A 57,244-nucleotide genomic window follows, 5' to 3' on the forward strand; every position below is an offset into this window, starting at 1 on the left:
GTGGCGCTACCATAACTACCCAGTGAATCAGATGCATGGTGGCCACTCAATGATAGCCTCCTTCCTGATTAATCAACACCAGATCACCGATGTCAGCGATGCTAAGGCCTATATCAGCCGCTTAAATGGCGTGCCCAAACGCTTAAACCAACTGCAACAGGCGCTCGAGATCCGCGCAGATAAAGGCATTATTGCCCCTAAATTTGTGTTCGGTTACGTGATTTCTGACAGCCAAAACATCATTAAAGGCGCCCCCTTCGATAAAGGCGAAGACAGTGCGTTGTTGGCGGATTTTCGCAAAAAAGTGAATGCGCTCAGCATCTCCGAAGCAGAAAAAGCCCAACTGATTACCGATGCTGAAAAAGCACTAGTCTCGCAAGTTGAGCCCGCATACAAGACGCTTATCGCCTATATCAAAACCTTAGAAGCCAAAGCCGATACCCGCGATGGGGTTTGGAAACTCCCCGACGGCGAGGCGTTTTATAACAATGCCCTGGCACGCACGACCACTACCCACATGACGGCGGATGAAATCCATCAACTTGGTCTTGCCGAAGTGGAACGCATCCATAATGAAATGCGCGCCATTATGAAAAAGGTGAATTTTAACGGCACCTTGCAAGAGTTCTTCACCTTTATGCGCGATGATCCGCAGTTTTATTATCCAAATACCGCCGAAGGCAAGGCGGCATATTTAGCCGATGCAACCAAGCTTATCGATAATATGCGCTCACGCTTGGATGAAGTCTTTAAGGTTAAGCCTAAAGCAGCCATGATAGTCAAACAGGTTGAAGCCTTTAGGGAAAAATCCGCGGGTAAAGCCTTCTATGAACAACCGGCTCCCGATGGCTCTCGCCCTGGTAGCTACTATGCCAACCTCTACGATATGAAAGCCATGCCTAAATACCAGATGGAAGCACTGGCTTACCACGAAGGGATCCCTGGCCATCATATGCAAATCGCTATCTCACAGGAGCTAAAGGATATTCCTAAGTTCCGTAAATTCGGTGGCTATACTGCCTATATCGAAGGTTGGGGGCTCTACAGCGAGTCTTTCCCGAAGGAGATGGGCTTATATGCCGACCCTTACTCCGATTTTGGTCGACTGGCGATGGAGTTATGGCGAGCTTGTCGTTTAGTGGTCGATACTGGGATCCACGCCAAGAAATGGACCCGCGAACAAGGGATAGCTTATTACGTCGACAATACCCCTAACGCAAAATCCGATGCGAAGAAAATGGTAGAGCGTCATATCGTTATGCCATCTCAAGCCACAGCCTATAAAGTTGGGATGATTAAGTTACTCGAACTGAGACACAAGGCGGAAAAACAGCTGGGTGATAAGTTTGATATCCGGGATTTCCATACTTTAGTCTTGGCTAACGGGGCACTGCCTTTGGATGTGCTAGAAGAGCAAGTCGATCAATGGATTGCCAACGTTAATAAAGCCTAAGCATAAAACCTTGGGAGGCTAACGCTAGCCTCCCTTGAACGCCGTTGCGAATAACATCGTTAAATCGCAGCCAATAAAAAAGCCACTATCAAGTGGCTTTTTTATTGGATTTATCACCGGCTTGGTCATAAAACCCTATCTCACTGTGGGTCACTATATTTGATGTATTAAACACTTAACACTCGGTGTGACTTTAGGGTACAGAGAGACAAAACTCGTTTTCCGCACTCAACCATCAGAAAAAAATTACCTCAGCCTAATGAGCTGAGGTAAACCAAAAACTAGGATGATGGTTTAAAAGCCAACATTGTTTTAGTTCGCAAACTTCTGCTGGCTGTGATCCGAAACTGCATTGCTGCCAACCTGTACGCTGATATCGAAAGGGGTCATTTCCAATAAAAGTGTAGGACTCAGGTCATTCCGAATCATCTGGCAACCATTGTATTCATTTAAGAACAGACTTCAATACACTCACTAAAAAGCTGTTTTAGAGAACCCTAAAAAACCAAACTAAAATACAAACCAAAAATCACATAACAGATTGATTTTAATAGAATCTAAAAACTACCAAACTCGCTCAAAACTCATTAAACGCATTTTAAGAACAATGTTTCCAAAATTACTGACGTTCACTGAAGAGTTCCGCATAGGGAATATCCCAATAAGGCGGATTACCAATGTGGTCTTTAATAAACTCAATGAAGGCACTCACCTTAGGCGCTAAGTGTTTACGACGTGGGTAAACAGCCTGTAGCGGTAAATGATGAGTCAGTTGCCAATCCCTCAGCAGCGGCACTAAGGTGCCCTTAGCGATTTCATCTTCCATCAAGTAACTGGCAAGATAGACAACTCCTAAGCCACTGATCGCAGCTGATTTTAAAGCGGGAGCATTATCCACTCTAAAGTTACCAGAGACACCTATCTCACAGTAATCATCGCCCTTTTTAAACTGCCACATGCTGTGCTCATGCCACTCACCTTGATACACCAAGCAGTTATGGTCGACTAATTGTTCTGGACGCGACGGTTCACCATGTTTAGCAATATAATCAGGCGAGGCAACGAGTAGGAACTGACACTTCATTAAAGGGCGCGCCACCATACCCAAGGGAAGCTGCTCAGACATAGTTAACAATAGGTCTAAACCTTCGCTGACTACATCCACCTTATGATCTAATAAGCTGACTTGCAGCTCGAGCTCAGGATGTTTTGCCATAAATGATGGCAGCGCGGGAATGATATGCATAGCACCAAAGGACTGGGAAATCCCCACCTTTAACACGCCGCGGGTGGCATCGTTTAAGTTATGCACGCTAGCAATGGCCTGTTCGGCATCGCGAAGCAACTCTTCACCTTGCAGATATAACAAATGTCCAGCTTCAGTCAGACTTAAGCTTCGAGTGGTACGCTGGATCAGTTGAACACCGAGTCTATGTTCGAGATCGGCTACCTGCGTACTGACCTTAGATTTAGAGATCCCAAGCCTTCTTGCGGCGGCACTAAAACTACCAGCTCTGGCCACATGAGTAAAAATCGCAATAGGTTCTAACAGTTCTAACATGGAAAGTCGCCTTAAGCAGTTTCGACAGTGATATTAACTTTCGGAATAGCATAGGAATGCAGCACAAATGCCTTGAAGCATCCCTCAATGCCTTAATATCTCACAGCAATTGGGTTCGTTGTAGAGATTTAGCCCGAAAAAGTCCGCTAAAGTAGAGTGTTCTATCTGACTGAATTGCCAGCTTTTCATTATATTTTAAGAGTATACCAAACATTAGTCTTTAGAATGTAATATTCCATAGTAAATAGCCGCAAGCAATCAGATTAATATCATTCCGCTTGGCTAAAATGAATCAAGAAAAAGCCCCAGACACTTAACGTACTGGGGCTTTTTCATTTATATCACTGTATTTATGGTGTCAGTTAGCTCGGCATTACCTGACTCCAACCAGTGTAGGTTTTAAGCTACTCTGCAGATCACTATTCACGTAATTCATGGTGAGTGTTTTGAGTCAACACATAGGGTGCTAACTCTGGCACTTCTTTACGCAGTTGATTCTCAAGCACCAGCAGGTTTTCAAAACGGTCACATAAACGGTCGGCTTTCGCTTCAATCCCCTTAGATTGGGATTCAATTTGCTGCTCAATATCATCGCCCAATCTATCCATTTTTTGTGAGAATGCGTCCATCTTAGCTTCGAAGGATTCACCGTCGCCCGCAAGGATTTGGCTGCCGATATTCATCATTAGAGTGCCAATGGAGTTTTGCACGATTTGCTCCATTTCCTTATCAAATTCGTCGTTAAAGGTGTTTTGCATCGACTCTTCAGTCGCACCAAGGTAAAAACTATCGCCCTGCTTGTAGGCTACGGTATCAACACGCTTCTGCACGCCCGCCATCATCTCATCAAACTTAGCGCCAGCGGCATCGCCCATCAGTGGTGTTAAGGCCATACTCACAGCTTGAGAGGCCAATGCAACGGCTTCATTCACTAATTCAATGACTTCAGGAACCTGAGTCGACACCTCATCGGCATACTGGCTCACGAGCTTTTTCTGTTTGTCGGTTAAGGTGACCTGCTTGCCTTCAACGTATAACTTGTCGACCTCGATGCGATACTTCTCAGCACCCTTCTCGCTCATCACTAATTTTTTCGGTTCGACTCTCACATCATAATTAAGGGAAACCTCACAGCGCTCATCGATTTGCGGCTCGGTTTTCGCTTGTGCTGATTGCAAGCCAGAAGCGCCTAAAATAACACCCGATAATGCCACTCCGGTTAATAGTGTATTTATCTTCATTGTTGTTCATCCTTTAATCTGAGGAATACGACTAAGCTAACGTGCTAAAAGATGAATAGCAGAAGATGTGCCAACTTTGTAACAACATGATTATTATGAAGTTATAAAAATTAGCACCGAGAGCAGATTAGTAAATTTCACTAATATTTAGCCTAACAGTGCTAATAAAAGAGTTAAATCAGAAGATTGAACGTCCGAGACGCTGGCTGAGATGCTCAAGCATCGCTGTCCCCGCGAGGGAGTTACCTTGATTGTCTAATTCGGGTGACCAAACGCAGACCGAGAGCTCCCCGGGGATCACCGCAATAATGCCGCCGCCAACACCGCTTTTACCAGGCATACCAACACGATAGGCAAACTCACCTGCGCCGTCATATAAGCCAGAAGTTGCTAACAGTGCATTTAATTGCCGAGTCTGCACCTGCGAAATAAGTTCAGTGCCATCTAAGGTTTTACCACGGTTAGCTAAATACAACATCGCCCGCGATAGGTCGGCGCAATTCATTTTTAAGGCGCAATAATGAAAATAAGTGCGCAGCACTGTATCGACATCGCCTTGAAAATTACCGAAGGATTTCATTAGATAAGCGATGGCCGCATTGCGAGCACTATGCTGATATTCAGAATCAGCCACTTGCTTGTCGAAGCAGACTTTATCGTTTTGACTCAGCGCCCTGACCAACTCCAACATCCGATGCTTAGGCGCCCCTAAACGGCTCTGCAATAAGTCAGCGATAACTAACGCGCCAGCATTAATAAAGGGATTGCGAGGTTTACCCCGCTCGAGTTCAACTTGGACTAACGAATTGAAGGAGTGTCCCGAGGGTTCTTTACCGACGCGGCTCCAAATTTCGGTTTCTTCATATAAAGTTAGCGCTAAGGTTAAGCTGAAAACTTTAGAAATACTTTGAATTGAAAATGGCTCAAGGTAATCGCCTGCGCCTATGGTTTCACCGTCAATTGTGGTCACGGCAATACCCAATTTACCAGCATCAACATTGGCGAGCGCAGGGATGTAATTAGCAACCTTTCCTTGGCCGAGCAAGGGCCGAACTTTGTCGACCACTTCCTCTAATAACGCCTGTTCTGGCATTAACTCCACCAGATATCGTACAGATCGCTAACTTCAAGTTGAGTCACTTTTTGACCCGCCCAGAAAGCCTTCACTGCAGCAACATCTTCTTCGGTGCACTTACCGATAGTTTGGGTAGCAATAATACCTTCCCACTCGATATGACCACCGCCGTGGAAACCTAACTTACGGGCTTCAATGACTTCATCGATAAACTTATCGACTGTTGCATCAATATCGGCTTCAGAGACAGATGCATCGAAGGTCCAAGTAATGTCAAAACCTAACTCTTGGAATTCATCAACGCGCATTTTCTTACGTAAACGACGGCTACGATTCTTTGCCATAGTGATTTTCCCCGTTGTGTTAAAAAAATAAAATCCATAAAAGATGTTAAGCGATACGCTCAAACATCAGATCCCACACGCCATGGCCGAGGCGATGACCGCGGGCTTCAAATTTAGTCAGTGGGCGATGTTCTGGGCGCGGCACCACGGTACCATCGGCGGATTGGTTTTTGTAACCATTGGCCGCATTCATCACTTCCAGCATATGTTCGCTGTAGTTTTCCCAGTCGGTCGCCATATGGAACACGCCGCCAATCTTTAGTTTGCGGCGGATAAGCTCAGCAAACTCCGCCTGCACGATACGGCGCTTATGGTGGCGCTTTTTATGCCAAGGATCGGGGAAGAACAATTGCACGCGAGCAAGACTGCCATCGGCGATAGCATATTCTAACACTTCCATTGCATCATGGTGATACACGCGAAGATTAGTCACCCCAGCAGCGGCAGCGTCACTTAAGCATGAACCCACGCCAGGCTTATGGACTTCAATACCGATAAAATTCTGTTCTGGGGCTTCTTGTGCCATTTGTACTAAAGAGGCGCCCATGCCGAAACCAATTTCCAGTACGGTATCGGCTTCGCGACCAAACACTTCGGTCAGGTTTAATGGTGTTGGGCTGTAATCTAAGCCCATTGTTGGCCACTGAGTCTCAATGGCTTGCGCTTGACCTTTAGTCAAACGACCTTCTCTTAGGACAAAGCTTCTGATCTTACGCAGATACTTGCCTTCTTCATTAAATTCAGCGGTAGTGACTTCGCTCATTTTTGCCTCGTCTCGTGGACAACACCATCTAAAAAGAAGGGCATTATCCAAAGTTCAACTTACAGTGCAAGCACTAATGGAGGCGAAGTATAACAAGATTATCCTAGAGAGCGAATCTAGGCCGATTTTTCGATGGGGTGTTACTTGTTTGCCAACCAATCTCCCGCTACACTGCGCCGATGAAATCTACAGCCTCCTTTGCTACACGTATAGTTAATTGGTACGACAACCACGGTCGTAAAACCCTCCCTTGGCAGCAAGATAAAACCCCATATCGCGTATGGGTTTCTGAGATTATGTTGCAACAAACTCAGGTAGCGACTGTTATCCCCTATTACCAGCGTTTTATGGCACGTTTCCCCGATGTGTTAGCCCTAGCTAACGCGCCGGATGATGAAGTATTGCATCATTGGACTGGGCTTGGTTATTACGCTAGGGCTCGCAATCTACATAAAGCCGCTAAGATGGTTCGCGATTTGTATCAGGGGCAATTTCCAACAGACTTTGAGCAAGTGTTGGCGCTGCCAGGTATTGGCCGCTCGACAGCAGGTGCAGTGTTATCCCTATCACTTGGGCAACATCATCCGATCCTCGATGGCAATGTTAAACGCGTATTAGCAAGACATGGCGCGATTGCTGGCTGGCCCGGTCAAAAACCTGTGGAAGAACAACTCTGGCAATTAACCGAGCAGTTAACGCCAGAGCAGGATATTCAAAAATATAACCAAGCCATGATGGATATTGGTGCCAGCATTTGTACTCGCAGCAAACCCAATTGTGCCGCTTGCCCAGTGGCTATTGATTGCAAAGCTCAATTAATGGGAAGACAAACTGAGTTCCCCGGTAAAAAGCCTAAGAAAACTATCCCAGAAAAAGCCGCTTGGATGTTGGTTTTACTCAAAGATAACCAAGTCTTCTTGGCTAAGCGCCCTCCTGCCGGCATTTGGGGCGGACTCTGGTGCTTCCCCGAATTTAGTACTGAAGCCGCACTCAATGCAGAACTTGAAGCCCAAGGTTATCACGCCGCACAACTCGAACCATTAATCGGTTTTAGGCATACCTTTAGCCATTTCCATTTAGATATTCAACCCATGCTACTGAATTTGGATAGCCAAGCGAATGGCTACGACAAGCAAATCTCGGGTATGCAGAGCGTGGGCGCAGTCATGGAACAAAACCAGTCTCTCTGGTATAACATCAATCAACCTTCCAAAGTGGGACTCGCCGCCGCAACCGAGCGCGTGTTAGCCAATTTGGGATCACTCGTAGCTATTGCTAGCAACCTCGACAGTCAGTAAGGAATAATCATGGCGCGTACAGTCAATTGCGTATATTTAAACAAAGAAGCCGACGGCCTAGACTTTCAACTGTATCCAGGTGATTTAGGTAAACGTATTTTCGATAACGTCAGTAAAGAAGCTTGGGGCCTATGGCAGAAAAAGCAGACCATGCTGATCAACGAAAAGAAACTCAACATGATGAATGTTGATGATCGTAAATTTTTGGAAGAACAAATGACCTCTTTCCTCTTCGAAGGTAAAGACGTGGAAATTGAAGGATTTGTGCCTGAAAAGGGTCAGGAATAAGCCTAAGCGCCTATCCATAAAAGCAAAAAAGCGCCCAAGGGCGCTTTTTTATTCACGGATAAATGCAGCTCAGTAGCGTTAAGCTTACTTACGCACGCCTTCTACCACTAAATCTAACTCAACATTGGCAGACGCTGGACCTAAGTCCATCTTGATACCGTAATCTTTCATCGCAAACGTGGTCGTACCGGTAAAGCCCGCACGGTATCCGCCCCAAGGATCTTGACCCTCACCCACAGCATGCGCTTGGATTGCCAACGGTTTAGTCACACCGTTTAGCGTGAAGTTACCTGTGATAACCATATCGCCATTGCCTTTGTCTTCAACCGAGGTCGAAACGAAAGTCGCTTCAGCAAATTTAGCCGTATTTAAAAAGTCGCCACTACGGATATGCTTATCACGCTCGGCATGGTTAGAGTCAACGCTTAAAGTGTTCACTTTAACATTCACTTTAGCTGCCGTTGGATTTTTAGCGTCGTAGCTAAAATCACCGCTGAAATCGTTAAAACGACCTACGACATAGCTATAACCTAAGTGACTTACTTTAAAGGTAATAGATGCATGGGCACCTTCGCGGTCAATTACATAATCGGCGGCAGATGCAGCCATTGGAGCCAGTAAAGACCCACCAATCAAAGCAGCTAATAGTTGTTTTTTCATTATATTATCCTCGGTTAAATTTAATCATCTTGAGTAGTGTTGAATCTTTATCGATAAAATGGTGCTTTAACGCGCCTAACGCATGCAGTAAAACCAGAGCAATCAAGCTGTAGGCGGCATATTGATGAATATCCCCCGCGATATCAGCCTGATTTTCAATCAGTGGCGTTAGGCCGGGTAACTCAAACCAGTCAAACACCATAATTCCACGGCCCTCTGCCGTCGAAATCAAAATACCTGCGGCCATAATCACCAGTAATAAGAGGTAAATCGCGCCATGGGCAATGTGGGCGCTCACCTTTTCCCATGTTTGGTGATTTTGCTCAGGAGCAGGCTTTGGATTAACCAAACGCCAAACTAAACGAAACAGCGTTACCGCCAGCAGTAAAATTCCAATACTTTTATGCCAATGTGGCGCCGTTTTGTACCAGGCACTGTAGTAAGTCAATTCCACCATCCACACACCGACGGCAAAGAGTCCAATCACCACAACCGCACTTAGCCAATGGCTGGCAATAGCAATAAGTCCATAATTCAACTTAGTATTTCTAAACATATAGCTACTCCACACCTCTACACTTAAGTCGCACAATCAAATAATAGTCATTATCATAAAACGAAAATTAAAAACTAAAATCAGTAAAAATCGCTCATATCTTTCTAAAATTCAGAAAGATTAACGCTATTATTGTGTTAACACTGATTGTGGGGCTTAAACGGGTCACTCACGCGGCAGGAAATACAACTTTGATGCATCAAAAAGGCTCATTCCCAACTGGTTTATAGATAAAAAACAGCCAAAGTGCACATTAAACAGTCGAACACATCATTTATCAGGAAAAAGCACTTGCAGAGGATAAACACCCTAGTTAATATAGCCGCACTTCGAACGAGGCAGCATCAAGTTGTCGGTTTAAAGTAGTCAACTAACGCTTAGTTTAGTTGCCCGAATAGCTCAGTCGGTAGAGCAGAGGATTGAAAATCCTCGTGTCCCTGGTTCGATTCCGGGTTCGGGCACCACCATTCGCCGGCATAGCTCAGTTGGTAGAGCAACTGACTTGTAATCAGTAGGTCCCGAGTTCGACTCTTGGTGCCGGCACCATAAGAAACAAAAAAGCCACTCACTGAGTGGCTTTTTTGTTTCTGGTATTTGGATGAGTTCAAACTCCTTCAATGTTCGATGTTCAATGCAACTACGTTACGACTAACCAGCTATCAATCATTTAAACAGTGCTTAAGTTCGGTTCTTGGGCATGACGTCATATAAACAAAATACTGATTAACAGCTTAGTACTTAGCACTGCGAATATTTAAAATTCCCAGTCATCCACTGCCCTTTTACTCATTAATCCCACGACTAAATCGAATTAACCCATTGATAGTTAGACCAAGTAAACCATTCGCATCTCTATAATGCCTTAATTAAGGTACTTTTTGTTTAATACTTGGTCAGTCGAATTAAAAGGGCTTGCACAGCGAAAGCGAGCACTATATGATACGCGCACTTCGAACAAATGGGGTGTTAAACACTCGGTTTGAAGTAGTTAACTAACGCTTAGCTTAGTTGCCCGAATAGCTCAGTCGGTAGAGCAGAGGATTGAAAATCCTCGTGTCCCTGGTTCGATTCCGGGTTCGGGCACCACCATTCGCCGGCATAGCTCAGTTGGTAGAGCAACTGACTTGTAATCAGTAGGTCCCGAGTTCGACTCTTGGTGCCGGCACCATAAAAAACAAAAAAGCCACTCACTGAGTGGCTTTTTTGTATCCGTATTTTGAACCTGAATGTTGAGTAAAAGTCACAGCATCGACAGCCCTGAGCAACTGACTTACTCTCGATAATCACAGTCGCTCCCAAACTCCACTCTTAGTGCTAGCACCATTAAAAACAACGAAGTCACTCGACGAGTGGCTTTTTTGTATCCGTATTTTGAACCTGAATGTTGAGTAAAAGTCACAGCATCGACAGCCCTGAGCAACTGACTTACTCTCGATAATCACAGTCGCTCCCATACTCGACTCTTAGTGCTAGCACCATTAAAAACAACGAAGCCACTCAATGAGTGGCTTTTTTGTATCTGTCATTTTAGCAATTTACTTTATCTGCTCATGCACTATCGGCCTATCCCCCGCCTGCACTTGATGTTGCAAATGCCGCCAACCATGGGTCAACTCATTAAGCGGTTCTTTTCGTTCAGGGAACTGTGCAGACAATTTATCAATAATATCAATTTGTTTTTTGCACAATAAAGACCAACGATCAGCATTAGATAGGTACATGGCGTTTTCCTTAACTGAGGGAGTACATTTCCTTAGCAGACTAAGACTAGGCCAGAATCATACCTTTGCCAAATTAAAATTGCGTGTTAGCGCACTGTTAAAAGCCATAACTCCAGAGTATCTTTGTCCTATAAACATAAGAGAGGAGGCATTATGACAGCCACTATTTTAAAGCTCGTTTTTATCGCGATTGGTTTGTTTCTGGTTTATAAGTTGATCTTTGCTGGTAAGAAGGGACTGACTATTTTTGAAATGCATTTTAAAGATGGCCGCATGACTCAACATAAAGGCAAAATCCCCGAGCGTTTCGAGCGCGAATGCCGTCAGTTAGCCAAAGCGGAAAAGCTGACTTGCACTATTAGAGCAGAAAAAAACTCCGGCGTGCGTCTGCATATTTCTGCCAATGTGAATGACAACCTACAGCAGCGGATCCGTAACCAATTTCCCTTTGAGTATTACGATAAAAAGGCGGTCGACAATAGTCGCCAAGCGGGTTAATCCTTCAGAAGTGCAGCCCTTATTTTTCAGTAAGGGCTGAAAACATCGACCTTTCGCTAGATTTACCCAACGTTAGTATTTAAGCGGGCTCTAGAATTTAAATCTACTCTTTGGCTCTAGTCGTCCATCTTCACGGGCATCACGAACGCGGCGCTCATTATCCTGCACCATAGGATCGCTTGCAGGTTGATTAGAGTCGACTTGCTCATCTGGCTGTCCTTCAAACTGAAAATCGATATTCGAACAGGCAGTTAAAGACAGACTTACGAATACCAGCATTAACATCCAATAATTTTTCATCGACTTAACCATGCAGGATTGAAGTGTTTTGTCAGCCTACTGTAATAAACGAAAAATTATTAGTTAGGCTATACCGTTAATGCTTTTGGATCACTAAGGTCACTTTGGCGACAGTGACGCCCCATTTAATAATATCGCTTTGGTTAATAATGGTATTGTCGTTCACTAAGTACATCCAATCATCAAAGTGCACTTGGTATTCATCACCCTCGACGGGCAGTAGCATATTGTAGCGCCAACGCAGCGCACTGCCGCTCGCCTCCCCTTCCGCAGTACCGATAATATCGTCAGCCGTGCCAGTGTATTGCCCTTCCCCTTGGGATTGAATGCGCCAAATGCGAGTTTGGGTTTCACCATCATCATAGACAAACCACTCTTTGATGGTGCCTTCCGTCCCCTGCCAACTCGCCTCCATGGTGACATTAAACCGACGGATCACTTTGCCACTGAAATCCTCAACAATACCCGATGCCTCAAGTGGACCATTAAAGAAGCTTTCTAACACTAAGGGAGGATTGGTGCCTTGATAATCACTTACATCGACACTAGAACAGCTAGACAAAAGGCTGACCATCAATAACCCTAAGATAAAAGGCTTACCCCAATGCAGTTTTAGCAATCGCATGATTTTTCTCCTAGTAATTGCGCACGTAAGCTTGGACGACTGGTGTTAGTCGACAACCAAATCGCCAGAAATGCTTCGGCTAATTTGGGTTCGTCGATAATCTTCAACGGCTGGCCATTAAAAAAGAACTGACTATGTTGAGTATCGATAATCTTAAAACTTAAGTGATCACCAGGCATAACATTAGGCCAAATCCCCTTGAGTAATTGCAGCCAATTGGCTATCTCATCCTTGCTATAGCCTAAGTGTCGCCACTGATCTGCTGTCGCTTCTAACAGATCATCCGCCTCAATATCACGATAATATTCAATGTCTAATAACTGTGGATAAACGCCACTCTGGTACTTGCCTGTGCTGGTCATGAGTTTGGCCTTATAGACATTAAACCAAAGCCAATCCATTTCGCCCCGACCTACCTCAATAAGCCCAAAGTGAATAGGATTTTCGATTACCTGAGTCGTGGTAGCATGTCCAGCTAATGGCAGCAGTAATCCACACAGGGCACTGAGATATCGCTTTTTTGACCATATAACTAACTGAATTGATGAAATATGAAGCATCAGATTTCTCCACCAATACAAGGATTAACGCCCATATAATCGGGCATCAGCAGTTTGACGATTTAGCCTATGGTGGCGGGAGAGGTAGATGAAAACAGGTAATAAAATAGCCCAAATAACGGCTAGGATAATAACTGATATCCCCTCGCCAAAGGGAAGGTTCACTGCATGAAATGCAGCCCCAGCCAAGTAACTCAGGCTGCCAAATACTCCGCCTAAAATGGCTTGTAGAACAATCGCAAAGGTACGGATAAAACTAAGACTATGGTTCAAACTCACAGCAAAGTGCAACCAGAGACAAGCCAACCAGACGGGAAAGACCGGAAACTCAAAAACGCCCATCCAAGTCAGCATGCCATCAATCGCCATACCGAGTAACCCAACCTTAAGCATAGTGCTCAAATCACGGGGGATTGCACGAGCGGTTTCCACCCACGGCAGTAACATAAAATGCAGCACTAACAGCGGAATACTCAATAACAGCGCACTATTGCCAAATAGTACGCTAGTCCACCAGACACACTGAAAACTCAAGGCGTTATAGAATATAAAGCCCTGATGTTTAGAGATATTTAAAGAGGATCTCGCCATAAAATACATCTCACTAAACCTTAACCATTGCTCACAGCGCTCGGTAAACGATAGCTTGGACGTACCGCAACTAAATGCACTGTACTGGTAGTGCGCTCTAAAAAGCCCCCTTCGCAATAGCTTAAATAAAACTTCCACATGCGGATAAAGTCATCACCATAACCTAAGGCTTGCACTTGCTCGATGGCACGATCGAAGTTGTTATGCCAGTCCCTCAGCGTCTTGGCGTAATCGAGTCCCATATCATCAATCGACCACACCTGCATATCGGTGCGCTTGGCCAAGTGCCCAACCATTTGGTGCACTGAAGGTAAGCAACCACCAGGGAAAATATATCGCTGAATAAAATCAACACCTTTACGATAACTGTCGTAACGTTGGTCGGCGATAGTGATAGCCTGTAATAACATGCGGCCATGGGGTTTGAGTAATGACTCCAGCTTTTTAAAGAACCCAGGCAGGTACTCATGGCCAACGGCTTCAATCATCTCGATAGACACCAGTCTGTCGTAGGTGCAGCTGAGATTACGATAATCCTCAGTCAATAGGGTGATGCTATCGCTTAAACCTTCCCGTTCAACCCGCGCTTTCGCGTAGGCATATTGGGCGTCCGAAATGGTCGTGGTCGTTACATGCACACCATAATGTTTGGCGGCATAAATGGCTAATGCACCCCATCCGGTACCGATTTCAAGCAAGGTCTGACCAGGTTGTAGGTCGAGCCGCTCACAAATGGTTTTCAGTTTATGCAGTTGCGCCTGTTCAAGACTCGCGGCGCTATCGGAATAGAGGGCGCTGGAGTACAACATTTCGCGATCTAAAAACTGCTCATACAAGGCATTGCCTAAGTCGTAATGGGCCAAGATATTACGTTTAGAGCCCTGCTGAGAGTTTCGATTCAGCAAATGTTTCATACGGTTAACCGACCCCGTCAACCAACCGAATTTCGCCTCAATTTTATCGAGCAAGGGCAGATTGCGCGCAAACAGTTGCACAACCTTAGTGAGATCTGGGCTAGTCCAATGACCTTGGATATAGCTTTCACCGGCGCCAATAGAGCCAGAAAACATCGCTTGGCGATAGAAGCTTGGATGCTTTACCACCAGGGTGGCATGTAAATCACTGTGATGCTCACCAAAGCGATAGCTCTTGTCGCCCTCCACTATCGTTAAACAGCCATGGGGGAGATTTTCTAATGCTTTGAGCAATAGCTTACGGGCAAGGCTATCAGGCAATGTTGCCGAAATAACAGAAGATTGCGATGCAGTATTTTCCATCTTATTTCTCCACTTGAGCAGGATGTGGCACAAAAGGTACGCGCTTAAAAAACAGCTTTAATGCCTGCCAATAAATCCCGCCGAAAATTTTCAACGTCATAAACGGAAAGCGAAACAACAAGGCGCGAAGGGATTGCGTATTGATCGGCTGACGAGTCATCGACAGGCTAGCATTGAACAATCGCTTACCCGACTGATTAGGTAGATTCTCGATGCCAATGTTTAGGCGTTCAGCGGGCGGTTCAACATGCCATTGGTAGCGCATATCGAGATTCATAAAAGGCGAAACGTGAAACACTTTATCCGTTGCTGCAGGCGCAGATAAATCCACTAAATAACAGTGGCGCTGATCCCACGGAGTGTTACTCACTTCGGCGAGCATATATAAAGGCTTTTGATTTTGATAACAAAAATAGAAATTTACTGGGCTAAAATACACGCCAAAGTGGCGAATCTGCCCAACAAATAACACTCGACCACAAGGCTGGTGACCGCCCAACTCAGCAACTTGCTCAAGCACCCGCTGCTTAAGGGCAAAGCTGCTGGGCTCGTTTATCTCAAGCTGGCGACTCTGGTTGTCCCTTGTCGTAAAAGTGCGGAGGTAATCCTTAGGATTAAATCTGAGTAGCGCGCGCTGCTGGCTGGCAAAACACTTCCCCATAGCACTGATGCTATCGACCTCATCTAAGTCAATCGCAAGCAACGCCATTTGATAGCTAAAGTGGTGTTTTACTGGCGTATAGCGAGTATGGTTTACCTTGCCATAATAAATGCCGCTATTGAGCTCATTCATAGATCAATCCCAAAGTGAGCACATACGTCTAAGGCACTGCGGACGCCGTCCTCATGGAAGCCATTATGCCAATAGGCGCCCGCAAAATGGGTATGGTTTTGACCCGATATCTCTTCCCGACGTGCCTGCGCCTGCAAACTCTGCTCATTAAACACAGGGTGCGCATAGTTAAAACGGCGCAGAATTTTGGCTTCGTCAATCAGCTCAGTCTGGTTAAGCGTTACGCAAAAGGTTGGCGCATCGCTTGGTAGGCGCTGCAGAATATTCATATTGTAAGTCACAGAGGCGGGGCGATTTTGATTGCCATCCAAACGATAATTCCAGCTGGCCCACGCCGCCTTACGCTTAGGTAAAAGGTTGGTATCTGTATGTAAAACCACCTCATTATTTTGATACTGCAAGTCACCCAGAATTGCTTTTTCGGCCGAGCTGGCATCGGTTAACATCTTAAGGGCTTGGTCGCTATGACAAGCGAGGATCACCTCATCGAATTCCTGCCACTCACCATTCACATAGAGTTTTACGCCCTCAGCATGGCGTTCGATGGCACTCACTGGGCTGTTTAAATGCAGATTGTCTTTAAAAGGAGCAATTAAATCAGGAATATAACTGCGTGAGCCGCCCTTGAGCACATACCATTGCGGTCTGTTACTGACGTTTAATAAGCCATGGTGCTCAAAGAAACGGATAAAGAAACGCAGCGAAAAGGCGCGCATATCCTCGATGCTCGATGACCAAATTGCCGCGCCCATGGGCAAAATATAATGTTCGGCAAAAAAAGGAGAAAACTGCTCGCGGTCGAGAAACTCCGCCAAGTTGCCAGCGGGGTAATTATCCTGCTGATAAATCGCCTTACAGCTTTTATTAAAGCGCACAATTTCATTTAAAAAGGCCCAAAAGCGCGGATTCAGGAGGTTACGCTTTTGGGCAAACAAACTGGCAACGTTATGGCCATTGTACTCAAGCCCCGTCAGGGCGTTGTGCACACTAAAACTCATTTCGGTCGGCAAAATACTGACATTTAGACGGGCTAACAACCGCTCAAAACGGGGATAGGTTCGGTCGTTAAACACGATAAAACCAGTGTCTATCGCATAGTGTTTACCAAGATGCTCCACATCCACGGTCGCGGTATGGCCGCCTATATAGTCATTGGCCTCAAATACAGTAACCTTGTGGGATTGGCTGAGTAGATAGCCACAGGTCAGTCCTGAAATTCCCGTCCCTACAATGGCAATATTTTTCATCGTCCTGCATCCTTAAGCGCCCTTGGCTGGTTATCCCGTTGGATAATTTTTTGCCAAACCAAGGCTGGTAGAAATGACATCAATTTCAATAAATAAGTAAATCGTTTGGGGAAATGGATCTCGGTTACGCCGCGCGTGAGCCCACGGCGAATTGCCGTTGATGCCGCCTTTACATCGACTTGCATCGGCATGGCAAAATCATTCTTGGCCGTTAGAGGCGTCGCCACAAATCCTGGGCAAATCACACTCACAGAGATCCCGTGTTGAGCAAGGTCGAGCCTCAGGCTAGCGGCTAAGTACTGCACGCCGGCTTTGGAAGCGCCATAGGCCTCCGCACGGGGAAAGGCTAAATACGTCGCGCTCGAACTCATCAGTGCCAAGCGCGCGCCTCTTGTCATAAAGGGTAAAAACGCGCCGAGGCAGTAGCCCATGGCTATCAAATTGGTGTGCACGACACGCTCAAACAATCTGTCGTCGAAGTGTTTAGCGTCATCGATATACTCGCAGCCCCCCGCATTAAGGATTACTAAATCCAGCTGACAGGCGCACTGATTCAGTAAATCTTTGATACGGAGAGCATTCTCTTGGACTTGGCTGCGCTCACTAATATCAAAGCTGATGCACGTCGCCCCAATCAGCACGGTTTCGGCAAGGGCATCGAGCTTAGCTTTGTCTCTCCCGCAGGCAATCACATGCCAGCCTGCGGCGAGATAATCCTTGGCTAATTGCAGCCCAATTCCCGAGCTTGCCCCTGTGATCAGCACAGTGTTGATTTTGTGGATCTGCACTGAGGTCATCACTTTGCCGCCCTATCTTTAAGTAGGCGAATGAGGCCGCCCATGCAGGGCAAATGCTCATACAGCATTTGCCCTAAGTCGAAATAATCTCGGTGAAAGTAAATCCGCTGATGAAACTTAAGCTGACTCATGCCATCGACCCGGATGAGTTCACCCTTGTTTAACTTAGGATGGCGATATTGCATCTGCCAGAATAGCGAAGCTTGGGAGTCATCTTGCAATACTTCTTTGATTTCAAAGTGAATATAGCCAACGTTTTTGTAGAGTTTGGCAAAATACTCAGTCAAAGCAGTTAAACCATTCACTTGATGCATAGGATCGATAAAACAAATATTGTCATCGTAGACCTGAGCCAACAGATGCAGATTGTCCTTGTTTAATGCTTGATAGAGCGCGATAAACTCATCAACCACACCGCTCTGTTCAATCTTCGCTTGGTTTATCATCCAGATAACTCCCTAAGGGATAAGTTGTAAGGTTGAGCCTATGGCCTAGGCCTTTTTCAGCACCCCAAGTACCGCTAGCGCCCTCGCCCTTGCCGCATTGTGCTCCACAATTGCATAGGGATAAGCCGAGTCAGACTCCAGCGTTGGCACCTCAAATAACGAAGGCGTTTTTTGCATATTGGGTTGGTGCAAACGCTTGATTCCCCAAGATGCCAGCTCTGGTAAGTACTTACGGATAAAGCTGCCATCTGGATCAAACTTTTCGCTCTGGCTGATAGGATTAAAAATGCGGAAATAAGGCTGGGCATCGCAGCCACAGCCCGCCGACCATTGCCAGCCACCGTTATTAGCCGCCAGATCGCCGTCGATAAGATGCTGTCGGAAGTAACGCTCCCCCCAGCGCCAATCGATAAGCAAGTGTTTGGTTAAAAAGCTCGCCACCACCATGCGCAGCCGATTATGCATCCAGCCGGTTTGATTAAGCTGGCGCATCGCCGCATCTACAATCGGGTAACCCGTTTTGCCCTCGCACCATGCCAAAAACTCAGCTTGGTTGTTGCGCCACTGCACATGGTCGGCCTGACGATTAAAGTTGTGCCCCTTGGATAAATCTGGAAACGCGACTAACAAATGGCGATAAAACTCCCTCCAGATCAGCTCATTCAACCAGGTTCGCCCAGGGCTAGTATCATCGACAATCACCTCGGGAAAACGCCCAAGCAGCGCCGCGATACATTGCCTTGGGCTCAGCACGCCCAGCGCCAAATAAGGGGAGATAACACTGGTGCCATCGAGAGCAGGAAAGTCCCTATCCTGTTTATAGTCTTGGGCTTTTTGCTGAATAAATGCGGTAAGAATACGCTTTGCCTGCCCCTCTCCCGCCGCCCATTGCTCGCTCGAGGTTAGCTTGCTGGTGAATGGGAAACGTTCTTTAAAACTGATTGGCTTTGGTTCAGGTAACATAGGGCTAAGCGGCGCAGGTACAGCAAGTGGCAAAATGGCGCGCTTGGCGGCAACTTCTCGCCACTTGCGGCTAAAGGGCGTGAACACTTTATACATATCACCGCTTAAGTTAAGCACTGTGCCCGGCGGTAATAGGCAATGCTCGTCGCTGAGCACCAAGGGGATACCTGCATCGAGACAGGCTTGGTCGCGCTTTTGCTCGTTGATTTCAGGTTCTCGTCCCGCGAACACCCGCTCAACGCCAAGCTTTTCGCAGTAACTCGCTAAAAAAGCGGGCACCTCTTTAAAGCTATCGAGTTGAATAAGCTCAAATTCAATCCCTAGGCTTGCGAGTCCTTGGGCGAGCAAATTCACATGCCGCTGGATAAAATCAATCTGGATCGGCGCCATATCGTGGCTGAGCCATTGGCTCGGAGTCGCAATATAAATCGCCCTGAGTTTTGCGCCAGACACTTGCCGCACCCAATCACAGGCAGCCGTCAGCGCTTGGTTATCCGTTAGGCGCAGATCCTGGCGAAACCACATCAACGCGTGCTTTGCCGCTTGGGGTTGATTATCGCTCATCGGCTTGCCCTCCTTGCTCCGCTTCGACCGCATTTTTGTTCTTACGTAGCTGTTTCTTCTGTTGCTCTTTTGCCGCCGAAACTTGGCTAACCCATTCAGCCAAGTCTGGCGCCATAAACGCCGATAAGGCCGTGAGAGTCGGTGCAAAGGGGCCGATGAGATAACAGGAAAGTGGCATTTGCTCGAGAAAGCTTTGCAGCTCGAAGATTTTCGATGGTGGATGATTCGCCTCAGGCACTAGCAAGAGAGCGTCCACCTTGAGCCGATTATTGATAAGCCCAAGGCTTGTAGTGTCGAGTACACCAAGATCAATGACAGACACTCTTAACTCGGCCAGTTCTAAGCGTAAAACCAGACTATACAAGCGATTAGTCATACTAGAGTTATTAATACTAGAGCTACTTATGCTTGAGTTGCTTACGCTAGAGTGAGTCATGTTCGAATGACCCGCGTGCAGCTCTGCCGTTTTTTGCCCTTGGATAGATGGCAAACACACGACACCTATTTGCGCCAAACTGGCCTGCCCGGCAAAACTGGCGCGCCCTCCGATGCGACTGGCTAACTCGCTTTCTAACCATGCAAGCAACAGCTCGGCATCTAAACGAGGCTCAAGCAAAGCAGGTAACTGCGCCATCCAAGCCAGCAACAATTTTTGTTTCACTAATTGAAAGGGATATAAGCCAAGGGCTTCATCAAGGATTTGGTGCAGCTTTGGTTGATCCAGTTCAAACAGCGCACTATTTAAAGCTGTGATCAGCTCCTGCCACAAATCCCCCTCTTGCAATGGGCTGCTATCAGCTTCGGTCGCAAGCGCCGAACTCATCAGTAACGGTTTGACCTTACTGATGGCGACGCCCTTGGCTAACCATGCATTGATCTCATGGATTTGTTGAATATTTTCAGGAGTGTATAACCTATGGCCCTTAGGCGTACGCGCAGGGATGACCAGCCCAAAGCGCCGTTGCCATGCTCTTAACGTTACCGCGTTAACCCCAGTCAGTAGCGACACTTCCCCTATCGGGAGTAGCTCGCGACTCTCGAGGTTTTCGGCCTCAGTCTTTGAATCATGTTTTTTCATGTAAATCACTTAACTCGTTAATCTTAATCCATTATCTAATCGTTCAAGTGCGTATTTTCGCCAGCTAACTGTGATTAATAGGCATAGCGCAGCTTTAATTCCTCGGGATGGGGATTTAAGTACACTTGATCCTCAATATAGGGGGTGGGAAATTGGCGCAAATAGTGGTTAATCAAAGTGATAGGCACCAGCAAAGGGAGAAGCCCTTGGCGATATTTCATAATCATTTCAGACAATTCTAACTTCTGTTCCTTATTCAAATGCTTTTTAAAATAGCCCTGAATATGTTGTAAGGTGCTGGTATGGTTTCGACGGGTCGCATTGATTTTTAAGGCGGTCATAAAGCCCGCAAAATAGCGCTCGGCGGTTTGATCTAAGTCTTCAATATTGGCCACAATCGGCCCAAGCTCGCGGTACCATTTGGGGCTATGGGCCATCAACAAATACTTATAGCGGGAATGAAACTTCACTAACTTGTGCTTGGTTAGGCCCTCATGACACATCTTGTGCCAGTCGTGATAGGCATAGACTCGGGTAAAAAAGTTTTCCCGCAGTACCATATCGTGCAAGCGACCTTCTTCCTCGACGGGGAGATAGGGGTAGCGTTCCATTAATTTACGGGCAAACACCCCAATGCCTGATTTAGTGCCATTATTGGTACCGATTTTGTACTCGGTCACCCGTTCCATACCGCAGGTCGGCGATTTGGCACAGAGTAAGTAACCGCCTAAAAAGCTTAATTCCTCAACCTTTTGCTCGCTAAAGCGATTGAGTTTGTCGGTGACATCTAAGCTGCCATCACCGCTCTGCACTCGGATCTGCTCACCATCGCGCACTAATCGAATGCTTTTTCGCGGTGCACCTAGGCCAATCGCCATTTCTGGACACAAGGGGACATAATCAAAAAAGGGGGCAATCTCCTGATTACAATAGGAAGAATTTTTATGCCCACCGTCAAAGCGCACCTTCTCCCCTAATAGGCAGGCACTGATCCCAATTTGAATTCGCTGCGGATTAAACTTGTACATAATGCTATTCCTTGTATCACTTTGAATAATATTACGGACCATTCTTGTACAAGGATCAAGTTTTTGTACAAATTTTTATAAAAATTTTCTGACGCTAAAAATCCAACGAAAGTCGCTAGGGCTTGGCCTTGATATTGCTTAGTTTATTCGCCCCATTGGCGCGGCATCAGGAAGTAAACATCAACGAGGGAGAATAAGGAAATGACTGTCATCAATCCCAATAGCTATGCAGCCATTGCACTAAGCCAGCTAAAATCGGCTCAGACTCAACAAACGCAGGGCGTACCAAGCACTTCGGAAAGTTCGAGCCCTCAAATGACAGCTCCGCAAGATACTGTCACCCTATCGGGCGGCGTGACTCGAAGCGCTGAAACCAGTGATACCTATAGCCAGCTTGCGCCCAATGCCAAACAACATTACACCAGCAATGTGCAAAATATTGCCGGTACAGAAGAGAGCGCAAAACCCGAAGACAGATTAGCGGAGGCCATGCAGGCAATCCTCGATAAACGCACCGGAGTCGACAGGGAAAAACTGAAGCAACTAGAAGAAGAAATGGCGAAAATTGCCGCCAATGACAGCTTATCCGAGGAAGAAAAGGCCAAGCAGATAGCGCTACTCGAAGCCCAAAAAGCCGAGCTAATTAAAGAAGCAACTGAAAAAAATGAAGAGCGGCAACGCAATAACCAAGCTGAAGTCTATTTTAGTTAATGCTTAATATTTTGCGCTAAGAACCTGAAAAATAAGACCTTGATAAGCAAGTCACTAGACACACAATGAGCGAGATGCGACCCCAAATGCCATCGGTAGCGTGAGAACCGTGAAAGATAAGTAAACTGCCGCGCAAGATAACGGCGGAGTCGTCAACGGTTGAAAAACAAAAATCCGCCCCATCTCTGGGGCGGATAAGTATCTAAATCAGGACTTTTGATAACGCTTTCAACCCACAAGTTAAGCCATACCCGTTAGCAAACTAGCGTTACCGTTTCTTGCCACCTAAGGCGCGCTTCTTAGCTCGCTGTTTTTGAGCCGCTTTACTATTGCGTCTTGGCTCGGGTTCCATTTTATTAAAATCAGGTTCAAAGCCGGGATACCATTGCTGCGGCAGGCGTTTATCGAGCAATGCTTCTACCTCTTCAAGCAGCAACGCATCCTCTTGGCTAAAGAGCGTAATCGCCAAACCAGCACTACCCGCACGCCCAGTGCGACCGATACGGTGGATATAATCTTCGGCAATAAAGGGCAGTTCGAAGTTAATTACATACTGCAAGTCGGCAATATCGAGGCCACGAGCGGCAACATCGGTCGCGACTAAAACCTGCACTAGTCCTTGTTTAAAATCCTTTAAAACCTTCTCCCTTGCGCCTTGGGATAAGTCACCGTGAAATGCCTGCGTTGCCACCCCGAGTTGATTGAGCTGAGTGGTCAGCTTATCGACACCCTGCTTAGTGCGGCTAAAAATCAGCACTTGCTGCCAATTTTTACTGCGTACTAAATGGCTGACAAACTCGGTTTTACGGTCACTGTCGATGGCATAAACCCGCTGCTCCACCTGTGCGGCCGTGGTATTGCGTTTCGCGACTTCGATAAGCTTAGGATCACGCAACAGGTTTTTACTGAAACCGAAAATCGAATCGTCTAAGGTGGCCGAGAACAGCAATGTCTGTCGCTGCGCAGGCACTTGCTTGAGCACGGCTTTGATTTCATCCATAAATCCCATATCGAGCATACGGTCGGCTTCATCAAATACCAGCACACTCAAACGCTTAAGATTAAGTGCCCCTTGACGCAGGTGATCGAGCAGGCGCCCAGGCGTCGCGATAAGCACATCGATACCGGCCTTAAATTCGGCTTGCTGAGCCTCGATACTCACGCCGCCGTAGGCAATCCCGACACGAATATCCGTGCCTTTGGCATATTTAACAAAACTCTGCTGCACTTGCACCGCTAACTCACGAGTCGGCACTAGCACTAAGGCTCGAATATCTTTAGGTGCATCTTGGCTTTGGTTATCGAGGAGTAATTGCTGCAAAATCGGGAGAGCAAAGGCTGCGGTTTTCCCTGTTCCCGTTTGTGCACCCGCCATCACATCCTGTTTTGCCAAAATAGCGGGAATGGCTTCAATTTGGATAGGCGTGGGCTGCTGATAGCCAAGTTCGGCTAAGGTATTCACTAACTGAGAATGTAAGGAAAGCGCGCTAAAAGACATGGAAGATCACCAAAAACAATAATGGCACCATGTTAACAGACAGCCGCTAGAGCGACCAGTTGCATTGCATCTGTCAGTTGCTCACGGCGTTAATCGTGCCTAATCAGCCTGATGATCGATAGGCACGCTTAGGCTTTCGCTAAAAACGCCTCAACATCCGCAGGTAATAGCGGACGGCTGAAGAGATACCCCTGCGCCTGATCACAGAGGTTTTGGGTTAAAAACTCGGCCTGTGCTTGAGTCTCAACCCCTTCTGCCACTATCTCTAACTTGAGCGCATGCCCTAGGGCAATTACGGCTTTAGCGATAGCGGTATTGTTGGTGTCGAAGGGAATATCCCGTACAAAGGATTGGTCGATTTTAAGCTTATGAATCGGCAGTTTTTTCAGATAGTTAAGAGAGGAATAACCTGTTCCAAAATCATCGACCGAAAGCTCAATGCCAAGATCCCCTAGCAGCTTTAAGTCGCGAATCGCCACATCGGGATTGTGCATCATCACGCTTTCAGTCACTTCAAGCTCAAGGCAAGTGGCGGGCAATCCTGTTTGTGTCAGGATGCGTTTTACATCCTCAACAAAGGAGCTACGTTGTAGCTGTTGTCCGGCAACGTTAACGGCGATTCGGCCAAAGGGTTTCCCCTCGGCAAGCCAACGCACACCTTGAAGGCAAGCGGTTTCGAGCACCCACAAACCAATGTCGTAAATCAGCCCGATTTTCTCGGCGACGGGAATAAACACCCCTGGGGAAATTTGCCCTAATATCGGGTCATTCCAACGCAGTAGCGCCTCAACCCCTATGGTTTTACGGCTGACTAAATCCAATTTAGGCTGATACATCAAATACAAAGCGTTCTGCTCAAGGGCGCCATAAAGTGCGCTCTGCAGTTTTAGATGCTCAAAGGATTGCTTAGTGAGCGACTCAGTGTAAAAAGCAAAGTTATTGCGACCTTCACTCTTCGCCCGATACATGGCGGCATCGGCGTTACGCAGCAAAGTATCGGCATTACTGCCATCATCGGGATAGATGGACACTCCCATACTGGCGGTCAGACGCAGATGATCCCCAGTACTCACCACAAAGGGCTGTTCAAAGACTTGGCGTAATTGGTTAATGGCCGCTGCGGCATCCTCATGGCTTTGAATGCCCGAGATCAGCGCCACAAACTCATCGCCGCCAATTCGCGACAACACATCTTGCTCTTGCAGCTGACTGCGTAACCTCTTAGCAAGCTCCACCAGCATTTCATCGCCAATACTGTGGCCGAAACTGTCGTTGATATGTTTAAACAAATCCACATCAATAAACACTGTGGCTAGTTGGGCATTGAGCCTTTTTGTATGTCTGAGTTCCTGTTTGAGCTGCATCATCAGCTTCATGCGGTTTGGCAGATGGGTCAAAGGATCGAAATAAGCTAAATGGGCTAGCTGGGCCTCGCTCTGCTTTTGAGCGGAAATATCGGAAAATACCGCCACAAAATAGCGCACATCACCTAACTCATCATAAATGGTGCTGATGGTGATATTTTGCGGGAAGATAGTGCCATCCTTGCGGCGATTCCAAATTTCGCCATTCCACTTACCCGTCTCGAGTAAGTGATTCCACATGGCATCGAAAAAGGCTTTCTCGTGGCGACCCGAGTTAAATAATCGTGGATTTTGGCCGAGCAACTCTTCCCGCGAGTAGCCAGTGATTTCATAGAAGGCACCATTCACATCGGTGATATTGCCGTGCCTGTCGGTGATCACCACACCTTCGAGGGTATGTTTAAACACATTAGTCGCCAGCGTGAGCTGCTCTTCCACCTCTTTATGCTTGGAGATATTGCGGGTCATGCCAATGACACCTGCAAGCGCGCCCTCAGAGGTCATGGCAGGAATTTTAAGGGTTTCTAACCACAAGTGTTTATTCTGTTTTTCACCGTCTAAACACTCGGCGACGATAATCGGTGTCCCCGCTTCAATCGCGAGCCTGTCACCATTGAGAAAAATCTCGGCGATTTCTTTACCAAAAAGGTCTTCGTCCGTCTTGCCAACAATTTCACTGCGGGGCAACTCCCAGGCTTTCTCCACACTGTGGTTGCAAATGGTATAAATACCTTGGGTATTTTTGACCCAAATATGCTCTTCAAAACTATCGATAAAGGTTTGTAAGTCAATCACATCGGGCGCATAGACTTGCCCACGCTGCATATCCAACGCCTGTTTTTGCAGCTTTAGCCACTCGCTCAAATTAAGTTGCAGGCTATTGACCGTTAGAGATGCAAGTTGCAACGCCCTATCCCCTAAATGTAGAGGATCGCTGTGATATACACATAAGACGCCAAAATGCGCCCCCGAGGTCCAAAGGATCGGCAGGTAAATTAAGCTCCCAAGCCCAGTGTCGCACCATTGCTGGTTCGCGCTGATATCTTGGATAAGGGCGTGCTGATAGGCACTGCCGCTGCGGATATCCTCAGGCAGATTTACCTGATGGTGGCTAAAAGTACGTGATTCATTAAAGGGGTTATCAGCAGCGTCTGCTGAGGAAGCGACTTTGACTTTAGGAGTGGCATTTTGATGTAAGGTTAAATGTGCTTGGAGATTAAAATGCCTAATAAGGGCTTCAATATCAGCCAATTGGCATTGTGCTGACTGTACAAGTAGGCGATAGTCACCCGCCGCGCTGGCTTGTAAAATCACCGCATGCGACTGCGTCATATCGGCAATCAACTGCAAGTCGTTTGCCCAATCCGTCAACTGTTTTTGTGAAATTGCAACATCAATCATAAGCTTGCTTACTGTAGCCTCTACAATTCCATTTTATTGAGGACATCACTCGCCCTCACCTTCACACGCCGCAATCCAGCCTTGATAGCCACCAGCTTAGATTCATCGCTTTAAGCGTTTCTACGCGCTAACCCGCACAGCATCTGGGTAGATATTACCGCAGACACTCAATCATCGTCATTCACTAATACATAAATATTTGACTCAATCGCCGATTACTTTGTTTCAAATAACGCTCCGAGGAAACCAGCAAATCTAACACAATGAAAAGCAATGCTTTTTCATCTTGTCGTTCTGCAAAAAACCATGTATCAGCCACAACACTGATTTAAATACAAATTACCGCCTTTTGATTGACAACAACATTATCCTATTGTCTACAATGGAAATAATCAGGATGAAAAACAAGGATCTCTATGCCTACCGTGCCCACAGCAACACCCGCCATCCCGTTAACGAGTCAACAGCTTTATCGTAAATCCGAACTTAAACAGCTTAACCCTGAGTGTCAGTCTACCGCTCAGCTCACGCCACTCGATGATATTGTTGGGCAGGAACGTGCCCAACAGGCGGTGGAATTCGCCATGGGGATCAAGGAAAAGGGCTATAACATTTATGCTATTGGTCAAAACGGCTTAGGTAAACGCACTATGATGCTGCGTTACCTGAATCGCCATGATCCTATTGAACCGTCACTGTTTGACTGGTGCTATGTGGTTAACTTTGACGATACTCGCAGTCCTAAAGTGCTCAAGCTGACCGCCGGAACGGGGCAAGAGTTTAAAAAGTCCATCGAAAAACTCATGCTAAAACTGGTCAAAGCGCTGCCCTTAGCCTTTGATAACGAAATGTATTATGCCCGAGCTGAAAAGCTCAAAAGCCAACTGGCACAAAAACAAGAAGCCGCGCTGACAGAGCTGAGTGAAGAAGCCAAACAAAAAAACATTAGCCTCAGTTTAACCCTGCAGGGCGATTATCAAATGGTTGCCCTCAATGGCGAAGAGCCCCATGACGAGGTCTCCTTTGGCGCCTTAACCGAAGCCGAGCGCGCCCAGTTTGAAAGCAATATCAATGGGCTCGAAGTTAAACTTCGCGGCATCATTCGCCAAAATACCGAATGGGAAGAAGAGTTTAGCGATACCCAGCAGGAACACGACGAACAAGTCGCTAAAGATGTGCTGGTGCACTTTTTCAAACCCTTGAAAGACAAATACAAACATCAGCCCGAAGTCAGAGCCTTCTTAACGGGGATGCAGTCGGATATTTTAAGTAATTTAGATATTTTCCTTGAGGAGAGTGAGGAACAACTTGCTCTCGCCTACGCCTCCCTTGAAAAGAAAATGCCGCGCCGCTATCAGGTCAACGTCATCGTATGCCAAGGGGAGCAAAAATTCCCGATTGTGGTCGAAGAAAGCCCAAGCTACCACAGCCTGTTTGGCTATGTTGAGAACGCCACCTTTAGGGGCACAGTATTTACCGACTTTTCACTCATCCGCCCAGGAAGCTTACACAAGGCCAACGGTGGCGTGCTGTTGATGGATGCCATAAAAGTGCTGGAGCGCCCCTATGTGTGGGACGGCTTGAAACGCGCACTGCGCTCACGCAAGTTAGATTTAAGTTCCTTAGAGCGGGAAGTCTCACTGTCGGGCACTATCTCATTGGCGCCGGAACCTATTCCCTTAGATGTGAAGATCATTCTGTTTGGGGATCACGAAACCTATCAGCTTTTACAGCATTATGATCCTGATTTTAGTGAGTTATTTAGGGTCACGGCCGATTTTGAAGATGTGATGGACAGAACCGATATCTCGGAGGCACAATATGCACGGTTTATTTCCAGCATAGTCCACGATAACAATATGTTGCACTGTGACCGCAGTGCCATCGCACGGATCATCGAATACAGTTCCCGTGAGGCGCAGGACCAACAAAAGCTGTCGCTGCATTCGGCAAACATCGCCAATCTGCTGAGGGAGTCAAACTTCTGCGCTAAGGCCGCCGCAAGTCAATGTATTGAAAAACAGCACGTTGAGCAGGCACTGAAAAACCAAGAGCAACGGGTCTCACGCCTGCACGACAATATTATGGAGAGCTTTATCAACGGCACGACATTAATCAATACCCACGATAAAGTTGTCGGCCAAATCAATGCATTATCAGTGATATCAACCTCAGATCATCAATTTGGTCTGCCGAATCGTATTACCGCCACCACCGCCTTCGGTAAGGGGGAAGTGCTGGATATTGAGCATAGGGTTAAGCTCGGCGGCCGCATTCACTCTAAAGGAGTGTTAATCCTGACAGCCTATTTGGCTTCGGTCCTTGGTAAAACCGCGCAAATCCCCCTCACCACCTATCTCACCTTCGAGCAATCCTACAGCGGTGTCGATGGTGATAGCGCCTCGATGGCCGAATGCTGCGCCATTATCTCCGCCATCAGTGAGTTGCCCTTAAGGCAGGATATTGCCATTACCGGATCGATGAATCAGTTTGGTGAGGCGCAACCCATCGGCGGCGTAAATGAAAAAATCGAAGGTTTTTTCGATGTGTGTAAGATTAAGGGCCGCTCATCGAGCCAAGGGGTGATTATTCCCGAGTCGAATATAGCAAACCTCATGCTACGCCAAGACATTGTGGAAGCGGTCGAACGTGGAGAATTCTATATTTGGGCGATTAGCCATGTTACCCAAGCGATGGCACTACTCCTGGGTAAAACGGCAGCGACCTTAGGAGGCGATGATGGGAAACACGCAGGCCATTATGCCCCAGAGTGCGTATTTGGGATTGCCCAGCAGAAACTCAATGCCCTGAGGGCGCTCCCTAAAGCCAATTGATAGTTGGACCCAAAGCAAAAAGGGTTAGCTAAGCTAACCCTTTTTTATCGGCAATTGCTGCTCTGAGTTACACCAAGCTTGCCAGCATTTCATCGCTATAGGTCACCAATTCATGACCTTGGCGCACTCTTGCCACATAATCTGGGTTGGCAATAAAGGGGCGACCAATCGCAATTAAATCAAACTTATCGGCGGCAATCGCTTCACTTGCCGATTGGGCGCTGTAACCACCTACACCCACTAAGGTTTTGCCATAGTTAGCACGCACATAGCTAGAAACACGGCCATCTAAGTAATCAAACTCCATGCTGTCGTCGAAGATACCGATATGCACAAAGGCCAGTTCACGTTTTTCAAGCTCAGGTAATAGGTAATCAAACACGGCGCGGTCACGGTTATCGACAGCCATATTGAAATAGGCGCCGGGAGAAATTCGAAGACCGGTTCTGTCTTTACCAATACGCGCCGCAATCGCATCAACCACTTCTAAGGCAAAGCGTGACATATTGGCAGGTGTGCCGCCGTATTCATCGGTACGACGGTTGCTGTCGTGGTGTAAGAATGCATCGATTAGATATCCGTTTGCACCGTGGATCTCAACCCCGTCGAATCCGGCTTCAATCGCGTTTTCGGCCGCTTTAGCATAATCGCGGACTAAGCCCTGAATATCTTCAAGAGTTGCCGCTTTTGGAGTGACATAGGTCAGCTCGCGCATTCTGGGCACACTGCCCTCTACTTTTTCAGCCGAAGGCGCCAGTACATCGCCGCCACCGAAGAAATGTGGGTGCGCGACACGGCCAGTATGCCATAACTGCACAAAAATCTTGCCGCCATTGGCATGTACAGCATCGGTCACTTTACGCCAACCGGCGATCTGCGCTTGATTAAAAATGCCGGGCGTATTTGGGTAACCTTGACCATCAGGGCGAATGATCGTCGCTTCGGAGATAATCAATCCCGCTTCGGCGCGGCGAGCATAGTAAGCCACCATATCATCGGTCGGTACTAAATCCGCATCGGCCATACAGCGCGTTAATGGCGCCATTAAAATACGGTTTTTTAAGGTAATAGTGTCATTAAGTTTGTAGGTATCGAATAAATTACCCACGGAATTCGCTGCATGTTCAATCGTCATTGGTGTTGCCCCATTCTTGAATGTGCATTCAAGATATTCTTATTTGAACGATCATTCAAGAACATTTTTGAATGTTTGTTCAAAATTAGTTAGAATCAGCCCAAGTATCGGTGAGAGGTGAGATTGCAATGCGAAACGCAGAGTTTGATAGGGCGCAGGTGCTCAGGGGGGCGATGGCCGCCTTTATGCACAAGGGATACACCAAAACCAGCATGCAGGATCTGACCCAAGCAACGGGATTACATCCCGGCTCCATTTATTGCGCTTTTAGTAATAAGCGTGGATTGCTGATCGCCGCCATCGAGCAATATCAGCAGGATAGAAACGAGCAGTTCAAGCTTATCTTCTCCAATAGCCGGCCCGTGCTGGGTAATTTAAAGACCTACTTAGACAATATCGTGGTCGAATGTTTAAGCTGCGATAGCCAGCAAGCCTGTTTGCTCACTAAAGCCTTAAATGAAATTGCAGAGCAAGATGATGAAATCCAAAATATTATCAGTCAAAACCTCATGCTTTGGCAGAATGCGCTGACGGCACAATTTGAATTAGCAGCCTCCCAAGGGATGTTGCAAGGCGAGCTTAACAGTGAGCAGCGGGCGCAATACTTGATGATGGGCATTTATGGGTTAAGAACCTTTGCCCATACCCATCCGCAGGCGGAAATCCTGCAGCAATTGGCCGATAAATTGTTTGATGATGTCTGCAGATAAAAACGGCGTGCTTAGTTAGGCAGCCCCTAAAAACGCAAAAAGGACGATAAATCCACTTATCGTCCTTTAAGTTTCAAGTGTTGCCAGTGCTATTTTTCGTTTTTATTAACCTATATTAGCCTGCGCAAATACCCGCTCACCGAGTGAGTTCAATATTTTACACTCACCTTCAAGCACGGCGATGATGGATTTTCCCTTACGAAAACTCGCAGGTATCATCACACGACCGGAATCGCTCACAGGTAAACCTTCTAACACCGCGTTGTGCATAATTAACCCGACTGGCGCGTCATAATACAAAACGGTAACTGTCGCTTGTGTTGCTTGCATAACTTTTAACTCACATTAAGCAGAATCTACTGCTATCGATCAAAGTGGCAAGAGTCTCCCTTCATCTCTTATAACAACAAAACTCCAAGATGCATTTTACCTTTTAAAATCAAAAAACTATAAAAACATCATGCGACAAGCCTAAATACAACCCTTAGGAAAATCTTAGCGCCATGAATATCCAGTTATTTAAGCACTTCGGCAAATAGATGCCAAACTATTTCTATTCTGTTAAGCAAATACGCGCCAAAGATCACAACTAGTCAACATTTTATTCTGCGTCGTTATGCAACAAATTTAGAATAAATACACTAATTAAGATTTCGCCTTAAATCCAACCCTAAAACCGCCCCAATGTTTGCCATTGACATAAATCGGGACAGACAAATCATGCATCACTTCCCCGGTATCTCGCTTATAGGTTTGCAGCAGCACAGGCTCAGTATGGGCGCCGCAGCGTATTCCGGTCGGGTCGTTAAACAAACGCTTAGTGCGATTATGCACCATATCAATTTCCACCTTACCGGTTAAGGCTTGGCTAAAGCGCTTATTGTGGGTTGGGAAATAACCTTTTCTATCCACGGCGCCGGCATACACTATCTCACTGTGCTTGGCGAGGATCGGCTCTTGTATGGCTGGAAAATGTTGATCGGTATAGCGGTCAAAGGCCGTGCTGTACTTTTGTGGCTGAGTATTCGCAATTGGTTGATATTGCGGATTAAACAACTCAGTCTCGGTAAAACTACGATTCGCTAATCCCTGGGAGAGTTTTTCGCCACAGGCTTTAGCCGCTTCATTGGCGAGTAATAACACTTGTTGGTCAAAGGTATGGGTATCCCAATTCGCTAGGGCTCTGAAAATACCCTCAGTGGTTAAAGACAGGGTAAACGCCTGCTCCGAGAGTTTGTGGCTTTGCTTGCCTGTGACGTTAAGGGAGTCGCGGATCTGGCTCACCGAACCGCTTATCTCATTGGTGGTGTGGTTATATTGTTTGAGTGAATCTTCCATATCACCCAGAGCCCGCGCCGAATGGGTAACGGATGTCGAAATGTCGGTAAAATGGCCATCGAGTGTGCCCATTGCCATCACCACATCGGCGGTTTGCGAGACTACCCGCTCCATCAGTCCCGAGGTTTTATCGGTTTCGGCGCGGATCTCGAGCAGCATCTTGCCAATATCTTTGGTTGCGCCCGCCGTTTTGCCCGCAAGGCTGCGGACCTCATCGGCGACCACGGCAAAGCCACGCCCCTGCTCTCCCGCCCGAGCGGCCTCAATGGCAGCATTGAGAGCCAGTAAATTCGTTTGCTCGGCAACAGAGTTAATCACCTCGGTAATTTTTTGAATTTGTTCGGCTTTAGATTTTAGTGCTTGCACCTGCTGTGCGGCGGTATTGATGTCGCCACTGAGGGATTCAATCGCCGATACGCCCTTTTGTGCTTGGGTACGCCCCTGCACACTTAAACGCTCCGCCTCTTGAGTTTGCCCTAAAATATGCGTGGCATTGTCGCCTAACAGCGCCGTGGTATGGCTTAACTGTGACGCCGCCACCGCAATGGCACTGGCATGTTCGCCATTGGACTCGATGGATTTATTTAATAGGTCAATAAAATGTGACACCTCGGCCGAGCCAATCGCAATCTTACTGGTTTGTACGCTGATCTCATGCTCTGGCGAGTTAACTGATTTGAATGCCTTCGTAACTTGCTCAGAGTTGGACGTGTAATGGCTTACTAAGCGCTGCACTATCCACAGCACCCAAGCACAGACAATTCCTCCCAAGATCAGCGCCTGCGTGAAACCAGACAGTGCTATCGCGTTGAGAAGGAGGCTACTGAGTACGACTAAAACAAAGCTGAGCGCAATGGCGACTTTATGTTGTAATTCCATAATGTTTCTCACTGAATACACGCACTAGGGGAGTGAGAGAAGCGGACATTCACTGGCTATCCTTTGCCATTCGATTCGCAAAGCTTTGCGAAATAGGCAAGATCGAGAACGATATAGTGAGTCTATCCCTCTGACTAAATTGAACTATTCGCCCATAGGAAATATAAACTATCTTGCTATCATCAGCACTCTATCACGCTTATGGCATTAGACCTTAGTATAGATATAACCGAATTGCCTATTTCCCCAAGCCAAAAGTGTCAGCAATAAATGCCATCTTAAAATGTGGTATCCATCGCTTTATCCGCAATAATTCCCGCGAGAGTGACTGCACAATCAGACTTAAAACTGCTAATATCGGCGCAATTTTTTTGAGCTAACGAGATCAAGATGGGCAGAGCATATCAAAACCGTAAAGAATCCATGGCGAAAACAGCTGGCCAGAAAACCCGCCTTTACTCGCGCTACGGTAAAGAAATTTACGTAGTCGCCAAGCAAGGTGGCGTTGAGCCAGACGGCAACTTATCACTTCGCCGTTTAATCGAACGCGCTAAGAAAGACCAAGTGCCAGCACACGTTATCGAACGTGCAATCGATAAAGCCAAAGGTGGCGGCGGTGAAGATTATGATACAGCCCGTTATGAAGGTTTCGGCCCAGGTAACTGCATGGTTATCGTGGACTGCTTAACCGACAACGTAAAACGTACCTTCACCGAAGTGCGTCAAGCCTTCGTGAAGAACGATGCCAAACTCGGCACCCCAGGCACTGTGGGCCACATGTTTGATCAATCTGCTGTTTTCGTATTCCCTGGTGAAGACGAAGATGCCATCCTCGAGATCCTGATGATGGCCGATGCCGATGTAAACGACGTCGAAGTGGAAAACGGCATGATCAGCGTTATCGCGCCGCACACTGAGTTCTTCAAAGTGAAAACTGCACTGACCGATGCGATGCCAGACATCAACTTCGAAGTGGAAAACATCACCTTCGTACCACAAAACATGACCCCAGTGTCAGGCGAAGATGTTGCAACCTTCGATAAGTTTATCGCCGCATTAGAAGACTGTGACGACGTACAAAACGTGTATCACAACGCAGACATTCAAGAATAAGTTGATTCTGATATCAAAAAACGCAGCCTAAGGGCTGCGTTTTTGTTTTTGGACATCAACGAAATACGATATCCGCACTCTTAGCTAAACGCACAAAGGCGCCTTGGAGCGTGGCATTGTGGTGAGCAATAATCGCCTCAGCCGAGAGCTGCGCCGTATCCATACAAGTGTGCGCATCGTCGGCTAACACCACCTGCCAGCCAAGTTCAGCCGCAATCCGGCAATTGGTATCGATACAATACTGGGTTTTCATCCCCACTATCACCAACTCGCTGACCCCCTCATGGGTTAACGCCTCTGCTAATCCGGTTTGATAAAAACAACTTGGCTTAGTTTTATCAAAGATATTATCCTGCTGCGGATTAATCGCTAAGGATTCAATCAATTGCCAATTTGCCGTTCCGGCAGCAATGGGGGAACCTTCCGGCCCGGTATGGCGAACTGCCCAAATCGGTGCCCCTGCCTCGCGGGCGTTGGCAATTAACAGATTGATATTATTTAGCACCTGTTCCCGATTAAAGGGCGGCGCATCGGCGTAAAACAGTCCCTGCTGCATATCAATAATTAACAGCGCAGTTTTAGGCAAGCTCATGTTATCCATCACATTCTCCAGCGTTATTGCCCAAAAGACGGAAAAAACAACCCCGCCACTTTGGGCGGGGTTGAGTAATCGATTTTTTGAAGCACAAATCGCTACGCACGCACCGCCGAAGCAGTTGTGGTCGTAGTGTGGGTGAAGTAAACGGCAAATTTGTGCATAAAGCCAAATTATGCCAGCAGCTTAAGAAGATCAAGCCAAGTTTGATGACAATTTAATGAAATAAATCAAATTGCTTATGAGGCCACTGACGCTGAAACTGTGTCATCTTTGCCACATTGACAGTTAGTTAGTTTAGTGACTGAGTCGTTTAGTGACTTATTGCATTCTTGCCTTAGAATGGGTGCAACATGAATAAAAGGAAACCAATCAGTGCAGGGAAATCGATTAATCAGAGCAGAAACTATGCTGATTGGCGCAGGCAGCCTCACCTGGGCGCTAGTTGCTTGGCTAGGGCTCAATCAGGATATGCAAGCAAAGCTCCCCACGCTCGCGACCTTTAGCCATATCGCCCTGTATTCCTTGTTTATCTTGCTCTTCTGGTTATTAACGACACAGAACTTCCCTCGAAAAAACCTCAATCTAAGCAGGCTGTTAAGCACCGCACTCGTCGGCAGTGTCTTCGGATTGATGCTGTTGAGTCAACATCCATTGCTCCCCATTCTGCTGGTAATTTGGGCTTCGCTCTTGCCAGAATTTTTTAATCGCCGCGTCGCAATAGCACAAATCTTATTGGCCAATCTTGGTTATTACCTGATCCTGCACACCCAAACCTCAAACAGTGTGATGATTAATGTGCTTATTTACATGGGGTTTCAACTGTTTGCCTACAGCAGTAGCCAAGCGAGATTATCCGAGCGCGAGTCTCGCCGGATACAGGAACATCTTAATCAACAACTTATCGCCACCAGAGCCTTGCTGAGCCAAACGAGCGAGCAGCAAGAAAGGTTGAGGATCTCACGGGATCTGCACGATATTCTCGGCCACCAGCTCACGGCGTTATCGTTGCAACTTGAGCTCTTAAGTCATCAAGCGCCTTTGGAGCTCAAACCCACAGTCAATCAGAGTAAATCGCTTGCCAAGGAATTATTAGAGAGCATCCGCGCCGTAGTTCGGGCGCAGCGGGTGAATATTGGTCTCGATTTAACGCCGCCGCTCGATGCCATTGCAAGCCGTTTGCCCAATGTTAGCCTGCGGTACGAATCGTTAATGCCGCTCCAGTCGACTGAACTGGCACAAGCCTTATTGCTCGTGCTGCAGGAGGGGATCAGTAATGCAGTGCGCCATGGCCATGCCAATCAACTCACGCTGTCGATGCAAGAGGAGCAGGCGGAGCTTATCATTTGCCTTAAAGATAATGGCCAAGGAATTAGCCAAAGCCCCTCTCAGGGCGTTGGGCTAAGTAGCATGCAAGAAAGGTTATCCCCCTTTCACGGCAGTGCGCGTTTGCAAGCTAATCACACAGGCGTAGATAGTTCGCGTACTCAAGGCTGCTCGCTAATGATTCGTCTGCCGCGCGGCAACGCATTGTAATGCGCCATGTAAACCGACACGCTTAATCAAGGAATGAATCCCCCATGGAATCTCAGCATAAAGTCACAACCTATCGTCAGCCCACGGCGCGCACTATCAGAGTAGGATTAGTGGAAGATCAGCAGCTTGTGCGTCAGGGTATCGCCAGCTTGATAGCCATCTCACAGCATATCGAGGTGAGCTGGCAGGTAGAGAATGGTCAAGAGGCGCTAAAACGGCTGCAAACCGAAGCCGTAGATGTGCTTTTAAGCGATATACGTATGCCAGTGCTCGATGGTATCAGCCTGCTAAAACAGCTTCGCGCCGCACAAAACCCCATACCAGTCATTATGTTAACCACCTTTGATGACAGCGAATTGTTTTTAAATAGCCTGCAGGCGGGCGCGAATGGCTTCTTATTGAAAGATGTCTCTCTGGATAAATTACTTGAGGCCATCGAAACCGTGGCTCAGGGCGGACACTTGATTGAACCATCAGTGTTAGAACAGATGCAGCAATCCTCTGCAACAGCGCAAAGCGGCCCGACTCACGACTTATTATCCGAACGCGAGCGGGCGATCTTAGGTTTTATGGCGGGGGGATTTTCCAATAAAGAAATTGCCAATGCAGTGTTTTTGGCCGAAGGCACGGTCAAAAACCATGTCTCCACCATACTGGCTAAACTCGATTGCCGTGACCGCACCCAAGCCGTGCTTAAGGGGTTGCAGCTCTCTTTGATTTAAGAAATGCGGCAAGTTTAAGGGTTGGCTTATAAATGCTAGGCTCAAAATATTCTGCCTTTAACCATTTGATTTAAGACAAATCGCAGCCAATAAAAAAGGGCCAATTGGCCCTTTTTTATTGCATCCTAAAGCTTAATTCCTAGCGCAAATCCATCTCTTGGATAATTTCGTGGGCGATAGGTGCCGTGGTGCAGGTTGGCTTTTCATGTAAGTCCGCCTTCAACTGACCTTTACGGTGTTTTAGTGCTGCATCCAGTTTTTTGGCTGCGGCGGCAATCGCGGGATACATGATTTCATCCGTACCCGATGCTGAGATGCGACTACCTTCGTAATTTGTTCGAATTTCAACCTGAAACTCGCCATGCTCCTTAGCAATAATGATATCGAGGCCGATGAGTGTGGGGAAATGAGTGGCGATTTTAGAAAACTTTTCGTTAACGTGTTCTTTTACAGAATCAGTAACATCGACATGGTGACCAGAAAGATTAATTTTCATAGGGTGTCCCTTTTAGTGTCTTTACTTTTTTTCGCTTCACTATTAGAGCTTGGGGCATGGCAAATAAAACACAAGCCCCCTAGACAAATATTTCGAGCTAAACGGGTATTAGCAGTCTCTAAATGTGAGACTAATCAAAGAAATGACACGCGAAGGGAACTTAAAAAACAGCTAACTGGTTGATTTATAATCGGCAACAAAAAATAAACCAACCAGTCAAATAACAAAGGTTAATACTTACGTTGTACGCTCTGCTGCCAAAATTGCTGTGACAGATGGTGGGTTTTAGTGGATAAGCGCGAAACCTGATCACCCCTCGCCGCCGCATCCTGTGTCTGCTCTAAACTCTGCTGCGCCAAATCGCTGATCACATGGATGGCTCGGCTGATTTCCGCTGCCACCGATGCCTGCTGCGTCATGGCTGCGGCATTGTCATCACTTAAGGAATTGATGCGCGCGATAGAAGATAACAACTCGCCAAAGGCAATGCTGGCATCCTGCGCCAAGGACACAGAGCGCTTGACCTGTTCCTGTCCGGCCGTCATGGTTGAGGTTGCTTTTTGTGTGCTGTCTTTAAAGCGACTAACAATCAGCTCAATTTGTGAGGTCGACTGGCTGGTTCTGCTAGATAACTGCCGGACTTCATCGGCAACGACCGCAAAACCGCGACCGCTTTCCCCCGCCCGCGCCGCTTCAATCGCTGCATTCAGTGCTAACAGATTGGTTTGATCGGCAATCGCGCGGATCACTTCTAGCACTTGATGAATCGCTTGGCTGTCCTGCTCAATCGTTTGCACCACATCGGAGAAATGGCTCACCTGTACACTCAGTTGATGTATCGCCTCGATAACGGTTTCAAGCCGTGAATGACCGCGCTGCGCCGCCTCATGGCTAGAAACCATCTCGGATGCGGTGCGATGGATATTATCCGTTACCTCGGCAAAGCTGGCGCTCATTTGCTCCATTGCCGTTGCCGCCTGCGTGGTTTGCGCGCTCTGGCTATCGGCATGTTCCCAAGTATTGGTGATGGTTTGTTTCAGATTCACGCTCTGCTCTTGGATCTCACTGGCAGAATCCGCCATTCGGCCCACTACGCCGCCAATTTCGGTGATCAAAAATCGCAGCGCCAGATCTAGCTTACCGATTTCATCTTGCCTGCCGGTGTAAATCCCCATAGCAACGGGATCATCGATAATATTGCAGGCCACCTGCACTAATGCCTGAAAGGGCTGCATGAGCATGTACCACAGACCCAAGGCAAGCAGTCCACCAGCAAGGGCGGCTAAAATGGGCGAATACGTTGCCAAGTAGGCGGTTAGTGCGATGGTAAACAACATCGCCATGAGTATTTTTCCGCGAAATCCTAAGCGGTCTTTTTTCAGCGCCTTGGGCTGTTGTCCTTGATTGATCCCTTGATAGATTTCCTCGGCCGCCTTGATTTGTTCTGGCGTTGCTTGGCGGCGAACGGATTGATATTCATGAATTTTGCCATTTTCGTACACTGGGGCGACGTAGGCATTCACCCAGTAATAGCCACCGTTTTTTGTTCTATTTTTGACAATCCCCATCCAAGGTTTGCCGCTTCTTATCCGTTCCCAAAGCATTTTAAAGGCGGCTGATGGCATATCACCATGGCGCACTATGTTATGCGGGCTCCCCTGCAACTCGGCAACGCTATATTCACTGATCTGCGAAAAGGTTTGATTGACATACTTTATGTTGCCTTTGAGATCGGTCGTCGAGAGGAGAATAGCGTTTTCGGATAGGTGTTTTTCACCATTTTTTGAATGTGTTTGCATAGGGCGCACTAACGGATTCCATGTGAAAGTTGCGCCGCATTTTGCCAAAAGCACAGAACGCCTGCTTTGATTAAGCTCACAGTGAGAGCATAAAAATTAACCAAATTCTAAACAAGCAAGATCAATCACATCAATAAAACCAAACATTTGTGACAAATTGCACATTATGAAATGTTTGCCGCGTAAACGACTCCTACCTGATGTTTACGCTGTCACAAATTCGTTAGGGATCTCACAGATAAACGCAAATGATATTGTTTATCATTTAAGTAAACTAGGTTATACTCCAAGCAGAGTAGCGACTCTCCTTTGCTCATGCACCCAAGTGGACTGGGTTAGGCATAAGAACAATCAATGGAGTGGTATGCATGATATGGCACATCGCCATAACGGTTTTAATATTGACTGAAATAAGCAGCACTTATGTCTCATATCCCAGTTTCCAATATACCAACATCAGCAGCCTCAGCTTCCGCTGTGACGAGTTATTTTCACGCCGTCATTCGCTGGATTAAGCAAGACCAGACCCAGTTTGGTTTGCAGGTGTTTGTGCGCGCCACTGCCGCTTTATTAGCGGGTTATATCGCTGCGGCAACACTAGCCTGTATGTTGACCCAAGTCCTGCCAATGTCTCGATTTGAAAGCACCTTAACCGCCAATATGCTGGCCTTTTTGTTTTATGCCATCGCCATCATTTACGCCTTCTGTGTGCGTAAGACTTGGCATGCGTGGCGTGACTTAAGCCTATTTAGCCTCCTGTGTTTTACTCTGCTTAAGGTGTGTGGACAGTAAGATGAAAGAAACTTTTTTTAGAACCCTCTCCTGGCTGCACACTTGGGCGGGTTTGCTCGTGTGCTGGGTATTACTGCTGATTTTTTTTGCTGGTAGCCTGAGTTATTTTCGCCATGAAATGAGCTTGTGGGCCGAGCCAGAGCTCCACCGCGGCGCGTTTCAAGACTATCAAACGAATCAAGTAGCGAGTCAGCTTGACCAAGGTCAAGACTATATTGAAGCGCATTCCGCTGCGACAACCCAACGCTGGTTAATCAATTTCCCAACCGATAGAAGCCCCATGCTGAGCTTTGCGTGGCAACTGCCGCCTGAAAAGGGTCAACGCCGAGGCAAAATCGAGCAGCATGTCACCAAAGCCGATGGCAGTGGCATGATCACCGATGTCCGCGACAGCCGCGGCGGTGACTTCTTCTACCGTTTACATTTCGACCTGCACTACATGCCAGCCATTACGGCGCGCTACATTGTGGGTGTCTGCACTATGTTTATGTTGATTGCCCTTATCAGCGGCATCGTTATCCATAAGCGTATCTTTAAAGACTTGTTTAGCTTTCGTCAGAACAAGGGCGCTCGCTCTTGGTTAGATGCCCATAATGTCAGCTCTGTGATTGCCCTGCCCTACCATTTAATGATCACCTATACCGGCCTCATCACTTTAATGCTGATCTATATCCCATGGACGGTAAGCACGGCTTATCCTGAGGATAATCAAGCCTTTTTAAAAGAGCTCAATCCGGCAAGACAAACAGAAAAAGCCTCGGGCATTCAGGCAGAGCAAGTGCGCTTAAGCCAACTGCTGCCGCAAGTTCAGGCTGAATGGGGCGATGCACCTATCAAGCAGGTGATTGTTTCCTATCCGAAAGATCAAAATAGCCAAGTGACCTTCTACCAAAATACCGGTAAAGACGTCACCGATGAATCAACACTCCTAGTGTTTAACGGTGTCACGGGTGAACTCAAGTACGCCAGCCCCCATGAGATGTCGGCAACCGTCGTGACCTACGACACTATGATGTCACTGCACACCGCGCGTTTTGCCGCGCCACTGCTGCGTATTTTGTTCTTCTTCTGCGGCTTACTCGGCTGCGCCATGGTCGCAACGGGTACCTTAATGTGGGCGATTCGTCTGCGCCAGAAGCAGCAAAAGGCAATCGATAAAGGCGAGAAAGCGAGCCGTGGTCTGCGCTTAGTCGAAGGATTAAACTTCATGTTTATCTTAGGCTTGCCCTTGGGCGCGGCGGCATTTTTCTATGCAAACCGCCTATTACCAACGGATTTTGCCGCCCGATCAGCCTGGGAAGTACACAGCTTCTTTATCGCCTTAGGAGTGATGGGCGTATGGGCATTTTTCGGTCGAAGCCGACGCCATTGGCAATTCGCCTTGATGCTTATCGGAGCGCTTTATTGTGTACTGCCGCTGTTAAATGCGGCCACGTCTCCGAGCCACTTAATTGATAATATCCGCAGCCAACAATGGGCACTGGTGGGGTTTGATGTGCTCGCGCTGTTACTGGGCTGTGCCATGCTTTTTGCCAGCACTCGACTCTCGGCCGTGGTGAAAACATGGCAAAAACCGAGTCGAAAAAATACCGCAACCGTTGAAAAAGTCAGGAGAAAACAACCTGATCCGAGTTATGCTAACGAACTTGCCTCGTCGTCTCCCTTGGAGGAAGCAAAATCATGATGCCAGAATTTATCCCAGTGCTCGGCATTCTCGGGCTCAGTTATCTCTCCCTTGCGCTGTTTGCGTTAGCCAAGTTTGGCCATTTTAAGGATGTGTTTAAGCGCCCGCCATCGCAGTGGCAGAGCCGCCTGTTAACCCTGTTTGCTTGGCTGTTATTAATCATCAGCCTAAGTACCTGCGCCCAGGGACAAGGTTGGGCCTATGGCAGCATTTTGTTTATGGGGATCATCTCGCTGGCCGCGATGCTTGTGATTTTGACCCTAAGCTACAGCCCGCGCCATCTTCCCATCGGTATAGTCACCGGCAGTGTATTGACTTGCAGCTTACTGTTAACGGGTGGGATCTAAACCGTTTCCAAGGCGGCGCACTAAACTGTGCGCCCCATGCTGGAGAAGTCTTTTTAGCTAAGCTATAGTGCCCTGATGTCCTGCAATGAGGAGAAAAACATGGGCTTTAACTTAACGGTGAATTGGCAAACCTCTCCAGCCGAAGAAGGCGAATTCTGCCGTGACCACAGCATTACGTTTGGCAGCGGTCAAACGATTCAGGCATCTTCAGCCCCCGAGTACAAGGGCAATGAACACTTGGTTAATCCAGAGGAAAGCCTGCTTGCAGCCTTATCCTCCTGTCATATGTTGACCTTCCTCGCCATCGCTCATCTTAAACGTCTCCCTGTCGTCTCCTATGTCGACGAGGCTTCGGCTGAGTTGGGGAAAAACGAGGCTGGCAAGCTTGCGGTCACAAAAATGGTCTTAAATCCTAAGGTAGTGTTTGCCGAAGGTGTCGAGGTTTCTGCTGAGACTCTTGAGAAAATTCACGAAAAAGCACACGCAAACTGCTTTATCGCCAATACGTTAGCGACAGACATTCAAATTAAGTTTTAACGATTTGGGGCAAGTTTATCGCGATAAACTTGCCCTCTCCGATGACCTATTTCCCCACCCGTTCAGCTTAGCTCAAGCTCAGTTACCGTATGATAACGCCATATCGCACGCTCACACTCGAGGTCAGCTATGCAAATCCAAGCCTATCGTAATACCGCAACCCCCTATCAACAGCCAGCAGCAACAGCCACGACGAGTACGGCAGCAGCCGCCCCCGCCAGCGCGAGTACTGTGACCCTGTCTAATGAAGCGAAACAACTGTCGCAGGTGGACCCGATCCCACAACCTCATGCGCCAGACTTAAGCAAAGTGAAGGCGGGTGTTGAGCAATATGCCCATATTCAAGCGACCAAAATGAAATATCAGGTTGCATCGGACATGGTCAATATCGCGATGGGAACGAACGATGGGATTTCGGCTCCCACGGCTTACTATTTGAGTCACAACGATTCGGCTAGAGCCGCAACTGTGGGGCAAATGGCCAATCAACAACAGGTCAACACCCTGCAAGCCTATGTTGATGCCAGCGAAAACATTAATGAGTGGGCATAAAAAAAGGTGTTGTCTCGGGAACCACAAGACAACACCCTAACATTGAACCAAGCCAGCTTAACTCGGCTAACTTAAACCTTAGTTAAATTTCTATTTTTTAAGCTAATTACTTAGCTTTTATGTCTTCTGCCATTCCTTTCGCCGGCATAGGCTGCGCCTTCAATGCGGGGATAGGCTGCTTAATCAACTCATCCTTAAGATAGCTGATGGCCGTTTCGAGCTGCGCATCGTGGCCATTAAAGGTCGCAAAGGGTAAGTTATCCACCTCGATATCCGGTGTTACCCCATGTCCTTCGAGTACCCAGCGGCCATCCATCGCATATTGCGGATATTCGGCGACCCGCGCCATGCCTTTATCTGTGAGTGAATTACGACCCGATAACCACACGCCAGCGCCCGCAGTTTGCTTACCAATGAGCGGAGCAATGCCCAGCGCCTTAATCCCCGCCGAGAAGGTTTCACCATCTGAGTACGTTAGCTCGTCGGTTAACACCACTAAATGGCCACGGAAGGTTTGCTGCATATTGGTATTAGGCGTGCCATGGGTTGGCTGCCAGAATGCCCAAGCGCGGCGCAACAGTTTTTCGATGATCCAACTATCAATATTGCCACCGCGGTTACGGCGCACGTCAATAATCAAACCGTCCTTGTCGTAATTGGTGTAAAACTCGCGGGCAAAACTCTCAATATCGCCGCCGCCCATGGCGTATAAATGCAGGTAACCAATCTTGCCCTTACTCGCCTCGGTCACGACACCTGCGTTGTGGTTAACCCAATCTAAATAACGTAATTGGCTATCGACCTGAGTGCTAACCGGCATCACCACGGTTTTATGGTTTTGGCCGCCGCGTTTAAGCTCGAGTAATACCTGCTTATCCTGCTGATTACGCAATAAACGAGTCACATCGGCCACATTAGTCACAGGAGTGCCATTGATGGCGAGTAACATATCGCCTTCTTTCGCATCGACTTCGATACGGCTTAAGGGCGATGCCTGGCTTGGCAGTTCAGGATCATTACGATAGATATGGGCAATTTTTACCCCATCGTTAGTTTGTTGTAGCCGCGCGCCTAAACTCGCGCCTTTGGCCGCGTCTGGGTCTTTTGGCAGATCGCCACCCCGCACTTGCGAGTGCAACGAGTCTAGCTCACCCATCATCTGCATAAAGATATCATTCAACTCGTTACGGTCAGTCAAACGGTCAAGTAGCGGTTGGTACTTGGCCTTGGTCGCCTGCCAATCGAGGCCGCGCATCTTCTTATCGAAGAAGGAGTCCCTGTGCATTAACCAGGCATCTTCAAACATTTGTTGCCATTCTAGGGTGGGTGAAATCGCTAATTGCCACTGATCCGTTTGCACCTTGGCGTTTTCGGTATCCCCCAACTTGTCGCCCGCATCGACGATAAGCAGCGACTTTTCATTGCTTTTTTTGCGCAGCAACAACTTGCTACCATCAGCGGACACACTGTAGTTCGCCACGTCTTCGGCAAACACTTCGGCTTTAGGACGCTGCTCGCTAAACTTAATCGTCATTAAGCTAGGCTCGGTGTCATCGCCAATGGCTTGGTCGAGCACATAGAGACGACCATCAATGGCAGTTAACTGGCTGTAATTGCCAGAATCGACAGGCACTTGCCATAAACGCTCGCCAATTCCCGCCCAATCAATTTTTATCGGCGTCGGTTTATCTTTAGAATCTGCCTTTTCCGTCGTCTTAGCCGTCAGCTCTGTGGGCTTGCTAAAGGGGAACTTGGCATTCTTCACTAAGGCAATCGCAAAAATCTGGCTACGTTTATCAAATACAGGCCCCATATTGCGGTCGCCCCAAGGTGAACTTGGTGTTGCAGTAAACTGGCGATTAGAGAGGAAATATAACCACTGGCCATCGCTGCTAAAGGTCGGCGAATAGGACTCATACTTGTCACTGGTGAGCGTTTGTGCCTTATTTTCGTCCACAGAATACAGCACGATTTGTGGCCTTTGCTTACCGATTTCGGATTTAGTTAACGCGATAAAACGACTGTCGGCCGACCAGCGAATATCTGCATAGGGGCCAAGCCCTTCACCGTTGCTGATGATTTTTTGATTGGAATTTTTCTTCAGATCCAGCAACCACACATTGCCATCGTTATCGTCGTGGGCAAGGTAGCGGCCATCGTTTGACAGACTCAGCGTCATTCTTAAGGTATGGCCATCTTTGGTGAGTTGCTTCGCGCCGCTGCTGCCATCGGCAGGGAATTGCCAAATTTCCTGTTGGCCACTCATGTCACTGATGGCATAAACCGATTTACCATCCTGACTCATAATCGCATTGCGCACGCGATAGGTACCAGGCAGTGCCACTTGCACTAAACGTGAACCATCAATTCCCGCAATCGCCACATGGCTACGGGCGGTGATCACCACTTTATCGCCCGCAAGCGCAAGGTTCGCTGAGGTCGCATAATCCATAGGATCTTTTACCCAATGTTCGCGGCGCTGGGCGAAATCGGACGTTAATTCAATATCTAATAATGAGTCTTTGGCAGAGGCGATATCAAAAACATGAATATCGGCGCCCTGCTGGAACACGACTTTCCCTTGGTCCATGCGCGCGCCGCGCACCTGCCAATCTTTATATTGGGTCAACTGTTTCGCGTCACTGCCATCCAGAGCCATGGACCAGAGATTGTCGTTACCATCGCTGTCGCTGATAAAGTAGAGTCTGTCTTGCCATAGCATAGGCTGACGCACCGAACCTTGATGCTGACCACTGAGCAACTGCGCCTCGTCTTTGCCACCGAGTTTAAAGCGCCATAACTCACCCTTAGCGCCGCCGCGATAAACCTTAGCGTTGTCGCCGGTGACCTGCAGGCCAAAACGGGTAAAGTACACATATTGATTATTGGCATCGACCACCCCTTCCACCGCATCGGCAAGTGGTAAGTCGGTCGTCGCCAAGGTCTCTGGATTCACCAGTCGCAACATCCAATTGTTCGCAGGGCCAAAGCCACTGTCGGTGGAATAAAGCACTTCGCCCTTTGCGGTCCAGCCTTGCACGCGCACTCGGCTGTTTTCGAAACTCACTCGTTTGGCCACACCACCCGCGACAGGAATGACATAAACCTCACTCGCGCCCTCATAATTGGCGACATAAGCCACCCATTTACCATCGGCGGAGATGGCCGCACCTAACTCTTCGGCGGGTAAAGTGGTCAGGCGCGTCGCCGCCTTTTGCCCGAGCGTTTGAGTCCAAAGATCGCCTTCGGCCGTAAAGACTAAGGTTTGGTCATGCAATGCTGGCGCACGGTAATAACCTTGATTGCTGGCAGGTTGAGCGATGGCGTGGGCTGCGGACAAAGTGCCAAGGGCGAGCATGCAGCAGGCAACAGAATGACGAAGTTTCATGTGTAATCTCTATCCTATTGTTATTGTTAGCAATGGACTTTCTAGTGGGCGTGATTGACGAATGATGACCCAAAGTCTGGCAAAGTAATCCCACAAGCTAGCAGAAATTGATAGAGAGAGCAGTAACTGAAGGCAACAGAAGTTTTAGCAAATGTGTCATAGGCTTACCATTTGCTATACCGATAATCTTAACGGTATTTCTCAGGTTTAATCGAAGGTGAGTAAGTCGGCATATTGCGCGGAGAGCGAATTAAACTGATGGCTGGTTTTCGTTTGCTGCGCCAACGAAATTTGCTGCCATTTATATACAATTCGGGCAATTTCCCCGTTGGTACTTAACGCCTTAATTGCAGCATTAAATTGCTTTAATTGCGCTGATGAAAGGGTTTGTTTGCTGAGCATTAAGTGAATTTGGTTGCGGTCCAACACTGGCTTTAGCGGTGATAACCTCACCCCTTGATGCTGACTGGCGATATAAGGCATGGCCATGGCATCACCAATAATCAGATCCGCACGGCCATAGGTGAGCATTTGCACTGACTTATCGGCATCGGGACTGAGTATCAACAGGTGCTCTTGCTCCAAGCGCTGCCGCGTCTGCTCATAATCCACCCCATACCAACCACTGATAGGCACCAACAAACGCAGTTTCTGGCTAAAAATATCCTGCCACTGGGTTAAGCGGATCTTGTCTTTGTTTTCATCCAATACAAACAGGCGTACTTCTTCATTACGGTAGGCAGCGGAAAATAAGGCATATTCTTCACGTTCAGCGGTTTTAGTGGCGCCCATCATCATGTCTAAGGAGCCACTTTTCAGCATTTGATGCGAACGCTTAGCCGGCACATTGATAAAAGTGACCTCGCAGCCAAAGTGTTCGGCAAAGGCGCGAAGCAGCTCCACATCTAACCCCTGCGCCTCCCCCTGCGGATCTTCCCAGGCATAGGGCGGCCAATCGTTATAACCCACTTTGAGGGGATTTAAGCAAACGGGCGCTCTGGCCTCAGATGGAACACCTAAAGCGGGGAAAATAAAAATACATAACAGCAGGATATGGCTAAGCTGAAAAACGAACCTAGGCACAATAGTCGCCCCATAATCGGTTATTCTCGTCCTCATCGAGAATGTCTAACGCAGTGAGTTTACCGTTAGAGCCGCGGCGTTCCCATCGCCTTCCTAAGCTTAGTCTGCATCAACTGAGGATGCCATCGGCTTGAACTCCCGTAAGAAAGCCATCGCTTAAGGTATCCGATTTAAAGCAGGCACTTATAGACTATCGCCACCACTTTGGTTGGTTCGCCCATATCCGTTTGCAGCCACACTATATGGGTGCCTCCTAACTCTTCTCCTTGTAAGGCGGCGGATTGTTTTGCTTCGGCAAGGTTATTGGCATGGCGACTCACACCTGTGACTAGCGCAAAACTGTCACAGTGAGTCACTTCAAAATCATAGGCTTCGTTAATGCGCCGTGGTAATTGAGGGGGTTCTAAGGCGCAACTTGAGAGAAAAAAGATAAGGCAAATCCCTGATAAGGCACATTTAAACAAAACAGTTTATCCAATTGTTAAATCCTAAATAGGCGGGCGAACATAACGAATTCGATTCAACTTAATTGTGAAGCAACTCACATCCCTTTAACGACAACCAATACACTAAGTTACAAATATTAATTTGATTTCATATGGTTATATAAAGGTTTGATAATCACTGTGGATGATAAGCTTTGATTAATTCTCTCGAGCCTCATTTACACTTGTAAAAAAGGGAGTCAATCGACTCCCTTTTACCTGTGGCTTAATGGCGATTAACCACCTCAGCTTAACACCGCAAATAAATGTGACTTTAACTGAGCAAAATCGGCGGCTAATTCAGCCGAGAGTATGGGTTTATGCTCCACCGCTTTAAGTTCTGCAGGCAGAGGTAAATCGAGGTTAAGCTCTCTATCTACGACGTCCTTAAACTTGGCAGGATGCGCCGTACCTAAAAATATCCCCACTTCATCAGGCACTAAGTTAAGCGTTAAGGCTCTGGCTGCAATCGCTGCATGGGGTTCGGACACATAACCTTTGGCATGTAACTCGGCCAGCGCCTCCGAGGTTTGCGCCTCTGATAAACGAATCCCCACTAGGTCCGCCAATGGCCAACCGAGTTTCTCGCAAATGGCCTCGACGCGCGGCCAGTTACTTGGCTCGCTCACATCCATCGCATTGGACATAGTGGCTTTAGTAGGATTAGGCTGCCAATCACCACTCTCTAAATAACGTGGGACAGTGTCATTGGCGTTGGTGGCGGCAATAAAACGTTTAACAGGTAAACCCATGGCTTTGGCAAACAAGCCCGCGGTGAGATTACCAAAATTACCACTGGGCACGGCAATCACAGGATCGGCCTCATGGCGCTGTTTCGATTGGGCGACCGCTTCGAAGTAATAACAAATCTGTGCCAGCAAACGACTGATATTGATTGAGTTGGCCGAGTTTAAATGCAAGCCATCACGCACATCGCTATCTTCAAAAGCCTGTTTGACTAAGTGCTGGCAAGCATCGAAATCGGACGCTACTGCCACAGTGTGAATGTTCTTACCTAAGGTGGTGAACATCTTTTCCTGTAGCTCACTGATTTTGCCCTTAGGATAGAGCACGACTACATTGACTTTATCTAGGCCATAAAAGGCATCGGCCACCGCCGCCCCAGTGTCACCCGAGGTCGCGGTTAGAATGGTTAAGCGCGAGTCTTGAGCAAAGGCATTGATGCATTGCGCCATAAAGCGCGCACCAAAATCCTTGAATGCTAAAGTTGGCCCATGGAAAAGCTCGAGGCACGAGCGCTGCTCATCGACCGCCACCAAGGGCAAATCGAAATTAAAGGCGCGCTCGACCAGTTTATCTACCGCGTCTTGCCCAAGCTCAGAGGCAAGCCAAGCGCCGAGCACTTTTTTACTGCGCTCGACAAAAGGCATCGCCAGCAGCGCCTCGATATCGTGCAACACAGGGATTTGAGTAGGAAAAAACAGCCCTCTGTCTTTACCGAGTCCTAATTGCACCGCTTCCTTAAAGCTCACTGTCTGCGAAGGGTGTTTTAAATTATATAGTTCCATGCTCACTCGACCTTATCAGTGCCAAGCCTTTAGGCTTGGGCTTAATGCTTTTAAAAGTAAGAAAATTAATCGACTCGGCGCGTACCTTGCTCATCGAGGCGGCACACATGGGCAAAGCCCCCCGCTTCAGTCAGATAATGAGCCTCTAACCACGCCTTGGCGGCGTTAGCGGTCGCAAGATCGTCTGTTACCGAAAACAGCGTTGGCCCACTGCCGGAGATGCCAGTGGTTAACATGCCTAATTCGGCCAGCGCCGCCCTAGCGTTGTCATAACCCGGTATCGCCGCCGCGCGGTAAGGTTCGGCCAACACATCCTTCAAGACTTGAATCGCAAGCTTGGCGTTTTGCTGATAAGAGGCGTGCACAAAGGCACTCAAATAACGCCCAAAATCGATTGCCACGGACTTATCGTATTGTTCTGGCATGAGTTTACGCATCATGGCCGTTGAGAGTGAAATCCCAGGATACGCCACCACCCAATACCATTGTTTAAAACTGGGAATCGGCTCACAGATAGCACCGGGCACATTGAGCATCAGCTGCATGCCGCCCAAATAACAGGGCGCGACATTGTCATAATGCACGCTTCCGCTGATCTTGCCCTCAAACTCGCCCATGAGTTCGAGTAGCGCTTGTTTATCGTACGGTCGTTCGAAATGCTCATTTAACGCGTAAAGAGCAGCAACCACAGAACTGGCGCTCGAGCCTAAGCCACTGCCGACGGGCAAGTTTTTCTCTAGGGTTAATGCCACGCCTTGGTTTTCTTTTCCAAGGGCTTTTAAGAAAAACACCGCACATTGATGAACGATATTATCCTCCGGATTGTTGGGTAATTTATGCGCCCAAGCACCCACTTGAGTAAGGCTCACTCCCGCATCCGCCGCTGCAATCGTGACCCTATCGCCCAGTAAACTGCCATCGATGGGCGCTAGTGCTGCGCCCAATAAGTCAAAGCCCACACCCACATTACCCATAGAGGCGGGAGCGTAAACGGTCAAACTCATACACTCACCTCACGAGTCCAATTTAAGGTTCTTAATACATCGGCAAAGGCGCCAGCCGCAGTGACCTCTGTACCCGCACCATAACCACGTAGCACAAAGGGAATCGGCTGATAATAACGGCTGTAGAATGCCAGGGCATTTTCACCGCCTTTTACGCTATAGAGCGGATCGGTGGCATCGACTTCGGTGATACGCACATAGCACGCACCTTCTTCAATCTGCCCCACATAACGCAGCACTTTACCCTGCGCTTTCGCCTCTGCCACTCGCGCCGCAATAGCGGCATCAGCCTCGGGTAAACGCGCCATAAAACTTTCCACATCGCCTGAATCATCAAAATCGTCAGGCAAGACTGAGTCGACAACGATATCACTTAGCTCAAGTTTCAAACCCACTTCACGGGCTAAGATCAGCACTTTACGCGCCACATCCATACCACTTAAATCATCACGGGGATCGGGCTCGGTAAAGCATTTTTCCCGCGCCAGTTTAGTCGCTTCTGACAGTGTCATACCCTCATCGAGTTTACCGAAGATAAAGGATAAGGAGCCTGACAAAATACCGTTAAACTTGTGCAACTTATCGCCAGCAAATAACAGTTTTTTCAAGTTATCGATAACGGGTAATCCGGCGCCAACGTTGGTCTCATACAGGAACTGACGACGTTGCTTTAATGCTGTTTGACGCAAAGCTTGGTAATAGGCGTAATCGCGAGTGTTGGCCTTTTTATTCGGCGTCACTACGTGCATGCCCGCGTTCATCACCTCTAAATACTGGTTCGATACTTGATCGCTTGAAGTACAATCCACCAGCACAGGGTTTAATAATTGTTGCTCTTTCACCCAAGCCAGAAGCGCCGGAAGATCGCTTGGCTGCTGACTGTCGGCAAGCAGGTTTTGCCAATTATTTAAATCGATACCCGCACTATCGAGTAACATCTTGCTTGAATTCACTATGCCGCAGACACGAATGCTAATGTGCTGCTCTTTTAACACGCTCGCCTGATGTTTGATTTGTTCGAGTAGACCTGCGCCAACATTGCCGCAACCCACTAAAAACACATCCAAATATTGCTGCACATCGAAAAAACCCTGATGACAGGCGGCAACCGCATGCTTGGTCTTTCGCTGCTCGATTACCGTTGAAATAGAACGTTCAGAAGAGCCTTGCGCAATCGCGATGATATTCACACTCGCCTGCGCTAACGCTTGGAAAAACCGCGCCGCCACACCTTTATGGGTACGCATGCCATCACCGATCAAGGAGACGATTGCTAAGTCATGGCGCATTTCAATCGGCTCGAGTAAGTCACTTTTGATTTCTAGCTCAAACTCTTGCTCCAGCGCCGACTTCACTTTGGCGGACTCGCTTGTAGCCACACAAAAGCTGATGCTGTATTCGCAAGAACTCTGGGTGATGAGTGACACGGAAACGCCACTACGGGAAATCGCCGCCAGCGTGCGGCTCGCCATGCCGACCATGCCCTTCATGCCGGGGCCTGATACATCAAACATGGTTTGATTATCCAGATTAGAAATGGCCTTCACCTGCAAACCGCTTTCATCGGCCTGATTCGATACCAGAGTGCCAGGCGCATCGGGGTTAAAACTGTTTTTGATATAACAGGGAATATGAAACTGGGCGATAGGCGCAATGGTTTTAGGATGCAGCACCTTAGCCCCAAAGTAAGACAGCTCCATCGCCTCTTGATAACTGAGCTGTGACAACAACTTAGCATCGGTAACAACCCGAGGATCGGTATTGTATACGCCGTCAACGTCGGTCCAGATCTCACAGCTTGAAGCATCTAAACAAGCGGCCAGCACGGCTGCGGAATAGTCAGAGCCGTTACGGCCTAAGGTCACGACCTTGCCGTCTTCATCGGCGGCAGTAAAGCCAGGCATCACCCAAACCCGTTTTTCATCGAGGGCAAGATTTTTGAATCGCGGTTTACTGACTGCAATATCCACCACGGACTCGAGTGGACGACCACGGCCTAAAAACAACTCACGTGGGTCTAGCTGCGATGAAGTAATACCTTTGGCCAGCATGACTTGCTCCATCAAAGCAGCAGACAAACGCTCGCCTGCAACCACGATTTCGGCGCGCACCCCGTCAGGGCATTCCTGCAGCAGCGTAATACCGCGTAATCTGTCCTGCCAACGTGCAAGCTGCGCACTCAGTCCGGCGAACAACACTTCGCTTTGACTGCTCGAGAGTCCAGAACTGACCGCATCCTGATAGAGCGAGGTAAACACCCGCTCAACGTGTTGAATGACTGGCGAATAATCTTCCCCTTTGACCGCCACATCGACCATTTCTAGCAAGGCGTTTGTCACTGTCGCGGGCGCAGAGAGCACAGTAGCCACAGGTTCTGCTTTCGCCGCCTTGGCCACGATATCCGCCGCCATTGAAAATCGCTGCCAATTTGCAAGCGAGGTACCACCAAATTTCATAACTTTCATCTTGATCTCCTGTACCGCGCCCGACTAAGAAACATAAGCTAGAAACAAAAAAGCCCGCTTCTTTGTGGGAAGCGGGCTCGTCGTTAAAATTCTTTAGGGTGTATCAGCCCGCCCCCACTCTGGTTGTAGTGGTGGTTGTAATAATGGTAATTACTACAAAACCTAGGCTATGCATACGTTTGGGCTAATCCATGTCAATGTGATGTAAAACAGAATTGCCTTTTTCACCTAGCCTTGTCAACCCCCTAACTGGATTATTTATGAACAAATCTTTCACAGCCTCAAATTCGCCTCTTAACATTCATTAATATCAAGTTTTCCTAGGGTAAAAATGCGATTTCATCAATTGAAAACTGTTGACGTAAACGTAACGCTACACAAATACACCTGCTTTTAAACATTTAAATTCAATTAATTATATCAAGCATGTCGTAATACCTTTAGATTAAGCTATGTAAATCCACTTTCGAGGCCAACAAACCACAAGTGATATCCATCAACAATTTGGCGTAAATTTCTCTCCAAATGGCTGTTCATCACGCCAACAAAAAGCTGTGCGATATCTAACATAAGCAACTTCAAATTATCGCCAGCGCCCCAAAAGCACGTTATTATGCGCGCACATTCCGAACCGGAGGCGATATGAAGATCACCCAACACAGCGCGGTAACCATTCATTACCGTTTATCAGATCAAGACGGCAGACTTTTAGAAGACTCTTTTGATGCCGAACCTATGCTCTATCTGCACGGTGCAGAAAACCTGATCCCTGGATTAGAAGCTGCATTAGAAGGTAAAACCAAGGGCGAAATACTGGATGTGACTATTAGTGCCGAAGAAGCCTACGGTCCTTACCACGATGGTCTGCGTCAAGCTGTGCCATTAGAAGCATTCGGTGATATCGAAGATATCGTTCCTGGTATGCGCTTTATTGCCGAGACAGAAATGGGTCAACGCCCAGTGCAAGTTGTCGAAGTCAAAGATGATGTGGTCATCGTTGATGGCAACCATCCTTTAGCGGGTCAAGCACTGAGCTTCAACATTGAAATTATCGATGTTCGCGCTGCAACTGCAGAAGAAGTTGCCCATGGCCATATCCATGCCCACGGCGGATGTGGTAGCCATGGACACAGCCATGATCATGACCACGGCGGCGGATGCTGTGGTGGTTCAAGCCAAGATGCGGGTGGCTGTTGTGGCGGTTCTGATAATCATGGTCATCATCACCATGACCACGATCATGAAGCATGCGACACACCAAAAACAGGTTGTGATGGCAATGGCGGTTGCGGTTGCCGCGGCTAATCTAGGCCGTAACGCCTAAAGCTCACTAACCCGAGCAAGATAATGAAGCACTTCCTTACATAAGGAGGTGCTTTTTTTATCAACAAATGTTTATAATCCAAAGGTAACACGGAAGTTTTAGATAGATTTAGCATTTTTAACTGGAATATTAGGGTTTTAAACCTATTTCGATATCACGCGACGGAGTGCATATGTTAACAAAACCTGTATACGAAGCTTTACCTTATGGTTATATGGCATTAGGCATCGCAAGCTTTATGCTGCTCGAACCCAATTATGCTTTGATTGCTTCAGCTGTCATCTTTGTGCTTGGCGCAAGAATTTACACTATGCGCTCCCAAAACCGTCGTACCGACCCTATCAAACGTAGGAAATCAGGCGGGATCCCTAAGATGATTTATGACCTATTACCCTTCTTATACTTGCTAGGTGCATTGTCCATCTTTAAGTTTTTACCCGAAAAGTTTTACCCATTATTAGCCATATTACTCTTAAGCTACAGCTTCTACATTCTGGTAAGACGTACGCTTTATCGTCGTCATAAGTTGCCTGTCACCCCAATGTTTTAGGCTATTTAAGGATAAAGGCACCACAGCGACCTTATTTGATGAGCTGTTGAATTTTTTCTCTATGGCTGGGTGCCATATTCTTTAAATAGTTTGAACAGCGTGTGATCGTGGCGATGCTGACCTCGTATTCCGCCGCTATTTGCCGCTGGCTCATCTCACCATCGAGTAATAATTGAAATACCTTTAATCGTCCCGCGATCGCACTGCGCTCTTCTTCTGTCAGCAATAAATGGAACAACACTGAGAGTTCTTCATAGTTTCCATGGCTCAATATTTTCTCTAAAACTAAGTCCCAATTGGCTCGCATAATCGCCCCAGTAGTATTGTTTAAGCATTACAACGGCAGTTTAGCAGATTTACTCAACCAACAAATAACTTGTTACGTTTATCCCTCCTGCCTAGACAAAAACTGACAAAAATGCTTCTAGTACATTGAGTTAATTTGTGTACAATAGGAGCGCAATGTCACACTTCGACGCTAATTTGTGAGAATACGATGAAAAAATTACTCCTGACTCTCGTTGCCGGTACCTTATTGGCTTCAACTGCACAAGCACACAATTTTGAAGATGCGAAGGACGCGATTGAATATCGCCAATCTGCATTTGGCCTGATTGCTTATAACTTTGGCGATATGGGCGCAATGATGAAAGGCAAGAAACCTTTCGAAGCTGAAACCTTCGCGATGCGCGCCAACAATGTTGCTGCTCTTTCGCACATTCCTTTCGAAGGCTTTATTGAAGGTTCAGATAAAGGCGATACTGAAGCGCTAGCCAAAGTATGGCAAGATAAGGCTGACTTCGACGCTAAGATGAAAACCTTCCAAGAAAATGCCGCTATTTTAGCGACTGTGGCTCAAAAAGGTGACCAAGCTGAAATCAAGCAAGCCTTTATGAACACAGGCAAGAGCTGTAAAGGCTGTCACGACGTGTACAAAAAAGACTAATTACGCGTTGTAATGTCTAATAAAAAAGCCTGCTACATGCAGGCTTTTTTAATGTTCAGCATTGGCTAGAGCACTTGTACTATGGGCCACATCAAATAGGTAAACACCACTCCAGCGATGATTAACAGCACGATTAAGGCCAACCAGTGTGATTTAAACACCAACTGAGTTTCAGATTCGGCGTGCTCAACTTTAGACACCCGTTTATAACCGCTGAGCATGGCTCCCACTAATTTGTCACCTTTAAGCGCGTGTACAACGACAGCCAACACATGCACGGCACTCAAGGCTAAGATGAGGTTGAAATTCATTTTATGCAACCAAGTGAGAAACGAAGCAGTATCAGTACTCACATAGCTGTACAGAGGACCTTCGGTAAACACATCATCGGTAGCAAAGAGTCCAGTGATGAGCTGTAAGCTGATAATGGCAATCAACACAATCACCATATAACCGCCCATCGGGTTATGCCCTAAAACCACTGACACGCCCTTTGAGCGAACGTCTTTCAAATATTCAAACACCACCTTGGGATGATGCACGAAGTGACTAAATCTCGCAGTATCACTGCCAATCAAGCCCCATAAAAGCCGAAAGCCAATCAAAATCAACAAACTATAAGCAAAAATCTGGTGCCACTGCATTTCTCCCACTTCGGCGCTCCACCAAAGTAAGGCCATGAGGGCCACCATGCCCCAGT

General features: G+C 47.5%; 54 protein-coding genes and 4 tRNA genes (2 of these 58 only partly in view). 22 read left to right on the forward strand and 36 right to left on the reverse strand.

Translation table 11 applies throughout. From position 1 onward, the window contains the following. Positions 1-1,453, forward strand: partial view of a DUF885 domain-containing protein gene (locus tag ACUZ8J_RS14990; RefSeq protein WP_446694259.1) — the 3' portion only. The gene continues 395 nt to the left of window position 1, outside the view; only the last 1,453 of its 1,848 coding nucleotides appear in the window; the start codon falls outside the window, past its left edge; the stop codon is at positions 1,451-1,453. A gap of 619 nt (positions 1,454-2,072) precedes the next feature. Here ACUZ8J_RS14990 and ACUZ8J_RS14995 read toward each other — a convergent pair. The 5 genes from ACUZ8J_RS14995 to trmB form a co-directional block, all read right to left on the reverse strand. Beyond that, entirely contained in the window at positions 2,073-3,014 is a 942-nt protein-coding gene (locus ACUZ8J_RS14995) for a LysR family transcriptional regulator (RefSeq protein WP_011625622.1), read from the reverse strand. A gap of 419 nt (positions 3,015-3,433) precedes the next feature. Further along, entirely contained in the window at positions 3,434-4,255 is an 822-nt protein-coding gene (locus tag ACUZ8J_RS15000) for a YggN family protein (RefSeq protein WP_446694260.1), read from the reverse strand. Positions 4,256-4,433: 178 nt separating this feature from the next. Continuing rightward, positions 4,434-5,348, reverse strand: a complete 915-nt coding sequence (glsB, locus tag ACUZ8J_RS15005; RefSeq protein WP_011621971.1) for a glutaminase B — start codon at positions 5,346-5,348, stop codon at positions 4,434-4,436. Then, complete coding sequence (locus ACUZ8J_RS15010) at positions 5,348-5,674, reverse strand: YggL family protein (protein WP_011621970.1); 327 nt, start codon at positions 5,672-5,674, stop codon at positions 5,348-5,350. Before ACUZ8J_RS15010 ends, glsB begins: the two co-directional genes overlap by 1 nt. Positions 5,675-5,720: 46 nt before the next feature. Continuing rightward, complete coding sequence (gene trmB / locus ACUZ8J_RS15015; protein ID WP_446694261.1) at positions 5,721-6,437, reverse strand: tRNA (guanosine(46)-N7)-methyltransferase TrmB; 717 nt, start codon at positions 6,435-6,437, stop codon at positions 5,721-5,723. A 179-nt stretch (positions 6,438-6,616) separates the two neighbouring features. Here trmB and mutY point away from each other — a divergent pair, with 179 nt between their 5' ends. Further along, positions 6,617-7,735, forward strand: coding sequence for an A/G-specific adenine glycosylase (gene mutY / locus ACUZ8J_RS15020; protein WP_446694262.1), 1,119 nt, complete (start codon positions 6,617-6,619; stop codon positions 7,733-7,735). A gap of 9 nt (positions 7,736-7,744) precedes the next feature. Further along, positions 7,745-8,023 (forward strand): oxidative damage protection protein, encoded by a 279-nt coding sequence (locus tag ACUZ8J_RS15025; RefSeq protein WP_011621967.1) that lies wholly within the window; start codon positions 7,745-7,747, stop codon positions 8,021-8,023. Between the two features lie 84 nt (positions 8,024-8,107). On the opposite strand, the gene ACUZ8J_RS15030 is transcribed toward ACUZ8J_RS15025, so the two are convergent. Further along, positions 8,108-8,683, reverse strand: coding sequence for a YceI family protein (locus tag ACUZ8J_RS15030; RefSeq protein WP_011716272.1), 576 nt, complete (start codon positions 8,681-8,683; stop codon positions 8,108-8,110). A 4-nt stretch (positions 8,684-8,687) separates the two neighbouring features. Next, positions 8,688-9,239 carry a cytochrome b gene (locus ACUZ8J_RS15035; RefSeq protein ID WP_011621965.1) on the reverse strand — a complete coding sequence of 184 codons (552 nt, stop codon included), beginning with the start codon at positions 9,237-9,239 and terminating at the stop codon, positions 8,688-8,690. 388 nt (positions 9,240-9,627) lie between these two features. Between ACUZ8J_RS15035 and ACUZ8J_RS15040 the strand changes: the two genes are divergently transcribed. The 4 genes from ACUZ8J_RS15040 to ACUZ8J_RS15055 all read left to right on the forward strand — a co-directional run bounded on the left by ACUZ8J_RS15040 (position 9,628) and on the right by ACUZ8J_RS15055 (position 10,407). Then, a tRNA-Phe gene (locus ACUZ8J_RS15040) sits at positions 9,628-9,703 on the forward strand. Positions 9,704-9,709: 6 nt separating this feature from the next. Next, positions 9,710-9,785: transfer RNA gene (locus ACUZ8J_RS15045), tRNA-Thr, on the forward strand. Between the two features lie 464 nt (positions 9,786-10,249). After that, positions 10,250-10,325: transfer RNA gene (locus tag ACUZ8J_RS15050), tRNA-Phe, on the forward strand. A gap of 6 nt (positions 10,326-10,331) precedes the next feature. After that, a tRNA-Thr gene (locus ACUZ8J_RS15055) sits at positions 10,332-10,407 on the forward strand. 367 nt (positions 10,408-10,774) lie between these two features. On the opposite strand, the gene ACUZ8J_RS15060 is transcribed toward ACUZ8J_RS15055, so the two are convergent. Next, positions 10,775-10,960 (reverse strand): hypothetical protein, encoded by a 186-nt coding sequence (locus tag ACUZ8J_RS15060; RefSeq protein ID WP_011625617.1) that lies wholly within the window; start codon positions 10,958-10,960, stop codon positions 10,775-10,777. A 153-nt stretch (positions 10,961-11,113) separates the two neighbouring features. Between ACUZ8J_RS15060 and ACUZ8J_RS15065 the strand changes: the two genes are divergently transcribed. Then, positions 11,114-11,458 carry a DUF3634 family protein gene (locus ACUZ8J_RS15065; protein ID WP_011621963.1) on the forward strand — a complete coding sequence of 115 codons (345 nt, stop codon included), beginning with the start codon at positions 11,114-11,116 and terminating at the stop codon, positions 11,456-11,458. Between the two features lie 90 nt (positions 11,459-11,548). On the opposite strand, the gene ACUZ8J_RS15070 is transcribed toward ACUZ8J_RS15065, so the two are convergent. From ACUZ8J_RS15070 to ACUZ8J_RS15125, 12 genes are all read right to left on the reverse strand, one after another. Continuing rightward, on the reverse strand, positions 11,549-11,770 hold the full coding sequence (locus ACUZ8J_RS15070; RefSeq protein ID WP_446694263.1) for a hypothetical protein: 222 nt from the start codon (positions 11,768-11,770) through the stop codon (positions 11,549-11,551). A gap of 64 nt (positions 11,771-11,834) precedes the next feature. Beyond that, positions 11,835-12,383, reverse strand: coding sequence for a DUF3833 domain-containing protein (locus ACUZ8J_RS15075; protein WP_446694264.1), 549 nt, complete (start codon positions 12,381-12,383; stop codon positions 11,835-11,837). Next, on the reverse strand, positions 12,371-12,943 hold the full coding sequence (locus ACUZ8J_RS15080; protein WP_446694265.1) for a chalcone isomerase family protein: 573 nt from the start codon (positions 12,941-12,943) through the stop codon (positions 12,371-12,373). Before ACUZ8J_RS15080 ends, ACUZ8J_RS15075 begins: the two co-directional genes overlap by 13 nt. A 24-nt stretch (positions 12,944-12,967) precedes the next feature. Continuing rightward, entirely contained in the window at positions 12,968-13,534 is a 567-nt protein-coding gene (locus ACUZ8J_RS15085; protein WP_446694266.1) for a DUF2878 domain-containing protein, read from the reverse strand. Between the two features lie 20 nt (positions 13,535-13,554). Beyond that, positions 13,555-14,811: a class I SAM-dependent methyltransferase gene (locus ACUZ8J_RS15090; RefSeq protein ID WP_446694267.1), complete on the reverse strand. Its 1,257-nt coding sequence runs from the start codon at positions 14,809-14,811 to the stop codon at positions 13,555-13,557. 1 nt (position 14,812) lies between these two features. Next, entirely contained in the window at positions 14,813-15,604 is a 792-nt protein-coding gene (locus ACUZ8J_RS15095) for a DUF1365 domain-containing protein (RefSeq protein WP_446694268.1), read from the reverse strand. Continuing rightward, positions 15,601-16,851, reverse strand: coding sequence for an NAD(P)/FAD-dependent oxidoreductase (locus tag ACUZ8J_RS15100; protein ID WP_446694269.1), 1,251 nt, complete (start codon positions 16,849-16,851; stop codon positions 15,601-15,603). Before ACUZ8J_RS15100 ends, ACUZ8J_RS15095 begins: the two co-directional genes overlap by 4 nt. After that, positions 16,848-17,648 carry an SDR family NAD(P)-dependent oxidoreductase gene (locus ACUZ8J_RS15105; protein WP_446694947.1) on the reverse strand — a complete coding sequence of 267 codons (801 nt, stop codon included), beginning with the start codon at positions 17,646-17,648 and terminating at the stop codon, positions 16,848-16,850. Before ACUZ8J_RS15105 ends, ACUZ8J_RS15100 begins: the two co-directional genes overlap by 4 nt. Beyond that, the gene (locus tag ACUZ8J_RS15110) at positions 17,648-18,094 is read right to left on the reverse strand and encodes a nuclear transport factor 2 family protein (protein ID WP_011625607.1); all 447 of its coding nucleotides are present in this window, start codon (positions 18,092-18,094) and stop codon (positions 17,648-17,650) included. Before ACUZ8J_RS15110 ends, ACUZ8J_RS15105 begins: the two co-directional genes overlap by 1 nt. A gap of 45 nt (positions 18,095-18,139) precedes the next feature. After that, positions 18,140-19,621, reverse strand: coding sequence for a deoxyribodipyrimidine photo-lyase (gene phrB, locus ACUZ8J_RS15115; RefSeq protein WP_446694270.1), 1,482 nt, complete (start codon positions 19,619-19,621; stop codon positions 18,140-18,142). Then, complete coding sequence (locus tag ACUZ8J_RS15120; protein ID WP_446694271.1) at positions 19,611-20,699, reverse strand: MerR family transcriptional regulator; 1,089 nt, start codon at positions 20,697-20,699, stop codon at positions 19,611-19,613. Before ACUZ8J_RS15120 ends, phrB begins: the two co-directional genes overlap by 11 nt. A gap of 74 nt (positions 20,700-20,773) precedes the next feature. Continuing rightward, positions 20,774-21,727 (reverse strand): YbgA family protein, encoded by a 954-nt coding sequence (locus ACUZ8J_RS15125; protein ID WP_446694272.1) that lies wholly within the window; start codon positions 21,725-21,727, stop codon positions 20,774-20,776. Positions 21,728-21,928: 201 nt separating this feature from the next. Between ACUZ8J_RS15125 and ACUZ8J_RS15130 the strand changes: the two genes are divergently transcribed. Then, positions 21,929-22,438: a hypothetical protein gene (locus tag ACUZ8J_RS15130; protein WP_126512732.1), complete on the forward strand. Its 510-nt coding sequence runs from the start codon at positions 21,929-21,931 to the stop codon at positions 22,436-22,438. A 268-nt stretch (positions 22,439-22,706) separates the two neighbouring features. On the opposite strand, the gene ACUZ8J_RS15135 is transcribed toward ACUZ8J_RS15130, so the two are convergent. Together ACUZ8J_RS15135 and ACUZ8J_RS15140 are read right to left on the reverse strand one after the other, a co-directional pair. Then, on the reverse strand, positions 22,707-23,936 hold the full coding sequence (locus tag ACUZ8J_RS15135; protein ID WP_446694273.1) for a DEAD/DEAH box helicase: 1,230 nt from the start codon (positions 23,934-23,936) through the stop codon (positions 22,707-22,709). 128 nt (positions 23,937-24,064) lie between these two features. Beyond that, positions 24,065-26,701, reverse strand: a complete 2,637-nt coding sequence (locus tag ACUZ8J_RS15140) for an EAL domain-containing protein (protein ID WP_446694274.1) — start codon at positions 26,699-26,701, stop codon at positions 24,065-24,067. A gap of 416 nt (positions 26,702-27,117) precedes the next feature. Here ACUZ8J_RS15140 and ACUZ8J_RS15145 point away from each other — a divergent pair, with 416 nt between their 5' ends. Further along, positions 27,118-29,535, forward strand: a complete 2,418-nt coding sequence (locus ACUZ8J_RS15145; protein WP_249554463.1) for a Lon protease family protein — start codon at positions 27,118-27,120, stop codon at positions 29,533-29,535. Positions 29,536-29,602: 67 nt separating this feature from the next. Here ACUZ8J_RS15145 and ACUZ8J_RS15150 read toward each other — a convergent pair whose 3' ends face one another. Further along, positions 29,603-30,670 (reverse strand): alkene reductase, encoded by a 1,068-nt coding sequence (locus tag ACUZ8J_RS15150; protein ID WP_126512726.1) that lies wholly within the window; start codon positions 30,668-30,670, stop codon positions 29,603-29,605. A gap of 128 nt (positions 30,671-30,798) precedes the next feature. On the opposite strand from ACUZ8J_RS15150, the gene ACUZ8J_RS15155 reads away from it, so the two are divergent. Further along, a complete protein-coding gene (locus ACUZ8J_RS15155; RefSeq protein WP_011621945.1) occupies positions 30,799-31,380 on the forward strand; it encodes a TetR/AcrR family transcriptional regulator in 582 nt (193 codons plus the stop codon). Positions 31,381-31,485: 105 nt separating this feature from the next. On the opposite strand, the gene ACUZ8J_RS15160 is transcribed toward ACUZ8J_RS15155, so the two are convergent. Further along, positions 31,486-31,710: a TIGR02922 family protein gene (locus tag ACUZ8J_RS15160; RefSeq protein WP_011621944.1), complete on the reverse strand. Its 225-nt coding sequence runs from the start codon at positions 31,708-31,710 to the stop codon at positions 31,486-31,488. 315 nt (positions 31,711-32,025) lie between these two features. Continuing rightward, the gene (locus ACUZ8J_RS15165) at positions 32,026-33,597 is read right to left on the reverse strand and encodes a methyl-accepting chemotaxis protein (protein ID WP_446694275.1); all 1,572 of its coding nucleotides are present in this window, start codon (positions 33,595-33,597) and stop codon (positions 32,026-32,028) included. A 390-nt stretch (positions 33,598-33,987) separates the two neighbouring features. On the opposite strand from ACUZ8J_RS15165, the gene ACUZ8J_RS15170 reads away from it, so the two are divergent. Further along, positions 33,988-34,710, forward strand: coding sequence for a YebC/PmpR family DNA-binding transcriptional regulator (locus ACUZ8J_RS15170; RefSeq protein ID WP_011716250.1), 723 nt, complete (start codon positions 33,988-33,990; stop codon positions 34,708-34,710). Positions 34,711-34,765: 55 nt separating this feature from the next. Here ACUZ8J_RS15170 and ACUZ8J_RS15175 read toward each other — a convergent pair whose 3' ends face one another. Continuing rightward, entirely contained in the window at positions 34,766-35,311 is a 546-nt protein-coding gene (locus tag ACUZ8J_RS15175; RefSeq protein WP_446694276.1) for a cysteine hydrolase family protein, read from the reverse strand. A gap of 369 nt (positions 35,312-35,680) precedes the next feature. Here ACUZ8J_RS15175 and ACUZ8J_RS15180 point away from each other — a divergent pair, with 369 nt between their 5' ends. Continuing rightward, positions 35,681-36,841, forward strand: coding sequence for a sensor histidine kinase (locus ACUZ8J_RS15180; RefSeq protein ID WP_446694277.1), 1,161 nt, complete (start codon positions 35,681-35,683; stop codon positions 36,839-36,841). A gap of 44 nt (positions 36,842-36,885) precedes the next feature. Continuing rightward, positions 36,886-37,563: a response regulator gene (locus ACUZ8J_RS15185; RefSeq protein ID WP_446694278.1), complete on the forward strand. Its 678-nt coding sequence runs from the start codon at positions 36,886-36,888 to the stop codon at positions 37,561-37,563. A gap of 139 nt (positions 37,564-37,702) precedes the next feature. Here ACUZ8J_RS15185 and hpf read toward each other — a convergent pair whose 3' ends face one another. Both hpf and ACUZ8J_RS15195 read right to left on the reverse strand, forming a co-directional pair. Continuing rightward, complete coding sequence (gene hpf, locus ACUZ8J_RS15190; RefSeq protein ID WP_011716246.1) at positions 37,703-38,059, reverse strand: ribosome hibernation-promoting factor, HPF/YfiA family; 357 nt, start codon at positions 38,057-38,059, stop codon at positions 37,703-37,705. A gap of 230 nt (positions 38,060-38,289) precedes the next feature. Continuing rightward, entirely contained in the window at positions 38,290-39,858 is a 1,569-nt protein-coding gene (locus ACUZ8J_RS15195) for a methyl-accepting chemotaxis protein (RefSeq protein ID WP_126512716.1), read from the reverse strand. Between the two features lie 423 nt (positions 39,859-40,281). On the opposite strand from ACUZ8J_RS15195, the gene ACUZ8J_RS15200 reads away from it, so the two are divergent. From ACUZ8J_RS15200 to ACUZ8J_RS15220, 5 genes are all read left to right on the forward strand, one after another. Then, on the forward strand, positions 40,282-40,650 hold the full coding sequence (locus tag ACUZ8J_RS15200; RefSeq protein WP_446694279.1) for a DUF3649 domain-containing protein: 369 nt from the start codon (positions 40,282-40,284) through the stop codon (positions 40,648-40,650). 1 nt (position 40,651) lies between these two features. Further along, on the forward strand, positions 40,652-42,334 hold the full coding sequence (locus ACUZ8J_RS15205) for a PepSY-associated TM helix domain-containing protein (protein ID WP_446694280.1): 1,683 nt from the start codon (positions 40,652-40,654) through the stop codon (positions 42,332-42,334). After that, positions 42,331-42,681, forward strand: coding sequence for a DUF3325 domain-containing protein (locus tag ACUZ8J_RS15210; protein WP_011621934.1), 351 nt, complete (start codon positions 42,331-42,333; stop codon positions 42,679-42,681). The genes ACUZ8J_RS15205 and ACUZ8J_RS15210 overlap by 4 nt, the downstream gene beginning before the upstream one ends. Positions 42,682-42,780: 99 nt before the next feature. After that, positions 42,781-43,218, forward strand: coding sequence for an OsmC family protein (locus ACUZ8J_RS15215; RefSeq protein ID WP_126512710.1), 438 nt, complete (start codon positions 42,781-42,783; stop codon positions 43,216-43,218). 129 nt (positions 43,219-43,347) lie between these two features. Further along, entirely contained in the window at positions 43,348-43,770 is a 423-nt protein-coding gene (locus ACUZ8J_RS15220) for a hypothetical protein (protein WP_126512708.1), read from the forward strand. Between the two features lie 106 nt (positions 43,771-43,876). Here the strand turns inward: ACUZ8J_RS15220 and ACUZ8J_RS15225 are convergent, their stop codons facing one another. The 6 genes from ACUZ8J_RS15225 to thrA all read right to left on the reverse strand — a co-directional run bounded on the left by ACUZ8J_RS15225 (position 43,877) and on the right by thrA (position 53,724). Next, on the reverse strand, positions 43,877-47,158 hold the full coding sequence (locus ACUZ8J_RS15225) for a S41 family peptidase (RefSeq protein ID WP_446694281.1): 3,282 nt from the start codon (positions 47,156-47,158) through the stop codon (positions 43,877-43,879). A 207-nt stretch (positions 47,159-47,365) separates the two neighbouring features. After that, entirely contained in the window at positions 47,366-48,277 is a 912-nt protein-coding gene (locus ACUZ8J_RS15230; RefSeq protein WP_446694282.1) for a substrate-binding periplasmic protein, read from the reverse strand. Between the two features lie 134 nt (positions 48,278-48,411). Then, positions 48,412-48,681 (reverse strand): hypothetical protein, encoded by a 270-nt coding sequence (locus ACUZ8J_RS15235; protein WP_041412956.1) that lies wholly within the window; start codon positions 48,679-48,681, stop codon positions 48,412-48,414. A 290-nt stretch (positions 48,682-48,971) separates the two neighbouring features. Continuing rightward, the gene (thrC, locus tag ACUZ8J_RS15240) at positions 48,972-50,255 is read right to left on the reverse strand and encodes a threonine synthase (RefSeq protein WP_446694283.1); all 1,284 of its coding nucleotides are present in this window, start codon (positions 50,253-50,255) and stop codon (positions 48,972-48,974) included. 65 nt (positions 50,256-50,320) lie between these two features. Then, entirely contained in the window at positions 50,321-51,259 is a 939-nt protein-coding gene (thrB, locus tag ACUZ8J_RS15245; RefSeq protein ID WP_446694284.1) for a homoserine kinase, read from the reverse strand. After that, complete coding sequence (gene thrA, locus ACUZ8J_RS15250) at positions 51,256-53,724, reverse strand: bifunctional aspartate kinase/homoserine dehydrogenase I (protein WP_446694285.1); 2,469 nt, start codon at positions 53,722-53,724, stop codon at positions 51,256-51,258. Before thrA ends, thrB begins: the two co-directional genes overlap by 4 nt. A 642-nt stretch (positions 53,725-54,366) precedes the next feature. Between thrA and slyD the strand changes: the two genes are divergently transcribed. Together slyD and ACUZ8J_RS15260 are read left to right on the forward strand one after the other, a co-directional pair. Continuing rightward, the gene (gene slyD / locus ACUZ8J_RS15255) at positions 54,367-55,029 is read left to right on the forward strand and encodes a peptidylprolyl isomerase (RefSeq protein WP_446694286.1); all 663 of its coding nucleotides are present in this window, start codon (positions 54,367-54,369) and stop codon (positions 55,027-55,029) included. A 191-nt stretch (positions 55,030-55,220) separates the two neighbouring features. Further along, entirely contained in the window at positions 55,221-55,598 is a 378-nt protein-coding gene (locus ACUZ8J_RS15260; protein WP_126512698.1) for a hypothetical protein, read from the forward strand. A 31-nt stretch (positions 55,599-55,629) separates the two neighbouring features. On the opposite strand, the gene trpR is transcribed toward ACUZ8J_RS15260, so the two are convergent. Further along, positions 55,630-55,905, reverse strand: coding sequence for a trp operon repressor (trpR, locus tag ACUZ8J_RS15265; protein ID WP_011621923.1), 276 nt, complete (start codon positions 55,903-55,905; stop codon positions 55,630-55,632). A gap of 189 nt (positions 55,906-56,094) precedes the next feature. Here trpR and ACUZ8J_RS15270 point away from each other — a divergent pair, with 189 nt between their 5' ends. Further along, positions 56,095-56,544: a c-type cytochrome gene (locus tag ACUZ8J_RS15270; RefSeq protein ID WP_011625579.1), complete on the forward strand. Its 450-nt coding sequence runs from the start codon at positions 56,095-56,097 to the stop codon at positions 56,542-56,544. Between the two features lie 65 nt (positions 56,545-56,609). Here ACUZ8J_RS15270 and ACUZ8J_RS15275 read toward each other — a convergent pair whose 3' ends face one another. Further along, a protein-coding gene (locus ACUZ8J_RS15275) for a cytochrome b/b6 domain-containing protein (protein ID WP_446694287.1) crosses the window boundary here: on the reverse strand, positions 56,610-57,244 show its 3' portion. 55 nt of this gene lie beyond the right edge of the window; 635 of the gene's 690 nt are visible here — the last part of the coding sequence; the start codon falls outside the window, past its right edge — the gene reads right to left on this strand; it ends in the stop codon at positions 56,610-56,612.

This window comes from Shewanella sp. Koi 1 (assembly GCF_052907445.1).

Bases quoted from the DNA above. Each gene is read 5' to 3' on its own strand.
- ACUZ8J_RS14995 (WP_011625622.1), bottom strand. From the start codon at position 3,014: ATGTTAGAACTGTTAGAACCTATTGCGATTTTTACTCATGTGGCCAGA.
- ACUZ8J_RS15000 (WP_446694260.1), bottom strand. From the start codon at position 4,255: ATGAAGATAAATACACTATTAACCGGAGTGGCATTATCGGGTGTTATT.
- glsB (WP_011621971.1), bottom strand. From the start codon at position 5,348: ATGCCAGAACAGGCGTTATTAGAGGAAGTGGTCGACAAAGTTCGGCCC.
- ACUZ8J_RS15010 (WP_011621970.1), bottom strand. From the start codon at position 5,674: ATGGCAAAGAATCGTAGCCGTCGTTTACGTAAGAAAATGCGCGTTGAT.
- trmB (WP_446694261.1), bottom strand. From the start codon at position 6,437: ATGAGCGAAGTCACTACCGCTGAATTTAATGAAGAAGGCAAGTATCTG.
- mutY (WP_446694262.1), top strand. From the start codon at position 6,617: ATGAAATCTACAGCCTCCTTTGCTACACGTATAGTTAATTGGTACGAC.
- ACUZ8J_RS15025 (WP_011621967.1), top strand. From the start codon at position 7,745: ATGGCGCGTACAGTCAATTGCGTATATTTAAACAAAGAAGCCGACGGC.
- ACUZ8J_RS15030 (WP_011716272.1), bottom strand. From the start codon at position 8,683: ATGAAAAAACAACTATTAGCTGCTTTGATTGGTGGGTCTTTACTGGCT.
- ACUZ8J_RS15035 (WP_011621965.1), bottom strand. From the start codon at position 9,239: ATGTTTAGAAATACTAAGTTGAATTATGGACTTATTGCTATTGCCAGC.
- ACUZ8J_RS15060 (WP_011625617.1), bottom strand. From the start codon at position 10,960: ATGTACCTATCTAATGCTGATCGTTGGTCTTTATTGTGCAAAAAACAA.
- ACUZ8J_RS15065 (WP_011621963.1), top strand. From the start codon at position 11,114: ATGACAGCCACTATTTTAAAGCTCGTTTTTATCGCGATTGGTTTGTTT.
- ACUZ8J_RS15070 (WP_446694263.1), bottom strand. From the start codon at position 11,770: ATGGTTAAGTCGATGAAAAATTATTGGATGTTAATGCTGGTATTCGTA.
- ACUZ8J_RS15075 (WP_446694264.1), bottom strand. From the start codon at position 12,383: ATGCGATTGCTAAAACTGCATTGGGGTAAGCCTTTTATCTTAGGGTTA.
- ACUZ8J_RS15080 (WP_446694265.1), bottom strand. From the start codon at position 12,943: ATGCTTCATATTTCATCAATTCAGTTAGTTATATGGTCAAAAAAGCGA.
- ACUZ8J_RS15085 (WP_446694266.1), bottom strand. From the start codon at position 13,534: ATGGCGAGATCCTCTTTAAATATCTCTAAACATCAGGGCTTTATATTC.
- ACUZ8J_RS15090 (WP_446694267.1), bottom strand. From the start codon at position 14,811: ATGGAAAATACTGCATCGCAATCTTCTGTTATTTCGGCAACATTGCCT.
- ACUZ8J_RS15095 (WP_446694268.1), bottom strand. From the start codon at position 15,604: ATGAATGAGCTCAATAGCGGCATTTATTATGGCAAGGTAAACCATACT.
- ACUZ8J_RS15100 (WP_446694269.1), bottom strand. From the start codon at position 16,851: ATGAAAAATATTGCCATTGTAGGGACGGGAATTTCAGGACTGACCTGT.
- ACUZ8J_RS15105 (WP_446694947.1), bottom strand. From the start codon at position 17,648: ATGACCTCAGTGCAGATCCACAAAATCAACACTGTGCTGATCACAGGG.
- ACUZ8J_RS15110 (WP_011625607.1), bottom strand. From the start codon at position 18,094: ATGATAAACCAAGCGAAGATTGAACAGAGCGGTGTGGTTGATGAGTTT.
- phrB (WP_446694270.1), bottom strand. From the start codon at position 19,621: ATGAGCGATAATCAACCCCAAGCGGCAAAGCACGCGTTGATGTGGTTT.
- ACUZ8J_RS15120 (WP_446694271.1), bottom strand. From the start codon at position 20,699: ATGAAAAAACATGATTCAAAGACTGAGGCCGAAAACCTCGAGAGTCGC.
- ACUZ8J_RS15125 (WP_446694272.1), bottom strand. From the start codon at position 21,727: ATGTACAAGTTTAATCCGCAGCGAATTCAAATTGGGATCAGTGCCTGC.
- ACUZ8J_RS15130 (WP_126512732.1), top strand. From the start codon at position 21,929: ATGACTGTCATCAATCCCAATAGCTATGCAGCCATTGCACTAAGCCAG.
- ACUZ8J_RS15135 (WP_446694273.1), bottom strand. From the start codon at position 23,936: ATGTCTTTTAGCGCGCTTTCCTTACATTCTCAGTTAGTGAATACCTTA.
- ACUZ8J_RS15140 (WP_446694274.1), bottom strand. From the start codon at position 26,701: ATGATTGATGTTGCAATTTCACAAAAACAGTTGACGGATTGGGCAAAC.
- ACUZ8J_RS15145 (WP_249554463.1), top strand. From the start codon at position 27,118: ATGCCTACCGTGCCCACAGCAACACCCGCCATCCCGTTAACGAGTCAA.
- ACUZ8J_RS15150 (WP_126512726.1), bottom strand. From the start codon at position 30,670: ATGACGATTGAACATGCAGCGAATTCCGTGGGTAATTTATTCGATACC.
- ACUZ8J_RS15155 (WP_011621945.1), top strand. From the start codon at position 30,799: ATGCGAAACGCAGAGTTTGATAGGGCGCAGGTGCTCAGGGGGGCGATG.
- ACUZ8J_RS15160 (WP_011621944.1), bottom strand. From the start codon at position 31,710: ATGCAAGCAACACAAGCGACAGTTACCGTTTTGTATTATGACGCGCCA.
- ACUZ8J_RS15165 (WP_446694275.1), bottom strand. From the start codon at position 33,597: ATGGAATTACAACATAAAGTCGCCATTGCGCTCAGCTTTGTTTTAGTC.
- ACUZ8J_RS15170 (WP_011716250.1), top strand. From the start codon at position 33,988: ATGGGCAGAGCATATCAAAACCGTAAAGAATCCATGGCGAAAACAGCT.
- ACUZ8J_RS15175 (WP_446694276.1), bottom strand. From the start codon at position 35,311: ATGGATAACATGAGCTTGCCTAAAACTGCGCTGTTAATTATTGATATG.
- ACUZ8J_RS15185 (WP_446694278.1), top strand. From the start codon at position 36,886: ATGGAATCTCAGCATAAAGTCACAACCTATCGTCAGCCCACGGCGCGC.
- hpf (WP_011716246.1), bottom strand. From the start codon at position 38,059: ATGAAAATTAATCTTTCTGGTCACCATGTCGATGTTACTGATTCTGTA.
- ACUZ8J_RS15195 (WP_126512716.1), bottom strand. From the start codon at position 39,858: ATGCAAACACATTCAAAAAATGGTGAAAAACACCTATCCGAAAACGCT.
- ACUZ8J_RS15200 (WP_446694279.1), top strand. From the start codon at position 40,282: ATGTCTCATATCCCAGTTTCCAATATACCAACATCAGCAGCCTCAGCT.
- ACUZ8J_RS15205 (WP_446694280.1), top strand. From the start codon at position 40,652: ATGAAAGAAACTTTTTTTAGAACCCTCTCCTGGCTGCACACTTGGGCG.
- ACUZ8J_RS15210 (WP_011621934.1), top strand. From the start codon at position 42,331: ATGATGCCAGAATTTATCCCAGTGCTCGGCATTCTCGGGCTCAGTTAT.
- ACUZ8J_RS15215 (WP_126512710.1), top strand. From the start codon at position 42,781: ATGGGCTTTAACTTAACGGTGAATTGGCAAACCTCTCCAGCCGAAGAA.
- ACUZ8J_RS15220 (WP_126512708.1), top strand. From the start codon at position 43,348: ATGCAAATCCAAGCCTATCGTAATACCGCAACCCCCTATCAACAGCCA.
- ACUZ8J_RS15225 (WP_446694281.1), bottom strand. From the start codon at position 47,158: ATGAAACTTCGTCATTCTGTTGCCTGCTGCATGCTCGCCCTTGGCACT.
- ACUZ8J_RS15230 (WP_446694282.1), bottom strand. From the start codon at position 48,277: ATGAGGACGAGAATAACCGATTATGGGGCGACTATTGTGCCTAGGTTC.
- thrC (WP_446694283.1), bottom strand. From the start codon at position 50,255: ATGGAACTATATAATTTAAAACACCCTTCGCAGACAGTGAGCTTTAAG.
- thrB (WP_446694284.1), bottom strand. From the start codon at position 51,259: ATGAGTTTGACCGTTTACGCTCCCGCCTCTATGGGTAATGTGGGTGTG.
- thrA (WP_446694285.1), bottom strand. From the start codon at position 53,724: ATGAAAGTTATGAAATTTGGTGGTACCTCGCTTGCAAATTGGCAGCGA.
- slyD (WP_446694286.1), top strand. From the start codon at position 54,367: ATGAAGATCACCCAACACAGCGCGGTAACCATTCATTACCGTTTATCA.
- ACUZ8J_RS15260 (WP_126512698.1), top strand. From the start codon at position 55,221: ATGTTAACAAAACCTGTATACGAAGCTTTACCTTATGGTTATATGGCA.
- trpR (WP_011621923.1), bottom strand. From the start codon at position 55,905: ATGCGAGCCAATTGGGACTTAGTTTTAGAGAAAATATTGAGCCATGGA.
- ACUZ8J_RS15270 (WP_011625579.1), top strand. From the start codon at position 56,095: ATGAAAAAATTACTCCTGACTCTCGTTGCCGGTACCTTATTGGCTTCA.